The following is a 53,574-nucleotide window of genomic DNA, read 5'->3' as shown; positions in this document are numbered from 1 at the left end:
ACCAGCGGTTTGTCCGGATGGGCCTGCGCCCAGGCCGCGACGCTGGCGGCAGAGCGGCGAGCGTGCAACGCCAGCAGCAGGTCGGTACCGTCGTCGGCGGTGCGGGCATCGGGCCAGGACTTCACCACCCGAACCTCATAATGGCCCGCGAGCCAACGCGCCCAGCGGTGCGCGGTCTGCCAGTTGCCGTTGTTGGCGTCGGCCAGCGCTGGCGTCACGAGACACAGGGAGGGTTTTGTCATGGCGGAACCACAGAGCTCAGCGATTGTGTCCGAAGCAGAAACCGTGCGTTGCGGCGGCAAGGACGTGCTGGCGCAGGCGCTGCAGGACGCGCGCGAACGCAGCCAAGCGCTCTTCGAGGCCTATCGGGCCGCGCTGGGCCCGGACCTGCGCGTACCCTGCACACCCGAACTCAACCCGCCCCTCTGGGAGCTGGGCCACATCGGCTGGTTCGCCGACTGGTGGCTGGCGCGGAACCCGCAGCGCGACCGTGGCGCAGCGGCCGACGCGAGAGTGCCCAGACCGCCCGCTCGCCAGGCCGTCCGAGGCGTCGACGCCGACGCGCTCTACAACTCCAGCGAGGTGCCGCACGACCGGCGCTGGCAACTGCCGCTGTTGGATGCCGATGCGGTGCGCGCCGACCTCGCAGCCAGCCTGACCGACACGCTCGCGCTGCTGGACGAGGCGCCCGAGGACGACGACGGGCTCTACTTCTTCCGGCTCGCGCTGTTCCACGAAGACATGCACGCCGAGGCCGCGGTCTACATGGCGCAGACGCTGGGCTTTGATCCCGGGGTCCGGCTGCCGAAGGCTGGCCGCGACGAGCACCAGACCCGCGCCTTGCCTGTTGCAGCCACCACTTGGAACCTGGGCCGCAGCGGCCCGGGCTTCGCCTTCGACAACGAGCTCGGCGCGCACCCGGTGCCCGTCGGTGCTTTCGAAATCGACGCGCAGCCGGTGAGCTGGGCGCAGTTCCTCCCCTTTGTCGAAAGCGGGTCGTACGCGCAGCGCCGCTTCTGGAGCGCACCGGGCTGGATCTGGCGCCTCTCGGGCGAACGGCAGGCACCGCGCCACCTGCGGCGGACACCGCAGGGCTGGGAGCAGCGGCGCTTCGGCCAATGGGAACGGCTGGACCTGAGCGCCCCGGCCAGCCATCTCAGCGCTTTCGAAGCGCAGGCCTGGTGCGCCTGGGCCGAACGGCGGTTGCCGACCGAGGCCGAATGGGAGGTGGCGGCGCAGCAGCCCGGCTTCCGATGGGGCGAGGTCTGGGAATGGACCGCCAGCCCCTTCAAGCCCTTTCCGGGCTTCACGCCCCATCCCTATCTCGACTACTCGCGCCCCTGGTTCGACGGCCGGCCCGTGCTCAAGGGCGCCAGCGCCTTCACCGTGCCGCGCATGCGCCACCCCCAGTACCGCAACTACTTCCCGCCCGAGCGCAACGACATCCTGGCCGGGTTCCGTTCGGTCGCGCGGGCGTGAGCCCGAGCGGCGGTCAGAGTGCTGGTGCCCAGAACACGCTGAACCAGCCGCGCTCGTCCGTCCAGTGCGTGGCGGCGCCGAAGCCTGCCTCGCGCAGCAACGTCTCGAATGCCCCGGGCGTCCATTTGTACGAGTTCTCGGTGTGCAGGCGCTCGCCGTCAGCAAAATGGCGCTCGCCGCCGGGCCAGCGCACGGTCTGCGCGCCGTCCGAGGCCAGGTGCATCTCGATGCGCGAGGCGGCCTCGTCGTAGAAGGCCACATGGCGCCAGCGCGCGGGCGCAAAGTCGCTGCCCAGCAGGGTGTTGACGTTCAGCAGCAGGTTGCGGTTGAACGCCGCCGTGACGCCCAGCGCATCGTCGTAGGCCGGTTCGAGCACGGCCTTGTCCTTCACCCGGTCCACGCCGATGAGAATGCCGCCGCCCGGCCCACCGGCCGCGCACAGCGCATGCGCCTGGCGCAGCAGGGCCAGCGATTCGCCGGGATTGAAGTTGCCGATGCTGGAGCCGGGGTAGAACACGCAGCGCGGCGCCGACGCCAGGTCGTGCCGCTCCAGCCAGTCGGCCGCGGCCGGTGGCAGCGCGAGCCGCGCCGAGAAATCCATGCCCAGACCCAGCATGGGCACCTGGCGGTGCCGCTGCTGCAGCTCGCCAACAGCGTCCTGCAGGTAGTCGACCGAAATGTCCACCGCCACATAGGCCCCCGGCCGCAGCACCGGAAACAGGCGCGCGGCCTTGGCGCAGTTGCCCGCCCCCAGGTCGATCAGCACCGCGCGCGGGGGCACCCGCTGCGCCATGGCACCACCGTGGGCCGCAAAGATGGCCGCCTCGGTGCGCGTCGGGTAGTACTCGGCCAGCTCGGTGATGGCGTCGAACAGGCGCGAGCCCAGCGCGTCGTAGAGGAACTTGGGCGCCGCGCGCGGCGGCTCTGCCAGCAGGCCCGCGGCCAGCTCGGCGCGCAGGGCCGCGTCGTTGCTCTGGTGGATCTGCACGAACTCGGGCATGGCCCGCTTTATAAACCGCCCCCGCTGCGGTGCAAACCCTCTGGCGCCGGGTTCTAATACCTCCCCCTATCCCCCTTTACCGGATACCCCATGAACCGCAACACCTCCCGCACCCGCCGCGCACTCTTGACCTGCGCGCTGCTCGCCACCACCGCCCTCGCACCGCTCGCCCACGCACAGCAGACCGTGTTCCGCGTCACCGCGATTCCCGACGAGTCGCCCACCGAACTGGCGCGCAAGGCCGCGCCGCTGATGAAGTACCTCGAAGCCAAGCTGGGCATGAAGGTCGAGTTCACACCCGTGACCGACTACGCCGCATCCGTGGAGGCGCTGGTGAACAAGAAGGTCGACCTGGCCTGGTTCGGCGGCTTCACCTTCGTGCAAGCCAATGTGCGCTCCGGCGGCAAGGTGATCCCGCTGGTGCAGCGCGAGGAAGACGAGAAGTTCAAGTCGGTCTTCATCACCAGCGACCCTGCCATCAAGGCGCTGGCCGACCTCAAGGGCAAGGACGTGTCCTTCGGCTCACAAAGCTCCACCAGCGGCCACCTGATGCCGCGCAGCTTCCTTCTGCAGACCGGCCTGAACCCCGAGAAGGACTTCAAACGCGTGGCCTTCAGCGGCGCGCACGACGCCACCATTGCCGCCGTGGCCTCGGGCAAGGTGCAGGCCGGTGCGCTGAACATCTCGGTGTGGGACAAGTTCGTGGCCGAGAAGAAGGTCGACACCGAGAAGGTCAAGGTCTTCTACACCACCCCGCCCTACTTTGACTACAACTGGACGGTGCACGCCGACATGCCCGCCGCCACGCGCCAGAAACTGGCCGACGCCTTCCTGTCGCTCTCCAAGGCCACGCCAGAAGGCAAGGAGATCCTGGAGCTGCAGCGTGCCACCAAGTTCGTGCCGACCAAGGCCGAGAACTACAAGGGCATCGAAGCCGCCGCGCGCAGCGCCGAACTGCTCTGACCGGGCGGGGCTGAACGCTTGAAAGTCGCCCTGCAAGCCGCCACGGCGCGGCACCCGGCCGCCCGCCCCGGCACCACGCCCGCCCTGCGCGGGCTGGAGCTGCAGGTGGCCGCCGGCGAGCAGGTGGCCGTGATCGGCCCCAGCGGCGCGGGCAAGACCACGCTGCTGCAACTGCTGGCCTGCGCGCTGCCACCCAGCACCGGCGTGCTGCAGCTGGACGGGCAGTCGCCCTGGCACCTGCCACGCGCCGAGCTGCAGCGCCTGCGCGGCCGCCTGTTCCTGGCGCCGCAGGTGCCGCCGCTGCCGCCGCGCCAGCGCGTGGTCACCGCCGTGCTGGCGGGCCGCCTGCCGGCCATGGGCACCTGGCAAAGCCTGCGCTCGCTGTTCTACCCGGTGGACATTCCCGCCGCGTTCGAGGCGCTGGACCGCTTCGACCTGGCCGACAAGCTGTTCGAGCGCGTGGACCGGCTCTCGGGTGGCGAGCGCCAGCGCGTGGGCCTGGCGCGCGCCCTGCTCGCGCCGGCCACGCTCTGGCTCATCGATGAACCGCTGTCGGCGCTGGACCCGACCCGCGCCCGCCAGGCCATCGACACGCTGCTGTCGGCCGCGCGCGAGCGCGGCGCCACCCTGGTGGCCACGCTGCACCAGGTGGACGTGGCGCTGGCGCATTTCCCGCGCATCGTCGGCCTGCGCGATGGCACCATCGCCTTCGATCTGCCGGCCGCCCAAGTGGGCCGCGAGCGCTTGGCCGCGCTGTATGCGCAGCACGAGCACGAGCTGAACGGCCCGGCGCCGTCGCTGGAAGACGTCACGCCCGTAGCACCACCACCCGTGGTCATGCACTGCCGCTGACACCATGACCACCGCCGCCCTGCCCACCCACACCGCGCCCACCCGCGACCCGGCCTGGCTGCCACGGCTGTTCTGGACCGGCGCGGGTCTGGTGCTGCTCTGGCCGCTGCTGGTGGCCACCGAGTTCAAACCCTGGGTGATGTTCGAGGAACAGAGCCTGCGTGTGAGCGGCCAGTTCATCGCCAGCTTCTGGCCGCTGGCGCATTCGGGCGAGTTCCTCGCCATGGTGCTGACGGAAACCTGGCGCACCGTGGCCATGGCCACCGCGGGCGTGACGCTGGCGCTGCTGATCGCGGTGCCGCTGGCCTTGCTGTCGACGCGGGTGCTGTCGGTCTCGGCGCTGTCGGGCCGCATGGCGCGCGGGCCGTTCTGGCTGCGCCAGCTGGCGCGCTGGGCGCTGATCGTGCTGCGCAGCATCCCGGAACTGGTGTGGGCGCTGGTGTTCGTGCGCGTGGTCGGGCTCGGTCCCACGGCCGGCGTACTGGCGATCGCGCTCACCTACGGCGGCATGCTTGGCAAGGTCTACGGCGAGATCCTCGAAAGCGGCGAAACCCACGCCACCGAAACCCTGCTGCGCAACGGAGCGGGGCGCCTCCAGGCCTTCTTCTACGGCCTGCTGCCCTCCAGCGCGGCCGAACTCACCAGCTACACCGTCTACCGCTGGGAATGCGCCATCCGTTCCTCGGTCATCCTCGGCTTCGTCGGCGCGGGTGGCCTGGGCCAGCAGATGGACAACTCGATGAAGATGTTCAACGGCGGCGAGGTGGCGACCATGCTGCTGGTGTTCATGGCCCTGGTCGCGCTCGCAGACCGCGCCAGCGCCTGGCTGCGGAAGGTGCTCGGATGAAGCAGCCCCGCGCCGCCAACGAGGTCTACCGGCTGCCGCCGCCGCTGTTCGACGCGCGCTGCAAGGCCTGCTGGTTCACCGTCGGCCTGCTGGTGCTGGTGGTGGCCAGTTTCTGGTCGCTGGACCTGCAGTGGGCACAGTTCTTCTCGGCCGAGGCGGCGGCGAGCATGGGCCGTTTCTTGGGCGAGTTCTTTCCGCCCGACACCTCGCCCGCCTTCCTGCACAAGGTCGCGGTGGCGGCCTGGGAGACGCTGGCCATGTCGGCCGTGGGCACGCTGCTGGCCGCCATCGCCGGGCTGGCGCTGGCCCTGCCCGCAGCACGGCTGCACGCGGGCGACGCGGCAATGGCCCGCGCCCCCACCCGCCTGCTGCTCAACGCCCTGCGCAGCGTGCCTGAACTGGTCTGGGCCGCGCTACTGCTGATTTCCGCCGGCCTTGGGCCGCTGGCCGGCACGCTGGCGCTGGCGCTGCACACCTCGGGCGTGCTGGGCCGACTGTTCGCCGAGGCGGTGGAGAACGCGCCGCCCGGTCCGGCCGAGGCGCTGCGCGCCCAGGGCGTGGGCCACGGCCGCGTGTTCCTCTACGCCACCCTACCGCAGGTGCTGCCGCAGCTGATGAGCTACACGCTCTACCGCTGGGAGAACAACATACGCGCCGCAGCCGTGCTGGGCGTGGTGGGTGCCGGCGGCCTGGGCCAGCTGCTGGCCTTCCACATGGGCCTGTTCCACATGCCCAAGACCGCCACCGTGCTAGGCGCCATGCTGCTGCTGGTGGCCCTCGTCGACGCCGCCAGCCTGGGCGCGCGGCGCTGGATGACGCGTTGATCCCATGAACACACCCGCACCGCCGCCCACCCAGCTGTCGGCGCTGCAGCGCCGCTTTCACGCCGTGCGCGACCAGACCCTGGCGCTGGCCACGCCGCTGTCCGAGGCCGACTGCCAGGTGCAGTCCATGCCCGATGCCAGCCCCACCAAGTGGCACCTGGCGCACACCACCTGGTTCTTCGAGACCTTCGTCCTCGAGCGCGCCGAGCCCGGCTTCCAGCCCTTCGACCCGGCCTACCGCGTGCTGTACAACAGCTACTACCAGGGCGTGGGCGACCAGCACCCACGCCCCCAGCGCGGCCTCATCACGCGGCCGGGCATGGCCGAGGTGCGCGCCTACCGTGCACAGGTCGATGCTCGCATCGCCCGGCTATTCGCGCAGGGCCTGGCACCCGAGCTGGTCACGCTGGTCGAGCTGGGTCTGCAACACGAACAACAGCACCAGGAGCTGCTGCTCACCGACATCAAGCACCTGCTCGCCTGCAACCCCACCGACCCGGTCTACCACCCGCCACGGCCACAGGCCCCGGCGGCACTGCACCCGCTGCGCTGGTGCGCGTTCGAGGAAGGCGTCGGCGAGATCGGCCACAGCGGCGAGGGCTTCGCCTTCGACAACGAAAGCCCGCGCCACCCTGTGCTGCTGCGCCCCTTTGCGCTCGCGGATCGGCTGGTGGCGCAGGGCGAGTGGCGGGCCTTCATGGACGATGGCGGCTACAGCGACCCGCGCTGGTGGATGGCCGCCGGCTGGGACTGGCTGCGCGCCCAGCGCATCGCGGCGCCGCTGTACTGGCAACAGAGCGAGGAAGCGGGCAGCTGGACCGCCTTCACCCTGCACGGTCGCGTGCCCATCGACCCGCACGCGCCCGTGGTCCACATCAGCTGGTTCGAAGCGGATGCCTACGCGCGCTGGTGCGCCGCGCAGCAGGGCGAGCCGATCCGGCTGCCCACCGAGGCCGAGTGGGAACACGCCGCACAGACACTCGGCCCCGAGCTGCAGGCCCGCGGCAACTTCATGGACAGCGGCGCCCTGCACCCGCTGCCCCTGGCCCATGGCCAGCCCGGCCTGCAGCAGATGGGTGGCGACGTGTGGGAATGGACGGCCAGCGCCTACCTGCCCTACCCCGGCTATCGGCCCTGGGCCGGCGCCGTGGGCGAATACAACGGCAAGTTCATGATCAACCAGATGGTGTTGCGCGGCGGGTCGTGCGCCACGCCACGCGATCACATCCGCGCCAGCTACCGCAACTTCTTTCCCACCGAGGCGCGCTGGCAGTTCAGCGGGCTGCGGCTGGCCCAGGACCTCTGAGTCAGCGATCCGGAGCCGGTCCCTCACACAGCACAGGGCTCCGGCCGGGTCGGTCACTACCAGGGTGTGGTGCCCCCCGGCTCGACGAACACCCCGTTGTCTTCACCACCCAGGGCGTGCTGCACCGGCAGCTTCGCGCCTTCGGCCGGGGTCATGGTGCCGTAGCCGGTCAGATCGGTCTTGACGAAGCCCGGACTGACCGAGTTGACCACGATGGAGGTTCCTCGCAGCTCTTCCCGAAGCTGCACGGTCAGCATGTTCAGCGCCGCCTTCGAGGCGTTGTAGCCGATGTACTGCGCGGAGTAGTAGGTCGACGACGGATCGCCGTTGAGTGTGAGCGAGCCGAGCGAGCTCGACACGTTCACGACACGCGCCGCCGGGGCGTCCCGCAGCAGCGGCAGCATCGCCTGCGTCACCGCCAGGGCACCGAAGAAATTGGTCTCGAACACCTGGCGCACGGCGGTCATCGAGGCCTGGCCCGGCGGGCCATCGGTCGGGTCGAAGATACCGGCGTTGTTCACCAGGATGTCCAGCCTGCCGTGTTCGTTGCGAATGCTCAGGGCGGCGGCGGCGATGCTCGCCGCGTCGGTGACATCCAACCTCAGGACCTGAGCGGCCAATCCGTCACGGGCCAGATCAGCGACGGCGGCGCGGCCGCGGTCCTCGTCTCTGGCACCGATGAGAACGTGGACGCCGGCCTGTGCCAGCTGCCGGGCGATTTCGAGTCCGATGCCTTTGTTCGCACCGGTGACGAGTGCGATGCGTTGGGTGTTCATGCAGAAAGTCCTTTCAGAGAAAATGCAACGCCGGCACTATATGAACAATCATTCAGTTTGAGGATTCGCTTTTGGCTTCCACCGCTGCACGCTCGCTGAACCCAAGAAAGACGCCGCGCCAGGCCCGCTCGGCGTTCACGCTGGACGCGATTTTTGAGGCCACCATTCAGCTTTTGGTTGCGGACGGCATGCACCGCCTGACCACCACCAAGGTGGCCGAACGGGCGGGTGTGTCGGTCGGCACGATGTACCAGTACTTCCCGCACAAGGAGGCGCTGGTCTATGCGCTCAACGAGCGCTATCTGGAAGCCCTGGCTGCGCGGATCGAGACCACCTGCCAGGCCTGTCAAGGCCGCCCCATCGCCGAGATGGTGGAGGCGCTGATCGACACCTACTGGCGCGCGAAGATGGAGCGGGCGGATGTGACCCGTGCGCTCTACCGCTCCGTCGCCGAGCTCGACAACCAGGCGATGATCGATGCCTTCGCCAGCCGGGCGAACGCCGCCACCTCGGCCATGCTCGCCAGCGCGTCCGATGCGCGCTTCACCGACCTCAGGAACGTGAACCTGACGCTCGTCACCGTCGTGTTCGGCGCGGTGCGCAACGCCTTCGAGCGCAACCTGCGGCCCACCGAAGCGCGCAAGCTGCGCCGCCAGCTGGTGGTGATGTGCCGCGCCTACCTGGAGAGCGTGGCGCGACCCTCCGCATGAGGCCGCCCGCTGGTCAGCAGGGCTTGGCCGCCTTTGACAGTGCCTTCGGTGCGAGCTCGGCCAATGAGACTTCCGCAAAGCGCTGAACAAACAGGGCTTCGGCCTGGGCCATGCTGTCCGCCAGCACCGCATTGACGCGCTCCTGCACCTGACAACCCGGGTCACGCTCCCGGTTGCCGAAGGCAAACAGGGTGGGCCGTCCCAGGGCGACGTAGACGTCGAGCAGGGAGATCTCGTGCAGGGGCCTGGCCAGCAGCCACCCCCCGCCGTGGCCCTTCTCGGCGCTGACATGGCCCGCCGCCCGCAGGCCTGCCATGGTCCGCCGGAACACGGCGGGGTTGGTTCCCATGCTCCTGGCCAGCACCTCGGAGGTGATGGGTTCCTTCGCGTGCCCCAGGTGCAGCAGCACATGCAGCACGTCGGACAGGCGCGTGTCCTTGTTCATCCGTTTTTCCCGTCATGAAACATCAACTGATATTTGATCATGTACGATCAAGTGTCTTTTGATGATTCATGAAGAAGATCGCCTCCGCATGACCACCACCGCGAGCCACCCTTACCTGAGCGGACCACCCAAGCAGGTGCCGGGCTTCGCCAGCCTGCACCGGATGGTGGGACTGTTGCTCGCCGAGCAGGCGCCCCCGGATGCGCGCATCCTCGTGCTCGGAGCCGGCGGTGGCATGGAAATCGACGCGCTCGCCCGCGAACAGCCCGCCTGGCGCTTCGACGGCGTCGACCCATCAAGGGACATGCTGGCGCTCGCCGAACAGACCGTCCTACCGCACCAGGAACGGGTGGCCCTACACGAGGGCCGCATCGATGCCGCCCCGCCCGGTCCTTTCGACGGCGCGACATCGCTGCTCGTCTTCCACTTCATTCCGCACGCGCAGAAGCTGGCAACACTGCAGGCGGTGCGCCAGCGTCTCAAGGCCGGGGCCCCTTTCGTCGTGGCGCACATCAGCGCTCCGTCCGCCGAGCCCGAGCGCTCCCTCTGGCTGTCGCGGCACCTGGCCTTTGCCGGAACGCCGGCCACCAGCGCAGAGACCTCCCTGCAGGCGATGCAATCGCAACTGGCGATCCTGTCGCCGGAAGAGGACGAGGCGCTCCTGCGGGAGGCCGGGTTCCAGCGGGTCGCGCTGTTCTATGCGGGGTTGAGCTTCCGGGGTTGGGTGGGGTACGCGTAGGGCGCTGAGCACCGGCACCGGTGGCGCGCCCCGTCAAGCGCCCTCACTGCGGCTGCAGGCGCAGCAACTGGCCCCGGACGTGGTCGGTGAGCAGGTAGATGAGGCCGTCCGGCCCCTGGCGCACATCGCGCACCCGTTGGTTGAGGTCGGGCAGCAGCTTCTCTTCCTTCACCAGCTTCGTGCCGTTGAACTTCAGCCGCACCAGGTGACGGAACTTGAGCGAGCCCACCAGCATGCTGCCCTTCCAGTCCTTGCCGTAGCGCTCGCTGCTCACCCAGACCATGCCAGACGGCGCAATAGAGGGCACCCAGTAGTGCAGCGGCTGTTCCAGGCCGTCCTTGCTGGTCAGGCCCTCGCCGATGGCGCCGCCGCCGTAGTTCTCGCCGTAGGTGATGACAGGCCAGCCGTAGTTCTTGCCGGCCTCGGGGCGGTTGATCTCGTCGCCGCCCTGCGGGCCGTGTTCGCTGGTCCACAGCCGCCCGTCCGGCCCGATAGCCGCGCCCTGCAGGTTGCGATGGCCATAGCTCCAGATCTCGGGCAGCGCGCCGGGCTTGGTGGTGAACGGGTTGTCGGGCGGCGCGCTGCCGTCCTTGCGCAGGCGCACCACCTTGCCGTGGTGGTTGTCCAGGGTCTGCGCGTCGTCCATGCGCTGGAAGCGGTCGCCCAGCGTGAGGAACAGGGTGTGGTCCTTGGCCTCGGCGATGCGGCAGCCGAAGTGCACCCGGCTGGCGAACTTCGGCTTCTGGCTGAACACCACCTTCACGTCTTCCAGCTTCGTGGCGTCGTCCGACAGCCGTGCCGAGGCCAGCGCCGTGGAGTTGCCACCGGCACCGGGCTCGGAGAAGCAGAAGTAGATCGTGCGGTTGCGCTCGAACTGGCTGTCGGCCACCACGTCCAGCAGGCCGCCCTGACCGACCGCGTCGACCTTGGGCACACCGGCCAGCGGCGCACCGATGTGGCCGTCGGGCTCGACGATGCGCATGCGACCCGGCCGCTCGGTCACCAGCATGCGGCCATCACCGATGAAGGCCAGACCCCAGGGGTTCTGCAGTCCGTTGGCCACCACCTCGGCCTTAGGAGTGGCTGCAAACACCGGGCTGACAGCGAGCACCAGTGCACCCAGCCAGCAAGCACCGTGGAACCGGCTTCGCCGGGCCACAGGTGCTGTCCCCCCTTCCAGGGGGGAAGACGCGAAGCGGCGCAGGGGGGTCTTCATATTCCACCTCCGAACGGGCGAACACCAAACAGGGCAGCGTGAGCCCACATCACCGTCAAACCATAGAGCGCCAAGCCGCCCACCACCGCGATCAGGTCGTTGGCGCCGCTGGCGGGCAGCACGGGCACGGTGCGCAGCGTGCCGGCCTGGGCCCGGCGCTTGAGCGAGACGCGGTCGGCCGCGGCCCAGAGCAGGAAGCCACCGAACAGCATGATGTCGGCCAGGCTGCCACCGGTGACCGATTGCGCGAGCAGGTGGCCCAGCGCCCAAAGCTTGACGGCCAGCAGCATGGGGTGTTTGGTGGCGCGCTGGATGCGCCCGGGCAGGTAGGCCGCCAGCAGCAGCACGAACACCGGCAGCAGCACCAGCGCGGCCAGGTGGCGCATGCCGCCGGGCATGCTGTAAACCAGCACCGGGTTCTCGCGCGCCAGGCCGTAGCCCCAGACGATCAGCCCCAGCCCCACGGCCGCGGCCAGCGAGTACAGGCCCTTCCAGGCGCCCTCGCCCATCTGCGCCACCAGGCGGTCGCACCAGACGGGCGCCACGATGGACACCGAATGCACGCCCAGGAAGAGCAGCAAACCCAGGATCAGCACGAGCATGAAACCTCCTTGAAGAGTTGGCGGGACACATCGGCCATCGAGGGTCGGGCGCCGGGATGGGTGTCCAGGCAGGACGCGGCCAGGCCGGCCATCATGGCATGCAGCCTGTCGCCGGGTAGGACATCGAGACGATCTCCCAGTTCCTCCAGCAGGCAACCGAAGGAGCGCACCTCCAGCGCCTGCAGCGCGCGGGCCAGCGCAGGCTGGTCGGCCGGCAGCAGGGCGGCGGCGCCGAAGTCGCTGAGCATGGCGTCGCCGGTGGCCGGGTTCCACAGGATGTTGTGGGCATAGAGGTCGCCGTGCACCACGCCGTGCCCATGCAGGTGGGCCATCGCGTCGGCCATACCGCGCAGCAGGCGCAACGCAGGCCCGGGGGCCAGGCGCCAGCCGTCGGGGTAGACGTCGCGCGTGCAGCTGGACAGGCTGGGCGGCCCCGCCAACCGCACATGCCCGGGCGGGATCAGCGGCAGCAGCATGCCCTGCACGCCATCGGGATGGCCCCGCAACCAGGCCACCGGCGTGCACAGCGCGGGGTGCGCGCCCGCGGCACCACCGGCGGCCATTTCGTGCTCGGGCAGGCCATCGCTGGTGACCACACCCTTGAACAGCTTGAGCGCCAATGCGTCGGCCCGCCCGGCGACGTGGGCGCGCAGGGCCCGGCCCGAGGCGCCCTCGCCCAGGGGCTCGCCCAGCGTGAGGTCGCCCCAGTCCACCGCCGGCAGCTGCAGCGGCGGCACCGCCCAGCCCAGCGGGTTGCCGGCCAGCGCCAGCCAGGACAGGCGCGGCAGGCGCAGCAGCCAGTCGGGCAGGCGTTCGAAGCGGTTGGCCGAGATGCGCAGCAGTTCCAGCCGCTGCGCGCCGGCCAGCCCCTCGGGCAGGGCCTGCAGCCGGTTGCCGGCGAGCATGAGCTTCTGCAAACGCGGCCGCTCGCCCACCGCGTCGGGCAGGGTGTCGATGGCGTTGTCGGTGAGGATCAGCCAGCGCAGGGCGGGCGACAGCGCGGCGGCGGGCACCCGGGTGATGCGGCAGGCCTTGAAGCCCACCATCTCCAGCGCCGGGCAGTCGCCCAGCACCTCAGGCAGGATGGTGAAGGGGTTGTCCGAGGCAAAGACCACCTTCAGGCGCTGCAACCGCGGCAACCACGCGGGCAAGGTGGTCAGGCGGTTGCCGCTGAGGTTGAGCACTTCCAGCGAATCGGCCAGGCCGAGCACCTCGGGGGGCAGTTCGGTCAGGCCGCAGGAGAGGTCCAGGCGGGTGGCGCCGGCCAGGTCACCGCGCCGCAGTTGTTCGAGTGTGTGCATTAGGCACGGATTATGAAATCCGCACCCTCGACAAACGGAACCAAGCTCCTAGAATGAATTCACAACCATTCATTCATCAGCGGAGCGGACATGACACTCAAACCTCTGGTACTGGCTGCCTTGCTGGCAGCCGCAACCACCTCCCCGGCCATGGCCCAGAGCGTGTACGGCGAGCTCGGCTATTCGGCCCTGTCCATGAAGTTGTCGGTGCCGGTCATCGGCCTGCGCGCCAGTTCCAACCCGGCCATGATCCGGGGCCTGGTCGGCCTGCAGCTCACCGACGGCCTCGCGCTGGAAGCCATCGGCGCCGTCAACTCGGGCAGCAGCGCCTACACCAACAGCAACACCGGCACCCGCTACAGCGGCAAGATCGACCAGCTCTATGGCCTGTACGTGGCGCCCAAGATCGGCCTCGGCCCGGTGGAGCTGTTCGGCCGCGTCGGCATGGCGCGCACCAAGCTCAGCTTCCAGGGCCTGGGTTCGGGCGAAGACAAGAAGCTGTCCTACGGCGGCGGCCTGCGCCTGATGCCCACCAGCAACCTGTCGCTGAGCGTGGATTACATGAACTACCTCGACAGCGGTGGCGCCAGCGTCAACGGCTACTCGCTGAGCCTGGGCCTGCGCTTCTGACGGCCCTCAGCCCGGCGGCGGCTCGCCGTCGGGTTCGTACACCAGCAGATCGCCCGGCTGGCACTGCAGGTACTCGCAGATCTTTTCCAGCGTCTCGAAGCGCACGCCCTTGACCTTGCCCTGCTTGAGCAGGGACATGTTGGCCTCGGTGATGCCGACGAATTCGGCCAGGTCGCGCGACTTGACCTTGCGCCGCGCCAGCATCACGTCCAGCTGCACGGTGATGGGCATCAGACGAAGCCCTCGTTCTCTTCGGCCAGGGTCTGCCCCTGGGCGATCACCGCGGCCATCAGCCACACCAGCCCGGCGAAGAACAGGGTGAACACCAGGTCCGAGCCGATGCCCACCGAGAGGTGGCGCTGGCCGGGCGGGTTGTTCAGGGTCAGCAGCACCGAGGTGGCGCTGCCCGCCAGCATGGACGCCAGCGCCGCCCAGGCCACCCAGCCCGCGAATCGGCCCAGCAGCGCGGTGGCCTGCAACGTGAACACCTGGCCCTGCGCAAACATGCCGAAGCAGCGCCGCGCCTGCCACACCCCCGCCAGCAGCAGCCCCAGCGGCACCGCCGTCACCGCCGCCCCGGCGACGCGCTGCCACAGCGCCAGCGGCGCGGCAATGGCCTGCGCGGGCAAGTTGGCGTGCGCGGCCAGCTGGTCTGCGCTGGCCGTGGCCCAGTAAACCACCAGGGCCGGCGGCAGGGTGACGAGCAGCGCCCAGCAGGCGGCCACCATCCAGCGGCTGATGCGGCGCACGCGCTGCGCGGACAGGGGCCCTGGGAGGGCGTCGACGGTGCTCATAGGCGGCTTTCGTTCAGAAGAGTTTGACTATATTTTATTGTTTTATGATAATTTTTTACCGATCAACAATGAAAGTCAAGCCCATGCAACACCCCACTCCCCTTCTGATGCGCCGCAGCCTGCTGCTGGCGGCCGTTTCCACGCTCGCAGCCTGTGGCGGCATCCCGCTGAGCTCCCTGCCCCGGCTGGCCCAACTGTCCGGCCAGTTGCTGGAGGCCGACCCGGCGCAGTTCATGGTGGCGCTGCAGGTGGACGCGCGCGTGGTGCCGCCGCCAGGCGCGGTGCCGCTGCTGCACATCAGGCTCTTGCCCAAGGTCGAGGGCACGTTTGCGCCGGTGGACCGAAAGCTGCCGCTGGCCATGACCACCGCCGCCACTGCCACCCTGGGCCTGGACGCGCCTGGCCCGGGCCGCCGCTGGCTGGTCTACAGCCTGCCGCCGGCCACGCAGGCCGAGCTGCAGAAGGTGCAGGCGATGGTGAAGCAGGCCCAGGCGCAACCGGATTACCAGCGCGGCGGCACGCTGGCGCTGGGCGTGGAGCAGAAGGACCTGGCCGTCACCGACCCGGCGCTGGCGCGCACCAAGTGGTCCACCTGGATGCAGGTCAAGCAGAGCGAGGGCTTCTTCGAGGTCTGGAACGGCACGCCCGAAGAGATCCGGCGATTGGCGGAAGCGAAGCGCTGAAGGGCGGCGCCCGCCCCTCACTTCACCTGCTGCTTGTCGAGCTTGCGCGCCAGCGTGCGCCGGTGCATGCCCAGGCGGCGGGCGGTCTCGGAAATGTTGAAGCCGGTTTCGGCCAGCACCTGGTGGATGCGCTCCCATTCCAGCGTCTTGATCGAGCTGGGTCGGCTGGTCAGCGCGACCTCGGTCGTGCCTTCGGAGCGGCCGAAAGCCGCTTCGATGTCGTCGGTGTTGGAGGGTTTGGCCAGGTAGTGGCAGGCCCCGAGCTTGATGGCCTCCACCGCGGTGGCGATGCTGGCGAACCCGGTCAGCACCACGATGAGCATGCCGGCGTCGTGCGCCACCAGCGCGCGCACACAGGCCAGGCCCGAGGCCTCGCCCTGGAGCTTCAGATCCACCACCGCGCGGGTCGGCGCGTAGCCGCCGGCCAGCACGGTGCTGAGCTGGTCGAGGCTGGCGGCCACGCGCACCTCGTAGCCGCGGCGCTCGAAGGAGCGCGCGAGCGTGCGCGCAAAGGCCGCATCGTCCTCGACGATGAGCAGGCGCTGCGGAGAAACAGTGTCGTCAGATGCCATGGGGCGCGTCCTCGGCCAGGGTGATGGCGGCCAGCGGCAGCGTGATGCGGACCTGCGCCCCGCCCTCGGGCAGGTTGCCCACCATCACGTCGCCACCGAGCGTACGTGCCACGTTGAATACCAGAAACAGGCCCAGCCCACCGCCGGGATGGCCTTTGGTGCTCTGGTAGGGCTTGCCGATCTGCGGCAGCAGGTGCGGCGCAAAACCCGGCCCCTGGTCCCAGACGGTGAGCACCAGCGCATCGTCCTCGCGGCGGGCCTCGAACCACACCGCGTGCGGCGAGGCATCGGCCGCGTTGTCCAGCACGTTGCCGATCATCTGCTGGATGGCCGAATCGGCCACCATGGGCAGGTCGTCGCCGAAGGCGTTGTGGTAGTGGAAGCCGCTGCAGTTGCGCCGCTCGCACCAGGCCTGGACCACGCTGTCGAGGAAGGCGCAGACGGTGGTCTCGCTGGAGGATTCGCCGCGCGCCTCACCGGCCGAGAGCAGGATGCCGCTGACGATGGCCTTGCAGCGCGCCACCTGGGCCTGCATCTCCGCCACGTCGTCGGCCAGCTCGGGCTCGGAGCTGAAGTGCGGCAGGTGCTGCCAGTCGCCCAGGATCACCGCCAGCGTGGACAGCGGAGTGCCCAGTTCGTGGGCCGCGCCCGAGGCCAGCAGGCCCATGCGCACCACATGCTCCTCTTCGGCCGCGCGCTGGCGCAGCAGGGCCAGGCGGGTGTCGCGCTCGCGCAGGTTGTCCACGATGCGCGAGATGAAGACCACCAGCAGCACGGCGTTGAGCACGAAGCAGATCAGCATGCCCTGGGTGTAGGGGCTGGCCAGGCCCTGGTCGTGGTCCAGCGGCAAGGGCAGCGGCCGCGCCCACAGGGCCAGCCCCGCGAAGCACAGCGTGGTCACGCCCACCATGACCCAGGTGGCCCGAACCGGCAGCAGCACCGCGCCCAGGATCACCTGCAGCAGGAACAGGAACACGAAGGGATTGGTGCTGCCGCCGCTGAGGTAGAGCAAGGCGGTGAGTGCGCCCACGTCCACCAGCAAGGTGAGCAGCAACTCGGTGGCGGTCACGGGCAGTGGCGAGCGGCAGCGCAGCAGCGAGAACAGGTTGAACACCCCCAGTCCGGCCAGCACCGCGTACATCGTGCGCTCGGGAATCGGAATGTCCATGCCGTGGGCCACCACAGCCACGGTCGCGATCTGGCCGAACAGCGCCATCCAGCGCAGCTGGATCAGCTGCTGCAGGTTCTTCAGGCCCGCCGCCTGGTCCGGACCGACGGCGGCGAGCGACGGGGTAACGACATTCACCATGGGGCTTGCGGTGCCGACCAGCAACATCAGGAGGATGCTCCGGATTGTCCGGGAAGGCGCCGCCGTGCACCGTCCCGCGCCACAAAGACCGTGGCGGCCACGGTCATCGCGGCCAGCGCGAACCAGGTCAGCGCGTAGACCAGGTGGTTGTTGGCAAAGCGCAGCACGGTCAGCCCGCCGACCGGGCCCTCGGGCGTGGCGCAGGGCGTGTCGGCCCCGGCGTCGACGAAGTACGGCGCCACCGCGGCGGGCGGCAGGCCCGCGGCGGCCGCCAGGGCTGGCACGTCACGCGAGAACCAGCGCCCGGCCGCGGGATCGTTGCGGCGCAGGAAGCCGCCGCCGGGTTCGGAGCGCCGCAGCAGTCCGGTGACGGTGGCCGCGCCAGTGCAGCGGGCGGCCTCGCGAGTGGTCTGCCACTGGGACGCCGAGGGCACGAAGCCGCGGTTGACCCAGACCACGGAACCGCCGGCGATGCGCAGCGGCGCCATCACCCAGAAGCCGGCACCGCGGTCGGTGACGGCCTGCACCAGCTGTTCTTTTTCGTGCAGGAACTCACCCGCTGTCCGCACGCGCCGGTACTCGTGGGCCGACGGATCGGCCTGCAGCGCCGGCCACTGGTCCGGCGCGGGCGCGGCCACGGGCTCGGCGTGCGCGCGCGCGGCGACGCGGGCGACCAGATCGTTCTTCCAGGCCAGGCGCTGAACCTGCCACACCCCCAGCGCGAGGAACAGCCCGCACAGCAGCGCGCCCGCTCCCCACAGCAGGGCGCGGCGCAGCGTCATGGGGTGCTGTGCGGCGCGGCGGCGGGCGGATGGACCGCGTGGCCGCCGTGCGCCGGCATCATGTTCTCGTTCATGTGGAACATGACCCAGAGCGTACCGGCGATGGCGATCGCCACGAAAACCACGGTGAAGATGGTGGACAGCAGGGTCCAGCCGCCTTCGACCTTGCCGTTCATGTGGAGGAAACACACCATGTGCACCAGGATCTGCGCCACGGCGAAGGCACCGAGCACCAGCACGGCGGTGGGCCGGTGGGTGATGACGCCGGCCATGACCAGCCAGAACGGGATGGCGGTAAGGACCACCGACAGCACGAAGCCGACCATGTAGCCCGCGAAGCTGCTGTGCGGGCCATCGTCGTGGTGGTCGTCACCGTGATCGCCGTGGTGGCCGTCGTGGTGGATTGCGGTGTCGTGCGAGCTCATCACAGCACTCCCATCAGGTAGACAAAGGTGAAGACGCCGATCCAGACCACGTCCAGGAAGTGCCAGAACATCGAGAGGCACATCAGGCGGCGCTTGTTCTCGCGCGTCAGGCCGTGCTGCGCGATCTGGATCATCAGCACCACCAGCCAGATGCAGCCGAAGGTGACGTGCAGGCCGTGCGTGCCGACCAGGGTGAAGAAGGCCGACATGGCGGCGCTGCTCTGAGGCGTGGCACCCACGTGGATCAGGTGCGCGAACTCGTACAGCTCCACACCCAGGAAGCACAGGCCGAACACGCCGGTGACGGCCAGCCAGCCCAGCGTGCCACCCTTCTTCCCCTGCTGGTTCTGCAGCATGGCGAAGCCGAAGGTGATGGACGACAGCAGCAGGAAGGCGGTGTTGATGGCCACCAGCTTGAGGTCGAACAGCTCGGCGCCGCCGGGGCCGCCGGCATAGCTGCGGCCGAGCACGCCCCAGGTGGCGAACAGCGCCGCGAAGATGAGGCAGTCGCTCATCAGGTAGAGCCAGAAGCCCAGCGCGGTGCCGTTCTCGGGGTGCGGCTCGTGGTCGAGGTGGTAGGCGCGCGCGGCGCCGGGGGTGAGGGCGATGTCAGACATGGCGGGCCAGCAGTTGGGTGCGTGCGTGTTCGGTGGCGGTCACTTCGGACGCGGGGATGTGGTAGTCGCGCTGGTAGTTGAAGGTGTGCACGATGGCCGCGAGCACGATGGCCGCGAACGAGGCGATGGCCAGCGGCCACATGTGCCAGATCAGCGCGAAGCCCCAGATCAGCGAGAGCGCCGAGAGCACCACGCCGGCGCCGGTGTTCAGCGGCATATGGATGGCCTTGAAGCCGCTCAGCGGGCGCTGGTAGCCGTGTTTCTTCATGTCGGCCCAGGCGTCGATGTCGTGCACCACCGGGGTGAAGGCGAAGTTGTACGCGGGCGGGGGCGACGAGGTGGCCCACTCCAGCGTGCGTCCGCCCCAGGGATCGCCGGTCACATCGCGCAGCTGCTCGCGCCTGAGGAAACTCACGACGATGCAGATCAGGAAGCTGGCGATGCCGATGGCCACCAGCACGGCGCCGAACAGCGCGATCTGGAACCAGATCTGCAGCGACGGGTCCTCGAAGTGGCTGAGGCGGCGCGTCACGCCCATCAGACCCAGCACGTACAGCGGCGTGAACGCGAACCAGTAGCCGGCCAGCCAGAACCAGAAGGACACGCGGCCCCAGAAGTCGTCGAGCCGGAAACCGAAGGCCTTGGGGAACCAGTACACCATGCCGGCGAACAGGCCGAACACCACGCCGCCGATGATCACGTTGTGGAAGTGCGCGATCAGGAACAGCGAGTTGTGCAGCACGAAGTCGGCCGGCGGCACGGCCAGCAGCACGCCCGTCATGCCGCCGACGACGAAGGTCACCATGAAGCCCACCGTCCACAGCATCGGCACCTCGAAGCGGATGCGGCCGCGGTACATGGTGAACAGCCAGTTGAAGATCTTCGCGCCCGTGGGGATCGAGATGATCATGGTCGTGATGCCGAAGAAGCTGTTCACGCTCGCGCCCGAGCCCATGGTGAAGAAGTGGTGCAGCCACACCAGGTACGACAGGATGGTGATGCAGACGGTGGCGTAGACCATGGAGGTGTAGCCGAACAGGCGCTTACCGCTGAAGGTGGCGACCACCTCGGAGAAGATGCCGAACACCGGCAGGATCAGGATGTAGACCTCGGGGTGGCCCCAGATCCAGATCAGGTTCACGTAGAGCATGGGGTTGCCGCCCAGCTCGTTGGTAAAGAAGTTGGTGCCGACGTAGCGGTCCAGGCTCATCAGCACCAGCGCGGCCGTGAGGATGGGGAAGGAGGCGACGATCAGCGCGTTGGTGCACAGCGCGGTCCAGGTGAAGACCGGCATGCGCATCAGGTTCATGCCCGGCGCACGCATCTTGACGATGGTCACCAGCAGGTTGATGCCCGAGAGCGTGGTGCCCACCCCGGCAATCTGCAGCGACCAGATGTAGTAATCCAGGCCCACGCCGGGGTTCTGGTTGCCGAGGTTGGACAGTGCCAGCCAGCCCGAGGTGGAGAACTCGCCCAGGAACAGCGAGAGCATCACCAGCACCGCGCCGGCGGTGGTCATCCAGAAGCTGAAGTTGTTGAGGAAGGGGAAGGCGACGTCGCGCGCACCGATCTGCAGCGGCACCAGGTAGTTCATCAGCCCGGTGACCAGGGGCATGGCCACGAAGAAGATCATGATCACGCCGTGGGCGGTGAAGATCTGGTCGTAGTGGTGCGGCGGCAGGTAGCCCAGGTTGTCGCCGAAGGCCATGGCCTGGTGCAGGCGCATCATGATCGCGTCGGCAAAGCCGCGCAGCAGCATCACCAGCCCCAGCACCATGTACATGATGCCGATCTTCTTGTGATCGATGCTGCAGAACCAGTCGCGCCACAGCGGGCCCCACAGGCGGAACTTCGTCAGCAGGGCGAGCACGGCCAGCCCGCCGATGGCCACCATGACGAAGGTCGCCAGGATGATCGGGTCGTGCGCCATGGGAATCGAGTCCCAGCTCAGGCGCCCCAGCAGCCAGTGGTTGGTAACGGAAGAAGGATCAGCGGACATGGCGGTGTCTTGGGTGAACGGGTCGGTCGGTGCTCAGGGGCGGGCGGTGAACGTGGGCAGCGTGTCGTCGGCGGAGCAGATCTCCTGCGCGGCGGCGGCTTCGAGGGCGCGAGTGCTGCGATGGGCGCGGTTGCGCGAAGCGTCCAGCGCCATCACCTGGTGCATGCAGGTCTTGCCCTCTTCCACGCAGAGGTTCACCACGCGGTCGAACAGGCCGGCCTCGACCGACGAGAAACGTTCCACCGGGTGGCGCTCGCTGGGTTTGGCCAGGGCGAGATATGACTGGCGGGTCAGCGGCTGGCCCTCGGCCTTGGCCTTGGCCACCCACTGCTCGAAGTCCTGTTCGCTCAGGCCATGAAAGCGGAAATTCATGCCCGAGAAGCCCGCGCCGCTGTAGTGCGAGGACATGCCGCGGAACACGCCAGGCTGGTTGATCACCGCGTTCAGCTCGGTCTGCATGCCGGGCATGGTGTAGATCATGCCGGCCAGGTCGGGCACGTAGAACGCGTTCATGGTGCTGCTGGAGGTCAGCGTGAAGCGGATCGGGCGGTCCACAGGTGCGGCCAGCTCGTTGACGGTGGCGATGCCCTGTTCGGGCAGCACGAACAGCCACTTCCAGTCCAGCGACACCACCTGCACTTCCAGCGGTTTCACGTTTTCGGGCAGGGCCTTCTGCTCGGAGATGCGGTCCAGCGGGCGGTAGGGATCGAGCTTGTGGGTGGTGATCCAGGTGATCGCCCCCAGCGCGATGATGATCACCAGTGGCGCGGCCCAGATCACCAGCTCCAGCTTGGTCGAGTGGTGCCAGTCGGGCGCGTAGTCGGTCTCGGCGTGCCGGCTGCCCTGGCGGTAGCGCCAGGCGAACCACAGGGTCAGCGCGATCACCGGCACGATGATCAGCAGCATCAGCACGGTGGCGACCACGACCAAGTCGCCCTGCTGGGCCGCCACGTCGCCGGCGGGGTTGAGCACGACCAGCTTGCTGCAGCCGGTCAGCAGGCTGGCGAGCAGGGGCAAGGCGACAAGGCGGAGCGGTGTGGTGGGGCGCATGTGGAGCAGGACAAGTTCTCGACCAGCCGAACCGGGTAAACCCCAGTTGCGGAACCGGCGGGAATGTATCGGCTTTCCACCCGGTTTTCGATTGGACGTTTTGTCCTATGTCAATGCGCCGGACTTCGAGTCACGATATAGGGGTCGCTCAAAATCGGCCCTCCGGAATCTCCACATGCCCAGCCATAGCCTTGAAACCCCCGGCGCCGCGCCCCGCCAGCCCGCCGCCGCACCGACCCACGAACACACCAGCCCGGGCGACATCGCCGTCGGTGTGGTGATCGGACGGACCTCGGAATACTTCGACTTTTTCGTCTTCGGCATCGCCTCGGTGCTGGTGTTCCCGGCGGTGTTTTTCCCGCATCTCAGCCGGTTGGACGGCACGCTGTTCGCCTTCGCGATCTTTGCGCTGGCCTTTGTCACCCGCCCCATCGGCACAGTGCTGTCGATGGCGGTGCAGCGCCGCTGGGGCCGCGCCACCAAGCTGACCATCGCCCTCTTCCTGCTGGGCACCTGCACCGCGGGCATGGCCTTTCTGCCCGGCCATGCCAGCCTGGGCGGTGTGGCCATCCTGCTGCTGACCGTGCTGCGCCTGGGCCAGGGCCTGGCGCTGGGCGGGTCTTGGGACGGCCTGCCCTCGCTGCTGGCGCTGAACGCGCCGGCCAGCCGCCGCGGCTGGTACGCCATGCTCGGCCAGCTTGGGGCGCCGCTGGGCTTCGTGCTCGCCGCCGGCCTGTTCGCCTACCTCACCAGCAGCCTGTCGCAGGAGGACTTCCTCAGCTGGGGCTGGCGCTACCCCTTCTTCGTGGCGTTTGCCATCAACGTGGTCGCGCTGTTCGCCCGCCTGCAGCTGGTGAGCGCGCACGAGGAGGAAGGCCTGCTGAACCGGCAGGAGTTCGAGCCCGTGTCCACCCGCGAGCTGCTGGGCTCGCAGGGCCACAACGTGTTCATCGGCGCCTTCGCTGCGCTGGCCAGCTACGCCCTCTTCCACATCGTCACGGTGTTCCCGCTGTCGTGGATCCACATCTATGCCGGTCAGCCGGTGACCGGCTTCCTGGTGGTGCAGATCGTGGGCGCCTTCCTGTGCGCCGGGGCCATCGTCGCATCGGGCTGGCTGGCCGACCGCTACGGTCGTCGCACGACCCTGGGCAGCCTGGCGGTGCTGATCGGCGTGTTCAGCGGATTTGCGCCGATGCTGCTCAACGGCGGCGAAGTGGGCCAGGACCTGTTCATCCTGATCGGCTTCATCTTGCTGGGCCTGTCCTACGGCCAGGCCTCGGGCACGGTCACGGCCAACTTCGCGCCGCGCTTCCGTTACAACGGCGCCGCGCTCACCTCCGACCTGGCCTGGCTGTTCGGCGCCGCCTTTGCGCCGCTGGTGGCGCTGGGCCTGTCGGCCCACTTCGGGCTGGCCTTCGTCAGCCTCTACCTGCTCTCGGGCGCGGCCTGCACCCTGGGCGCGCTCCACCTGAACCGTTCGCTCGAAGCGCGCGACTGAGGCCTCATGGAAGCCGACCCGCAAGGGTCGGCGCCGCGCCTCAGACCACCATGCCCGGGTTGCCCTGCATGCCCACCAGCTTGGGTGTGTTGATCTTGCGCGGCGCGATGGTCTTGTGGTTCTTGAAGTACGCCTCCATCACGTCCCAGATCGGCTCGCCCTTGGCGCCTTCGGCCACCGGCGCCCAGCCAGCCACCTTGTAGGTCTTGCTGGCCTCGATGGGCTTGCCGTTCAGCACCATGTTGCTGATGCGCTTGCCCGCCCCGGCGTTCGGGTCGCAGGTGTAGGCCAGACCGCCCACGCGCACCATGTCGCCGCCCTGCTGGTAGTACGGGTCGGGGTTGAACAGGTTGTCGCACACGTCTTCCAGCACCGTCTTGATGGTCTCGCCGCTCATCTCGGTCAGCGTGCTGGTCGGGTAGGTGATGGCCACCTGGTCCATCATGAGTTCGCGCGTGATGGCCTGGCCCGGCAGGATGGTCGTGCCCCAGCGGAAACCCGGCGAGAAGGCCATGTCGGCGCCCTTGACTTCCATCAGCGCGTCCACGATGAGCTGGTCCCAGGAACCGTTGAAGTTGCCGCGGCGGTACAGCAGGCCTTCGGACACGGCCAGCGTCTCGTCCAGCTTGGCCTTGTAGGGTGCGCGCACCTTGTCGATGTAGGCCTGCATCTCCTGGTCGGCCGGCAGCAGGTTGGCGAACACGGGCAGCAGCTTGTAGCGGAAGTCCTGCACCTTGCCGCCGCGCACGTCGAAGTCGAGCACGCCCAGGAACTTGCTGTTTGAGCCGGCGTTGGTCACCAGGGTCTGGCCCTTGGCGTTCTTGACCACCAGCGGCGCGGGCATGCCATCGTGCGTGTGGCCGCCCAGGATGGCGTCGATGCCGGTCACGCGCGAGGCCATCTTGATGTCCACGTCCATGCCGTTGTGCGAGATGACGACCACGGCCTGCGCGCCCTTGGCCCGCACCTCGTCGACCATCTTCTGCATGTTCTCGTCCTGGATGCCGAAGGCCCAGTTGGGCACCATGTAGCGCGGGTTCGCGATCGGCGTATAGGGAAAGGCCTGGCCGATCACCGCGACCGGCACGCCGTTCATTTCCTTGATGACGTAGGGCTTGAACACCGGGTCGCCGAAGTCGTTGGTCTTGACGTTCTGCGCCAGGAAGTCGAGCTTGCCGGCGAAGTCTTTTTCGATGATTTCCTGCACGCGCTGCTCGCCCAGGGTGAACTCCCAGTGCGGGCACATGGCGTTGACGCCCAGCAGCTTGCAGGCGTCGACCATGTCCTGGCCATTGGTCCACAGCGCGGTGGCGCTGCCCTGCCAGGTGTCGCCACCGTCCAGCAGCATGGCGTGCGGTCGGCTGGCCTTGAGCATCTTGACCAGAGTGGCCAGGTGCGCGAAACCGCCGACCTTGCCGTAGGTTTTCGCGGCCTTCTCGAAGTTGAGGTAGGTGAAGGCGTGCGCCTCGGCGGTGCCGGGGCGGATCTTGAAATGCTTGAGCAGCGCCTCGCCCACGATGTGCGGCGGCCGGCCCACCGCGTCGGCCACGCCCAGGTTCACGTTGGGCTCACGGAAGTGGATGGGCATCAGCTGCGCGTGGCAGTCGGTGAAGTGCAGAAAGCTGACGTTGCCGAACTTCGGCAGGTCGTACATCTTCATCGCGGCACCGGGCTTGCCAGCGAGCACGTCCTTGTGGTTCAGGGCCATGCCGCCCGCACTGGCGACGGCCAGCACCTGCATGAATTCACGACGGCTGAAGCTCATAAACATTCCTTCTCAATTGCACACTGATATTTGAGTGAAATTTTTTTTGGCGGAGGGCCCGCGCCGGCTTTTGCCGGTGCGGGCCCGGTCGGTCACTGGTTCACAGGCGACTTCGGGTCCAGCAACAGCGCCATCACGTGCTGCAGTTGCTGCTCGGAGAGGATGCCCTTGTGCCCCACCCGCGGCATCTGCGAACACGCGTTGTAGGCGCGCGAGTTCCACAGCTTGCCCCAGGTGTATTCCACGATGGGCTTCGCCGCGGCGCTGGTCGGGTCGGTCACGCCGCGCAGCTTGCCGTAGTTGTAGAGGCTGGGGCCGAGGTTGCCGAAGGAGATTTCCTTCTTGTCCATCTGGTGGCAGTTGTAGCAATTGCCGCCGTTGACATCGGTGGCCTTGTCGGTCCAGGTCAGGCCGCGGCCGCTCTGGGCGATCTTCTCGCCCTCCTTCCAGTCGCCCAGGAACTTGCCGTCGCTGGGCATCTTGATGGTCTTGAGCGCGGCCTCCTCGATGGCCTTGGCGGTCTTCTCGTCCAGCGGCTTGCCGGTCACGTCGGCGGCGCTGCACAGGCGGTTGGCTTCGTCCTGCGTGAGGTAGTCCAGCGTGGCGATGCCGTTGGGCTGGAACGAGGCTTTCACGACGCTGGCGTGCACCTGGTCGTAGTCGGTACCGGCACCGCCGGTGGAACAGGCGCCCAGCATGAGGGCCGCCAGGGTGGACAGGGCGATGGCAAAAGTGTTGTTCATGGGTCGTCTCCTGCGGATCAGCGCTTGATGGCCGGCACGATGGACTCGGCGCCCTTGGCGTTCACGCCCATGTACACCTGCAGCGCGATGGTGGCGTCGCTGCCGAACTTGGGTTCGGGGAAGCGCTGCTGGCGGTAACAGTCGTTCAGGCGCTTCTGCATCGTCCACATCTGCGAGTTGGACACGCGGTAGGCCGGCCAGGCGGCCACGCCCACACCGTCGCCCGGGTTCTTGGTCAGATTGGGCAGCTCCTGCAGGCGGATGCGGCCACCGTCCACGCCGTGGCAGGACGAGCAGGCGAAGTCGTGCGGACCACCGCGCTGGAAGAACAGGCGCTTGCCCACCTCGTACATGGTCTTTTCCTGGGCATGCGTTTGCGACAGGTTGAACCGCTCACCCTTGGACTGGGTCGCCACATAGGTGGTGATGGCCACCAGGTTCGCGCCCTCGCCTTTGCCGATCGACGGCGCGGCCTTGTAGAGCTCGGCCTCGTTGAAGCCTTGCAGCGTGACCATGCAGGTGATCAGCCGGGTCTCCAGGTCCTGCACCTTGCCGGTGTCCTTGAAGAAGCGCGGCAGCTCGGTGAAAACACCCTTGAGCACCCCTGGCCCCTTGCCCAGGTCGCACTGCTCCAGCGAGGCGTTCTTCGGGCCGCGCTTCTGCTTCCACAGCTCCTCACCCTTCATCTCGAAAAGTTCGGCCGGGTTGCCGTCCTGCAGCATCTCGCGGTACTTGTTGATGCCGTCGATGGCGGCGTTGCCCTGGGCCTGCACAGCGCCCAGCGCGATAGCACCACCCAGCAAAAGGGCGGCATGGCGAACGTCGAATGTCATGGGTGTCTCCTTCGTTGTGGTCTGGTCCGGAGCGGGTGCCACAGAGCCAGGGTCACCGCGGAACCGGCTCCGCCGGGCCGCAGGTGACGCCCCCCTTGGGGGGTCGCGCGAAGCGCGGCGGGGGGTTAGGCGATCGCGGCTTCGTCGGTGCGGCTGTCGCCCTTGTTGTCGACCCACTTCACCACGACCTTGTCGCCCTTGGCCGCGCCCTTGAACTTGAAGGACAGGAAGGGGTTCTGCGACACCGAGCCGCTGAACATGGCCTTGAGCACGGTCTTGCCGTTGTGGGTGGCTTCCAGGTCCTTGATGAAGTGGGCGGGGATGAGGGCGCCGGCCGCGTCTTTGCGGGTACCGGGCTCCATGGGGTGGGACATCAGCACGCGAACGGTGGTTTCGTCGCCGGCGAGGGCGGCACGGATGCGCATCGGATCAGCCATGATGGACTCCTGTCAATTCAATGAAATAGGGGAAGGTTCGGGACGTTCGGGGCCGATCAGCCGCCGCAACCGCCCAGGGTCACCTTGGTTTCCTTGGTGGCCGAGAAGAGCTTGCCGTCGGCCTTGACCACGGCGATCACGTTGGTGCTCTGGCCCATCTTCAGACGGGTCTGCACGTCGGCGGCGGTGCCGGCGGGGATCATGAAGGCGCACGACAGCGGGGTCGGGTTCTTCTCGACGATCAGGTACATCTCGGTGGTGTTGGGCAGCTTGCTGCTGGCACCCACGGGCACCACGGCACCGTTCTCGGCGATGTCGGGTGAGACCACGCTCACCTGGTCGCTGGTGGCGGGTGTGCCGCCGATGGCCTTGAGGGCGTCTTCCAGCGTCTTGACCTGGAAGCTGGCCTGGTCGACAGCGGCCTGGGCCTGGCTCTGGGTGACGAGGCCCAGCGAGACCAGCGTGGCGAACGCGCCGGTGGACTTGAGGGCGGTGCGACGGGTTTGGTTCATCTTGAACTCCTGTGAAAAGAGGGATGGGAGATTATTTGTCGGGGGCGCCGGCCAGCACCCACTCGGCAAGCAGCTTGAGCTCGTCGTCCTTCAGCGTGGCCTGGGGCGGCATGGGCACCGCACCGTACAGGCCCGAGCCGCCGGACTTGATGCGCGCAGCCACCACGGCCACGGCATCGGCCTGGCCCTTGTGCTTGGCCGCCACGTCCTTGTAGGCAGGACCAACGATCTTCTTGTCGGCCGCGTGGCAGGCCAGGCAGGCGCTCTTGGTCGCCAGGGCTTTGGCCGCGGCAGCGTCGACCGCGAAGGCGCCGACACACGAGAGCAGCGCGGCCGCCGACACGACGATTCGGGAAAGGTGCATGGTCATAGGTTAGTGGCTCCTTGGCGTGGGATGGATGGGGTTAACGAGTAAATCCGAATATTCAATCTGGCTTTTCGTTGGCTCACTTCGCGCCGGCGGCGATCCACTGGGCAATGGCCTTGGCGTCGTCGTCCTTGATCTGGGCCTGCGGCGGCATGGGCACCGCGCCCCACACCCCTGAGCCCCCGGACTTGATCTTGCCCACCAGGTAGGCCTCAGCGTCGGCCCGTCCCTTGTGCTTGGCGGCGATCTCGTTGAAGCCGGGGCCAACGATCTTGTTTTTCACGCCGTGGCAGGCGGTGCATGCGTTGGCCGCCAGCAGGCTGTTCACGTTCGGCCCCTTGCCGGCCGCCGGTTCGGCGGGCGCCGGTGTGGTTGCAGCCGCCGCGCTGACCAGCCCCTTGGGTGCCGGCTTGGTGGTGTCGGCACCGCGCACCGGGCCGATCACGCGGTTCTGCTGCTGGATGTTGCCGTGGGCGTCGCGGGCGAAGTCGGGCAGGAACGAATGCACCTTGGGGTCCACCGCACAGTCCTTCATGCAGGCCACGTTCTGCACATCGCCCTTGCCGTTGACCTTCCAAAGCGGTTCGTAGAAGACCATGCCGTTGCGGTTGGGCATGCGCTTTTGCACCTCGGCGATGTTCTTGTCGCTCAGCGTGAAGTCGGGCGGCACGATCTCGGCCAGGCTCAGCAGGTAGGCCGTCACCCCGTAGACCTCGTCGGGCTTGAGCGTCTTGGGGTTGTTCCAGGGCATGGCACGGTTGATGTAGTCCCACAAGGTGGAGAGCGTGGCCACCTTCATGATGGTGGTCTTCTGCGGCGCAGTGCTCTTGGCACCGTCGACCAATGCGGCCACGCGCCCGGTCTCGATGTCCTTCTTGGTGGTGCCGCCGATGATGGGCGTGAACACCTCGTTGGACTCGCCGAAGGAGCCGTGGCAGGAAGCGCAGCGCGACTCCCACACGGTCTCGCCCAGCGACACACTGCCCGCACCGGCCGGCAGGCCCTTGAAGTCCGGGCGCACGTCGATGTCCCAGGCCTTGACCTCGGTCGGCGTGGCGTCGCGGCCCATGTTTGCCCAGGGCTTGTCCTGCGCGAACGTGGAAGCGGAAGCAACACCAAGGGCGAGCGCAGCGACGCCGCGAGACAGTCCCAGAAAGCCGCGCAACCGGCTTTGCCGGGGCGCAGGCTTTGCCCCCTTGAGGGGGGATGTGTTTACACGAAGTGAATAAGCGACGGGGGTGTTCATTTAATAAACCTGCACGTTGGAGACTTCGCCGTTTTCACCCACCAACCAGCTCTGGATCGCGTTCTGGTGATAGACCGAGCGCGTTCCGCGCACGGCGCGCAACTGGTTGATCTTGGGTTGCACATAGCCGGTGCTGTCGATCGCGCGGGACTGCAGGACGGCGGGCTTGCCGTCCCAGACCCAGTCGATGTTGAAGCGCGTCAGCGCCTTGGGCAGCACCGGGCCCTCGATGCGTGCGGTGCGCCAGTTGCGGCCACCGTCCACGCTGACGTCCACGCGCTTGATCGTGCCGCGCCCCGACCAGGCCAGGCCGGTCACGTTGTAGTAGCCCTTGTCCAGCAGCGTCTGGCCGGCCGAGGGCGTGGTGATGACCGACTTGCACTCCTGGATGCCGGTGTACTGGCGGTGCGTGCCGTCGGGCATGTGGTCGATGTAGTGCACCGCCTCATCCTTGGTCGCCCACTTCTGGTCACCCACCTCGATGCGGCGCAGGTACTTGACCCAGCTCACGCCCTGGATGCCCGGCACCACCAGGCGCAGCGGGTAGCCGTTCTCGGGGCGCAGCATCTCGCCGTTCATGCCCCAGGCCACGATGCAGTCGTCCATGGCGCGATCGATGTCGATGGTGCGCGTCATGGACGAACCGTCGGCGCCTTCGGCCAGCACGTACTTGGCGGCCTTCTTGTCGTACCCGCACATCTCCAGCAGGGTGGACAGCAGCACGCCGGTGAACTCCGAGCAGCTGACCATGCCGTGCGTGTACTGCACGGTGGGCACGGCCACGTTGCCCCACTCGGTCGCCGTGTTGGCGCCGCACTCGATGAAGTGGATGCGCGAGACGCTGGGCAGGCGCATCAGGTCGTCCATGGTGAACACGCGCTGGCGCTTGACCAGGCCATTGATCATCAGGCGGTGCTTGGACGGGTCGATGTCCCACCAGCCCTGGTGGTGGCGCTCGAAGTGCAGGCCGCTGGGCGTGATGATGCCGAACAGCCCCTGCAGTGGCGTGAAGCTCACCGAGGCCTGGTCCACCCGGGTCAGGCCCGGGCTCTGGCGGCGGCGCAGATTGGTTTCCCACTTGCTCGGCTGGCCGTAGCCCGGGTCCATGGCCACCGGCTGGCCCAGGCCCGTGCTGTGCTCGGGCAGCTTGAGGATGGCGTCCTCACCCTCCGCGCCGGCCGCCAACGCCCGGGTGGCCGCACCGGCCGAGGCCGCGACACCGGCGCCCATGGCCAGCGCGTTGCCCATGAAGCGGCGGCGCGCCTTGCGGGCCTGCTCCAGCTTCTCGGCGCTCAGGAAATTCTCGGGCGCGGGCAGCACGCGCCCGATCACGTCGTTCAGGTCTTTAGACACTGGTGGGTTCCTTCTCGTTGGCAGGGAATGGGCGGGGCGCCACAGCGGCGTCCGGCCCGGGCGGGGACAGCTCGGCGTCGGCGCGGGCCAGCAGCTGCGTCGAGACCGTGCGACAGAGTTCGATGTAGAGCGGATCGGCCACCCGGTAGAACACCTGCGTGCCCTCGCGGCGGCGCGACAGCAGGCCGGCCTGGTACATCAGGCCCAGGTGGCGGGAGGCGTTGGCCTGCGCCAGACCGGTCTCGCGGATCAGTTCGTTGACGCACTTTTCCTCCTGGCACAGGGCGTGGAGGATGCGCAGGCGCGTGGGCTCGCCGAGCACGCTGAAGTAGCGCGCCACCGACTCGAACACCGACTGCATGCTGTCCACCTGGCCTGTCTCCGGAAGGATTTGATTTCAATCAATCAACTATATGATTGATTGCCTATATACAGATTAGTGTAAACCCCGATTCCTTCGCATCGCTGACAGACGGCGCCCTCTTCGCCACTGTTTCATGGCCACCGGACTGACGACGGGCTGACAAATGCCGCGCATTTCGCCTTGTTTTTTCTAGGGTTTTCACCGTTCAGGCGGCATTTTTCCCGGTGCTAGCATGAAGCATCTAAATATGCGAAATCACTGATGCTTGGCCTTCAAACCCAGGGGCTCTGCTACAGTTTTTGACACCCTTCCCCAACCCCAGTGGAGACAACGATGGTCAAGACGATGAAATGGCTGACGGCCGGCGCACTGTGCGCCGCCGCCGTGGGAGCGCAAGCCCAGGTGAACCAGGTGCGCGTGTGGGCGGCCGCCTGCGCCAACTGCCATGGCACCGAGGGCCGCGCGCTGCAGGGCAACGAACCGCTGGCGGGCAAGGACAAGGACGAGCTCTACCAGAAGCTGATGGACTTCAAGAGCGGCCGCAAGCCCGCGACCATCATGCACCAGCTGTCCAAGGGCTACTCCGACGCGCAGCTCAAGGACATCGCCGCCTACTTCGCCGCCCAGAAGAAATAAGGAGCCCACCATGCAACGTCGTCAATTTGTTCAGACCCTGGGCGCCGGTTCGGTCCTTGCGGGCATTGGTGGTCTCGCCGGCTGCGCCTCGGGCGGCGGCTACGGACCCAAGGTGGTGGTGGTCGGTGGCGGCTACGGCGGCGCCACCGCCGCCAAGTACGTGCGCATGTTCTCGGACTACGGCATCCAGGTGACCCTGGTCGAGCCCAACGCAGCCTTCGTCTCCTGCCCCATCTCCAACCTGGTGATCCAGGGCAGCAAGACCATCGCCGATGTCACCACGCCCTACGACAACCTGGAAAAGCGCCACGGCGTGAAGATCGTGCGCGACATGGTCAACAGCATCGACACCGAGAAGCGCGTGGTGAAGCTGGCCGCCGGTGGCGAGCTGCCCTACGACCGCCTGATCCTCTCGCCCGGCATTGACTTCATGTGGGACACGGTGGCCGGCATGACCAAGCCCGGTGCGCAGGACAAGGTGCTGCACGCCTGGAAGGCCGGCCCGCAGACGGTGGCGCTGCGCAAGCAGCTCGAGGCCATGCCCGACGGCGGCGTGTACGCGCTGTCGATCCCGCTCGCTCCGTACCGCTGCCCGCCCGGGCCCTACGAGCGCGCCTGCATGGTGGCCAACTACTTCAAGAAGGCCAAGCCCAAGAGCAAGGTCGTGATCTTCGACGCCAACGACGACATCCAGTCCAAGAAGGGCCTGTTCATGAAGGCCTGGGACGAGCACTACAAGGGCATCATCGAGTACCGCCCCAAGCACAAGGTGGTCGAGGTCGACGCGTCCACCAACACCCTGAAGTTCGAGTTCAACGACGACTTCAAGGCCGCGGTGGCCAACGTGGTGCCCAACATGCGCGCCGGCGACATCGCCGTGCGCACCGGCCTGGCCACCGCCAACAACCGCTGGTGCGAGGTGGACTTCCTGACCTTCGAGTCGAAGGCGAAGAAGAACATCCACGTGCTGGGCGACGCGATCCAGATCGCCCCGGGCATGCCCAAGTCGGGCCACATGGCCAACCAGCACGGCAAGACCTGCGCCGCGGCCGTGGTGTCGCTGCTGCAGGGCAAGGAACCGCCGCAGCTGCCGATCTACGCCAACACCTGCTACAGCTTCGTGACCGACGAGGACGTGGTGCACGTGGCCAGCGTGCACCGCTACGACGCCGAGAAGAAGACCATGCTGACCGTGCCGGGCTCGGGCGGCGTGTCGACAGCCGCGAGCGAGCTGGAAGGCCGCTACGCCCACGCCTGGGCACGCAACATCTGGGCGGATACATTGGCCTGACCCCCCGCGCCGCCTTCGGCGTCACCCCCCTGCCAGGGGGGCGCAGCCAGCGGCCCGGCGAAGCCGGTTCCGCGGCTGCCGCTGGCGGCATGCACCGACCCCTTCAACCCGTCCGGACATGAACGCTCGTTCCTCTTTTCTGAACATCACGCGCACGACCTTCGCGTTGGCAGTGGCGCTCTCTTTCTCGGCGGGTGCCTTCGCCCAGGCCGACGAGGCGCGGGCCAAAAAGATCGCGGGCGGTTCCTGCTTCCTGTGCCACGGCGCGCAGGGCGAGTCGACCAGCGAGGTGTTTCCGCGGCTGGCGGGCCAGCACGCCGAATACATCACCAAGCAGCTCACCGCTTTCAAGAGCGGCGCGCGCAAGAGCACGGCCATGGTGGAGATGGTCAGCAAGCTCACACCGGACGAGATGCTGGCACTGGGCAAGTACTACGAGAAGTTCGTGCTCCCGCGCGAAGAAGCCAAAGACCCGCAGCTCGCCGCCATGGGCCGCTACATCTTCCACAACGGCAACAAGTTCAGCGGCGTGCCAGCCTGCGTGAGCTGTCACGGCACCAACGCCGAGGGCGCGGCCAACCTGCCCCGACTGGCGGGCCAGATCCCGGGCTACATCCACACCCAGCTCAAGTCATTCAACAAGCGCGAGCGCACCAACGACAACGCGGTGATGCACGCGGTGGTGGAGAAGATGACGGAGCTGGAGATGGCGGCCGTCGCTGAGTACGTCAGCAGTAAGTAGTTCGCCCCCACGCTCCGCCGCTGCGCGGGTCGCTGCCCCCCGAGGGGGCGCGAATTCAGCTTGGGGCGGCCCGGCGCTGAATTCGAGTCCCCCCCCCGCGCCGCCTGCGGCGTCACCCCCCAGGGGGCGATGCGTGTGGCCCGGCGGAGCCGGTTCCACCGCATCCTCGAACAAGGCACTTCAAGTTGCGGCGACGGCCTTGTTCGCGCGCACCCGCCGGTACAGCCAGCCGGCAATCGCCAGGTTCAGCAGGTTCCAGGCGATGCCGTTGATGAAGGCGGCGTCGTAGCTTCCGGTCAGGTCGAAGATCCAGCCCGAGAGCCAGCCGCCCAGGGCCATGCCGATCAGCGTGGCCATGATCACCGCGCCGACCCGCGCGCCCACCTCCTGCAGCGCGAAGTGCTCGCGCACGATGATGGCGTAGGACGGCACGATGCCGCCCTGGAACAGCCCGAACAGGGCCGAGATCACGTACAGCGGCACCATGCCGTCGAAGGGCAGGAACAGCAGCAGCGCCACGCCCTGCAGCGCCGAGCCCAGCAGCAGGGTGCGGATGCCGCCGATGCGGTCGCAGATGAAGCCCGAGACCAGCCGGCTGACGATGCCGCTGGCCAGCATGAGCGAGAGCATCTCGGCCCCGCGCGCCGCGCCATAGCCCAGGTCGGTGCAGTAGGCCACGATGTGCACCTGCGGCATCGACATCGCCACGCAGCAGCCCACGCCCGCCACACACAGCAGCCACTGGGCGCTCGACGGGCTGAGACCGAAAGGCCGGCTGCGGTCTGCGGCTGGCGCAGCGCCCGCCGTCACCACAGCTTGCGGCGGCGCCAGCGGTGGCCGCTGCCGCATCAGGCCCGACAGCGCCAGCATGCCCAGACCACAGACCAGGCCCATGATCGTGTAGGTGGGGCGCCAGCCGATGGTCTCGATGCCGTGCTGCACCAGCGGCGGCCAGAGCGCGCCGGCGATGTAGTTGCCGCTGGCGCAGATCGCCACCGCGATGCCGCGGCGCCGGTTCCACCACTGCGAGGTGTCGGCCAGCAGCGGGGCGAAAGTGGAGGCGCCACCGAGCAGGCCGAGCAGGCCGTGCGCAAGGCCGAAGGTCCAGATGCTGCCGGATTGCGAGGCCCAGAGAAAGCCGCCCGCCACAGCCAGCGCCCCCACCCACAGCACCTTCATCAGGCCGTGCCGGTCGGCCATGCGGCCGGTCCAGATGCCACCGATGCCGAGGCACACCATCATGAAGGTGTAAGGCAGCGAGGCGCTGGCGCGATCGATGCCGAACTCGGTCTGCACCGTGGGCAGCACCACCGACACCACGTACATGCTGCTGTTGCCCAGCACCACCAGGCCCAGGGCCACCAGCAGCCGCCAGGCGGCCTGGCGCGAATCGATGACGGAGGGGTCGGCGTGCAGGGGTCGGTTCATCCCCGCAATCTAACGCAAGGGCTGCGCCACCCGATGTCCCGCGGGCAGCTCGCATTGCCCGGGCTGTTCATGCCACCTGCGCGGCCAGCTCGCCCTTGTCGTAGCGCTTCTGCATCGCTTCCAGGCTGTGCACCTTGGTGATCTTCGACGCCATGCCCGCGGCCCCAAACGCCTCGTAGCGCGCCGCGCAGATCGCCTGCATCGCCTTAGTGGCTTCCTTGTAGAACTTGCGCGGGTCGAAGTTCTTGCGGTCCTCGGCCAGGTGCTTGCGGATGGCGCCGGTGCTGGCCATGCGCAGGTCGGTGTCGATGTTGACCTTGCGCACGCCGTTGCGGATGCCTTCGACGATCTCTTCCACCGGCACGCCGTAGGTCTGGCCCATGTCGCCACCGTACTGGTTGATGATCGCCAGCCAGTCTTCGGGCACGCTGGACGATCCGTGCATCACCAGGTGCACGTTGGGGATGCGCTGGTGGATCTCTTTCACGCGGTCGATGCGCAGCACCTTGCCGCTGGGTTTGCTGGTGAACTTGTAGGCGCCGTGGCTGGTGCCGATGGCAATCGCCAGCGCGTCCACCTGGGTCTTGCTCACGAAGTCGGCGGCTTCATCGGGGTCGGTCAGCAGCATGGAGTGGTCCATCTCGCCTTCTGCGCCGTGCCCATCTTCTTCGCCGGCCTTGCCGGTTTCCAGCGAACCCAGGCAGCCCAGCTCACCTTCGACCGACACGCCGCACGCGTGGGCCAGGTCCACGACTTGTTTGGTGGTGTTGACGTTGTATTCGTAGCTCGACGGCGTCTTGCCATCGGCCAACAGGCTGCCGTCCATCATGACCGAGCTGAAGCCCGACTGGATGGAGCGCAAGCACACGCCGGGCGTGGCGCCGTGGTCCTGGTGCATACACACCGGGATGTGCGGGTACATCTCGATCGCGGCGGCGATCAGGTGCCGCAGGAAGGGCTCGCCCGCGTAGGAGCGCGCGCCCGCCGAGCCCTGCAGAATCACCGGGCTGTTGACCTTGTCTGCGGCCTGCATGATGGCCTGCACCTGCTCCATGTTGTTGACGTTGAAAGCCGGCAGGCCGTAGCTGTTTTCAGCGGCGTGGTCGAGCAGCTGGCGAAGGGAAATCAGGGCCATGAAGTTGTCTCCGTTGAAATGAAAAATCAGGTCAGGGTTCGGCGCGGCGCGCCAGCACCTCAAACGCCGGCAGCGTCTTGCCTTCCAGCACTTCGAGGAAAGCGCCGCCGCCGGTGGAGATGTAGCCCACGTCCTTCTCGATGCCGTACTTGGCAATCGCGGCCAGCGTGTCGCCACCACCGGCGATGCTGAAGGCGCTGGACTCGGCGATGGCCTGCGCGATCACCTTGGTGCCGTTCTCGAAGGCCGCGAACTCGAACACGCCCACCGGGCCGTTCCAGACGATGGTGCCGGCCTGCTTGAGCTTCTGTGCCAGCTTGGCCGCGGTCTTGGGGCCGATGTCCAGGATCAGGTCGTCGTCGGCCACATCGGTGGCGGCCTTGACGGTGGCGTCGGCGTCGGCCGCGAAGGCCTTGGCGCAGACCACGTCTTCGGGGATCGGCACCTCGGCGCCGCGCGCCTTCATGGCGGCGATCACCGCCGTGGCTTCGCCCAGCAGATCGGGTTCGGCCAGGCTCTTGCCGATCTTCAGGCCCGCAGCGAGCATGAAGGTGTTGGCGATGCCGCCACCGACGATCAGGCCGTCGACGTTCTTGGCCAGGGCCTGCAGGATCGTGAGCTTGGTGCTGACCTTGCTGCCAGCGACGATGGCCACCAGCGGGCGCTTCGGGTTCGCCAGGGCCTTGCCGATGGCGTCCATCTCGGCCGCCAGCAGCGGGCCGGCGCAGGCGATGGGTGCGGTCTCGGCGATGCCGTAGGTCGTGCCTTCGGCGCGGTGCGCGGTGCCGAAGGCGTCGTGCACGAAGATGTCGCAGAGCTTGCCCAGCTTGGCGGCCAGCTCGGGCTTGTTCTTCTTCTCGCCCACGTTCAGGCGGCAGTTCTCCAGCAGCACGACCTCGCCGGGCTGGATATCGAAGCCGCCATCGACCCAGTTGGCCTGCAGACGAACCTCGGTGCCGAGCAGGTCGGATAGGCGCCGAGCCACGGGCGAAAGCGAGTCCTCCGGTTTGAAGTCACCCTCGGTAGGGCGGCCCAGGTGGGAAGTGACCATCACGGCCGCACCGGCGTCCAGCGCCATCTGGATGGCGGGGATGCTGGCGCGGATGCGCGTGTCTTCGGTGATCTCACCCGCATCGTTTTGCGGAACATTGAGATCGGCTCGAATGAAGACGCGTTTGCCGCGCGCAAAGCCGCTGGCGCACACATCGCTGAAACGGAGGAACTTCATCAAGCCCTCCTCAGTTCGCGCCGACGTGCTGGACGAAGCGCATCATGTTGCAGGTGTAGCCGTACTCGTTGTCGTACCAGCTCACGACCTTCACGAAGCTCTTGTCCAGCGCGATGCCGGCGTCGGCGTCGAAGATCGAGGGCATGGAACAACCGCGGAAGTCGGTGGAGACCACCTTGGCGGTGGTGTAGCCCAGCACACCATTGAGTTCACCTTCTGACGCTGCCTTCATGGCCGCGCAGATGTCGTCGTAGCTCGCCTCGGTGTTCAGCTCCACCGTCAGGTCCACCACCGACACGTCCGAGGTCGGCACGCGGAAGGCCATGCCGGTGAGCTTCTTGTTCAGCTCGGGCAGCACCACGCCCACCGCTTTGGCGGCACCGGTCGAGCTGGGGATGATGTTTTCCAGAATGCCGCGACCGCCGCGCCAGTCCTTGCTCGACGGGCCGTCCACGGTCTTCTGCGTGGCAGTGGCCGCGTGCACCGTGGTCATCAGGCCGCGCTGGATGCCGAAGCGGTCGTTGAGCACCTTGGCCACCGGGGCCAGGCAGTTGGTGGTGCAGGACGCTGCGGAGACGATGGCTTCACCCGCGTACTTGGTGTGGTTCACGCCGAACACGAACATGGGCGTGTCGTCCTTGGACGGCGCCGACTGCACCACCTTTTTCGCGCCCGCGTCCAGGTGCTTCTGACAGCTGTCTTTGGTGAGGAAAAAGCCGGTGGATTCGACCACCACATCGGCGCCCACCTCGTTCCACTTCAGGTTCGCCGGGTCCTTCTCGGCCGTCAGGCGGACCTTCCTGCCGTTGACCACGAGGTGATTCCCGTCCACGGCCACAGTGCCCTTGAAGCGGCCGTGCACCGAGTCGTGCTGCAGCAGGTAGGCCAGGTACTCGGGTTCCAGCAGGTCGTTGATGGCGACGACCTCGATGTCCTTGAACTCGGCCTCCTGCGCGACGGCGCGGAACACCATGCGGCCGATGCGGCCGAACCCGTTGATACCCAATCGAATGGTCATGACTCGTGTCTCCAGGGAAAGAAAAGAAAGAGGCGTTCAGACCGGCGCGGCATTCGCGCGCAGGCTGGTGGTCAACGCCGAAAGGTCGGGGATCACGCGGTCGGGGCCGCAGGCCTCGATCGGTTCGCCCATGTTGTAGCCATAGGGCAGTGCCCAGACAGCGATGCCGCCGTTGCGCGCGGTGGCCACGTCGATGGACGAATCGCCCACGAACAGGGCCCGCTCGCGCGCCACGCCGAAGCGCTGCAGACAGTCGTCGATGGCGGCCGGGTCCGGCTTCTTCACGGGCAGCGTGTCGCCGCTGATGACGCGATCAAACAGCGGCGTGAGGCCGTGCACCTCCAGCACGGTCTGCGTGTAGCGCCCTTCCTTGTTGGTCACCACCGCCAGCTTCACACCGGCCGCACGCAGCGCCTCCAGGCTCTCGCGCACCTTCGGATAAAGGTGACTGCGCGTGCCACAGCGCGCCTGGTAGTGCCGGCCGAACTGGGCCTCGATAGGGCCGAAGGCATCGGACGCACGCACCTCGGCCGGCGCGATGCCCAAGGCCTGCGCGAGGGCCTTGATCAACAGCTCGCGCGTGCCATGTCCAATCCAGTCGTCCACCTGCTGCTGCGGCACTGGCGCATGGCCCAGCGCGGTCAGGGTGTCGTTGACCGCGTCGGCGATCTCCGGGGCGGTCTCCACCAGGGTGCCGTCCAGGTCGAACAGCACCAGGTCAAAGGGACGGGCATCCATCAGTGGGTCCCCACCACGATGTGATCGGGCAGAGACTCCTCGCGGCGGTGCGAAGCGCGGTGCACCAGGGTGCGCACGGCGTCGGCCACGCGCTCGGCGGTGATGCCAAAGTGCACGTACAAGTCCTTGGCAGGCGCCGACTCGCCGAAGCTGGCGATGCCCACCACCATGCCGGTGCGGCCCACGTACTTGCGCCAGAAGTCGGGGTGCGCGGCCTCCACCGCGACCGTGGGCAGCGACAGCGGCAGCACCTTGTCCTGGTAGGCCTCGGGCTGGCGGTCGAACACGCTGGTGCTGGGCATGGACACCACGCGGGTGCGCACGCCGTCGGCGACCAGGGCCTTCTGGGCCGCCAGCGCGATCTCGATTTCGGAACCCGTGGCCACGATCACCGCTTGTGGGTGCTCCATCTCCGACAGGATGTAGCCGCCCTTGCGGATGTCGCCGGCGAGGATATGCGCCGTCGCGCGCGGCAGGTTCTGGCGCGAGAGGCACAACGCGCTCGGCCCGTCGCGGCGCTCGATGGCGCAGGCCCAGGCCACGGCGGTTTCCAGCCCGTCGGCCGGTCGCCACACGTCCAGGCCCGGGATGAGGCGCAGGCTGGGCACGTGCTCGACCGACTGGTGGGTCGGCCCGTCTTCACCCAGGCCAATGGAGTCGTGCGTGAACACATGCACCACGCGTTGCTTCATCAGCGCGGCCATGCGGATGGCGTTGCGGCTGTAGTCGCTGAAGGTGAGGAAGGTGCCGCCGTAGGGGATGTAGCCCCCGTGCAGGGCGATGCCGTTCATGATGGCGGCCATGCCGAATTCGCGCACGCCATAGCTCAGGTGGTTGCCCCAGATATCGCGGCCGGCCTTCACGCAGCCCTTGAAGTTGGTGAGGTTGGAGCCGGTCAGGTCGGCGCTGCCGCCAAAGAACTCGGGCAGCAGCGGCGCCAGTGCGTCCAGCGCGTTCTGGCTGGCCTTGCGGGTGGCCACTGGATCGGCCTTGGCGCTGATGGACTCGAACAGCGCGGGCAGGCGGGCCTCGAAGTCGGCTGGCAGGTCGCCCGCCATGCGGCGCTCGAACTCGGCCGCCTCGGTGGGGAAGTCGGTGCGGTAGGCCTCGAAGCGCTGGCGCCATGCGCGCTCGGTCTGCGCGCCGCGCTCGCGGGCGTCCCAGGCCGCGGCGATGTCGGTCGGGATCTCGAACGGAGCCGCCGTCCAGCCCAGCGCCTCGCGCGTGGCCTGCACCTCGGCCGCGCCGAGGGCCGCGCCGTGCACGTCGTGCGTGCCGGCCTTGTTGGGCGAGCCCATGCCGATCACGGTCTTGCAGCAGATCAGCGTGGGCTTGCCATCGGCGCGCGCGCCCTGCGCTTTCGCCGCCACCAGCGCGGCTTCGATGGCGGCCGGGTCGTGGCCGTCCACGTTCGGAATCACGTGCCAGCCGTAGGCCTCGAAGCGCTGGGGCGTGTCGTCGGTGAACCAGCCTTCGACGTGGCCGTCGATCGAGATGCCGTTGTCGTCGTAGAACGCCAGCAGCTTCGAGAGGCGGAGCGTGCCCGCCAGCGCACAGGCCTCGTGGCTGATGCCTTCCATCATGCAGCCGTCGCCCAGGAACACATGGGTGAAGTGGTCGACGATGGCGTGGCCCGGGCGGTTGAACTCCTGCGCCAGCAGCTTCTCGGCCAGCGCCATGCCCACCGCGTTGCTGATGCCCTGGCCCAGCGGGCCGGTCGTCGTTTCCACGCCGGGGGTGATGCCCACCTCGGGGTGGCCTGCGGTCTTGCTGTGCAGCTGGCGGAACGCCTTCAGTTCCTCCATCGGCAGGTCGTAGCCCGTGAGGTGCAGCAGCGCATAGATCAGCATCGATCCGTGGCCGTTGGACAGCACGAAGCGGTCGCGGTCGGGCCAGTGCGGGTTGGCTGGGTTGTGCTTGAGGTGCCGGTTCCACAGCACCTCGGCGATGTCGGCCATGCCCATGGGCGCGCCGGGGTGGCCGCTCTTGGCCTTCTCCACCGCGTCGACGGCGAGCATGCGGATGGCGTTGGCCATCTGGCGGGCGAGTTCGGGGGTCGGGTTGTTCATGGTGTGTCTCCTTGTTCCTTTCAACCCAGACCAAGAGCCCGTTTTTTCCGTTCCATCATCCGCCAGATGAAGGGCGTGAAGATGAGCTGCATCGCGATCTCCATCTTGCCGCCGGGCACGACGATGGTGTTGGCACGGCTCATCCAGGAGCCATTGATCATCGACAGCAGGTACTGGAAGTCGATGCCCTTGGGCTTGGCGAAGCGGATCACCACCATGCTCTCGTCGGCGCTCGGAATGTCGCGCGCGATGAAGGGGTTGCTGGTGTCCACCACCGGCACGCGCTGGAAGTTCACGTGCGTCAGGCCGAACTGCGGAACGATGTAGTTCACGTAGTCGGGCATGCGGCGCAGGATGGTGTCCACCACCGCCTCCTGGCTGTAGCCGCGCTGGGTCTTGTCGCGGATCAGCTTCTGCGTCCACTCCAGGTTGATCGAGGGCACCACGCCGATCAGCAGGTCGGGGTAGCGCGCGATGTCCACGGTGTCGGTCTTCACCGCGCCGTGCAGGCCCTCGTAGAACAGCAGGTCGGTATCGGCCGGGATCTCTTCCCAGGGCGTGAAGGTGCCCGGCTCCTGTTTATAGGGCGCGGCTTCTTCTGCGTTGTGCAGGTACTTGCGGCACTTGCCGGTGCCGTCGGTGGCGTACTGGCGGAACAGGCCTTCGATCTCCTCGAACAGGTTGCCCTCGGCACCGAAGTGGCTGAAGTGCTGGTTGCCCTTGGCCTCTTCGTCGGCCATGCGGACCTTCATGGCCTTGCGGTCGTAGCGGTGGAAGCTGTCGCCCTCGATGACGGCGGCCTGCAGCTCCTCCCGGCGGAAGATGTTCTGGAAGGTGCGCGTCACCGTGGAAGTGCCCGCGCCGCTGGAACCCGTGATCGCGATGATGGGGTGTCGTTCTGACATGGCTTGTCTCCGAGATGAAAAATGCGGTGCGGGCTCAGGCGCGGAAGAGGCTTCGCTCAGCGAACAGCGGGTTGTCGTCCTTGTAGGCGACCGGTTCGCGGTGGTAGCGCTCGATGCGCTCGACCTCGTTCTTGCTGCCGAATACCAGGCCGATGCGCTGGTGCAGCGCGGTGGGCTGGACGGTGAGCATGGGCTCGCGGCCGGTGCTGGCACGACCACCGGCCTGTTCCATGATCATGGCGATGGGGTTGGCCTCGTACAGCAGGCGCAGGCGGCCGGGCTTGCTGGTGTCCTTGGTGTCGCGCGGGTACATGAACACGCCACCGCGCATCAGGATGCGGTGGGCCTCGGCCACCATGGACGCGATCCAGCGCATGTTGAAGTCCTTGCCGCGGGGGCCGGTCTTGCCGGCCAGACACTCGTCCACATAGCGCTTCACGGGCGCCTCCCAGAAGCGGCTGTTGGACGCGTTGATGGCGAACTCCTGCGTGTCCTCGGGCACCTTGAGGTTGGGGTGGGTCAGCATGAACTGGCCCAGGTTCGGGTCCAGCGTGAATCCGGCCACGCCGTTGCCCACCGTGAGCACCAGCATGGTGGTGGGGCCGTAGAGCGCGTAGCCCGCGGCCAGCTGCTGGGTGCCCGGCTGCAGGAAGTCGGCCTCCACCACGTCGCGGCCGGAGTCGATCACGTCCTGCGGCGCGCGCAGGATGGAGAAGATAGAGCCCACGGTCACGTTCACGTCGATGTTGCTGGAGCCGTCGAGCGGGTCGAACACCATCAGGTATTTGCCGCGCTGCTGCGCCGCCGGAATCTGGTAGGGCTCGTCCATCTCTTCGGACGCCATGCCCGCGAGGTGGCCGCCCCACTCCGTCATCTCGGTGAAGTAGGCGTTGCTGATCACGTCCAGGCGCTTCTGCTCCTCGCCCTGCACGTTGACGCCGGTGGCGACATCCACCGCCGGGTTGCCGAGCACGGCGCCCAGTTCACCAAAGGCGACCGAACGCGCGATGGCCTTGCAGGCCAGCGCCACGTCCAGCAGCAGTGCATTGAAGTCGCCACTGGCGCTGGGGAAGCGGCGGCGTTGTTCGATCAGGTATTGCGTGAGCGTGAAGCGGCGGCGCGTGGTCATCGTGGTGCTTTCGGGTTTCAGGAATTCAGGGCTTTCGCGGCGTTCTGTTTGAGCTGCTTCATGACAGTGCGGTAGCCGCCGTCGTTGTCGGGCGCGCCGAACACGGCGCTGCCAGCCACCAGGGTGTCGGCCCCGGCCGCGACGATCTCGGCGATGTTGTCCACCTTCACGCCGCCGTCCACTTCAAGCCAGATGTCGCGACCGGTCTCCGCCTTCACCGCATCGATGCGACGGCGCGCGTCGCGCAGCTTGTCCAGCGTGGACGGGATGAACTTCTGGCCGCCGAAGCCGGGGTTCACGCTCATCAGCAGCACCAGGTCCAGCTTGTCCATGACGTGGTCCATCAGCGCCAGCGGCGTGGCCGGGTTGAACACCAGGCCGGCCTTGCAGCCGTGGTCGCGGATCAGCTGCAGCGTGCGGTCCACGTGGCGGCTGGCCTCGGGGTGGAAGCTGATCAGGTTGGCGCCCGCCTTGGCGAACAGCGGGATCAGCGCATCCACCGGCTCGACCATCAGGTGCACGTCGATGCCGATGGTCACGTGCGGACGGATCGCCTCGCAGACCAGTGGCCCGATGGTGAGGTTGGGCACGTAGTGGTTGTCCATCACGTCGAAGTGCACCAGGTCGGCGCCGGCGGCTTCGATGGTGCGCACCTCCTCGCCCAGGCGGGCGAAGTCGGCCGAGAGGATGGAGGGGGCGATGCGGATGGCGGACATGGTGGGCGGTTGGTCGGTGGCAAGAAGCAAAGTCACTGGGCATGCCACTCGCGCAGCCGCGGCACGCTGACCTGGGTCAGATCGGCCACGGTGCGCAGCGCGCCCTTGAAGTCGTGGTGGGCGGTGAATCGGTTGGGCGTGATCACCGTCTTCAGGCCCGCGGCCGCAGCGGCGCGCAAGCCGTTGGACGAGTCCTCGAAGGCCACGCAGTCGGCGGCTCGGAAGCCCAGGTCGGCCAGCACCTTCATGTAGACCTGCGGGTGCGGCTTCTTGATGGGCGCGTTGCTGGCATCGCCGACGGCCAGGAAGTGCCCGCGCCAATCGGGGCCGATGGCGGTGCGCAGCAAGGCCGCGATGTTCACCGGCGAGGTGGTGGTGGCAATGGCCAGCTGCAGACCCTGGGCGCGCGCCTCGCTCATCAGCGCCAGCACACCGGGCCGCAGGTTCACGGCCCCCTGGTTCACCGCGTTCTCGTAGTACGCGGTCTTGGTCTCGTGCAGCCGGGCCACCAGGTCCTTCACCGCACCCGCCACCACCTCCTTGTGGTCGGGGTTCACGCTGTGCCAGTAGTGCATCAGCCGTTCGCGCCCGCCGGAGATGTCCAGCAGGCGGATGTACTCGTCCACCCCCCAGCGCCAGTCCAGCCCTTCCTGGCGGAAGGCGTGGTTGAACGCCTCCAGGTGCAGGCCTTCGGTGTCGGCCAGCGTGCCGTCAACGTCAAAGATCAGGGCCTTGAGCATGTCCGTTCACCTTTTCATGCAATGGGATACGAGGAGGTGAAGGGACTGTAGGGCGCACATCAAATAAGGTAAATTCACATATCGTTGACTTTCACTTAAGTGATCACTTAATGAAGAACGCCACCTTCCGGCAGCTGCGGGTGTTCAACGAGGTGGCCCGCCACCTCAGCTTCGCGCGCGCGGCCGAGGCCCTGCACCTCACGCCGCCCGCCGTCACCATGCAGATCAAGGAGCTGGAGGGCCACGTCGGCCTGCCGCTGTTCGAGCGCTCGGGACGCCAGGTGGCGCTGACCACGGCCGGCGAGTACATGCTGGTCTACGCACGCAAGGTGCTGGCCACGCTCAAGGACGCCGAGGACACGGCCGCGCGCCTCAAGCAGGTGGAGGCCGGGCAGCTGACCATCGGCATGGTCAGCACCGCCAAATACTTCCTGCCGCCGCTGCTGGGCCAGTTCCAGCACGAGCACCCGGGCGTGGAAATCCGGCTGGAGGTGGGCAACCGCGAGCAGCTGGTGAAGATGCTGCAGGGCAACGAGGTGGACATCGCCATCATGGGCCGCCCGCCCCGCGAACTGGCCACCCGCGTCGAGCCCTTCGCGGCCCACCCGCACGTCTTCGTGGCGCCGGTGGACCACCCGCTGCTCAAGATCGGCCACCCCACGGTGGAGAGCCTGCAGCCCTACGGCTTCATCCTGCGCGAGCGGGGTTCGGGCACGCGGGCGGCGATGGAGAAGTTCCTGGAGAAGTCGCGCATGGAACCGCGCGTGGTGATGGAGATGGGCAGCAACGAGACCATCAAGCAGGCGGTGATGGCCGGCATGGGCATCAGCTTCCTCTCGCTGCACACCCTCGGGCTCGAACTCGAACACGGCCTGATCGCCATCCTCGACGTCGAGGGCACGCCCATCGTGCGCGCCTGGAACGTGGTGCACACGCTCTCCAAACTGCTCTCACCCTCGGCCGAGGCCTTCCGCTACTTCATGCTCGAACACGCCGAGAAGCACCTGGCCGACAAGTACGGCCGCCACCTTCGGCTGCTGCCGGCGGGCTGAGCGCGGCGCTTCAGAGCGCTTCGATACGCGAGAGGTCGGGCCGCTCCAGCCACCGTGCGAACTCGTCGGCCAGCCGTTCGGCCGCCGCCGTCGCACCGTTCCACACCTTCATGCGGCCCGCCAGATCCTGGCCGTAGCGCGTGAAGTCGTTGCGGTCGGGCAGCTTGCCCTCGGGCAGGGTGCGTACCCAGTCGGGGTCCGGCGCGATCACCAGCATGCGGTCCAGCGCGTGGCTGGACACATGGCGGCGCTTCCAGGCCTTGTCCAGCCAGCCCGGCACCACCGCCTTCTGGAAGTGCGGGTAGAGCACGATGGGCGACGCATCGGGCGTGCGGTAGTGCAGGTGCAGGTGGTAGTCGGTGATGCCGCCGTCCCAGTAGGCACCGGCTGGCGCGCCCGGAATGTGCTGCACCGGCCGCAGCACGAACGGAATGGAGCAGCTGGCCTGCAGCGCGGGCATGAAGTTCTCGGCGCTGAGGGCGATCTGCCGGGTGCGGAAGTCGTGGGTGGCAAACGGCAGCTCGACCGCGTGGCCCGATGGCGCCGAGGAGAACACCACCCGCTCCAGCCAGGCGCCCAGCGCCTTGCGGCCCACCGCGTTGCTGACGAAGGCGCCCAGGTAGCCCAGCGGCGTGCGCAGGGCGCCGTCGCGCGCGAGCACATGACGCCCGCGCGAAGCCACGATGTGCAGGCGGTAGCGCGGGTGCGCCAGCACCTCGTTCACACGGCCGCCATAGAAGCGCTGTAAGTTGTTCGCGAACTGCCCGCTGATCTGGTCGGGCGTGGCGCGCTTCTTTCCAGGCGGCAGCTCGAAGTGCTGGGCGATGTAGACGCGCTGCAACGCCAGCAGCGCCGCCGCGGGGTCGTCCAGGCAGGCGGTGGCCATGCGCCACGCGCCGATGGACGCGCCCACCAGGTCGACAGGCTGCGCGCTGCGCGGCAGCCACTGGCCGAAAATGAAGCGGTCCAGCGGACCGAGGATCAGCCCCTTGGGGCCGCCCGCCGCGGCGGGAATGGCGCCGATGCCCTGCGGGCGCAGGCCCTGCTCACGCAGGTGGCGCAATGCCGCGGGCCCGGCGTAGAAGCGCAATGAGGGTGTGGACACAGGTTTGGGCGGCACCGGGTTAACCCGGACGCCGTTGACAGCAGAGTGACAGACGAGGGAACTGAAATGCCGATTGGAACCGAAACCCGAGGAGACACGCGCATGCATCGACGACAGCTCTTGCTTGCCGGGGCGGCCAGCGCCGCCGCTTTCCACCCGGTGCTGCGCGCGCAGGCACCCGCGGGCGCGGCACCCAAGCCGCTGGCGTCCATGCGCATCTACATCCCTGGTGGCGAGGGCGGCGGCTGGGACCAGACCGGCCGCGCACTCGGCGCCTCCATTCAGGCCGCCGGCCTGGCCGGCAAGATCAGCTACGAGAACAAGGGCGGCAAGGGCGGCACCATCGGCCTGGCCGACTTCGTGGCCCGCTACAACAGCGACCCCGGCGCCCTGCTGGTCGGTGGCATGGTCATGCTGGGCGCGATCGCGGTCGGCCGCCCCGAGGTGACGCTGGCCCAGGTCAGCCCGGTGGCCCGGCTCACCAACGACTACATGGTGCTGGTGGCCAAGACTGGTGCGCAGCCCGCCACCATGGCCGCGATGGTGGAGGCGATGCGCAAGGACCTCGGCAAGGTGGCCTTCACCGGCGGTTCGGCCGGCGGTGTCGACCACATGCTCGCGGGCATGATCGCGCGCCAGCTGCGGCTGGACGTGACCAAGCTGAAGTACCTGCCCACCGCCAGCGGCCGCGAGGCGGTGGCGCTGCTGGACAAGGGCGAGGCCCAGGTGGCGATCTCCAGCTACAGCGAGTTCCAGGCCGACATTGAGAGCAAGGCGCTCACGCCACTGGCGATTTCCTCGCGCCGCACACTCTACGGCGTGCCTTCGCTCACCGAACAGGGCGTCAACACCGAACTGGGCAACTGGCGCGCGGTGTTCGGTCCCGGTCAGGTGTCCGAGGCCGACCGCGAGAACCTGCGGCGCATCGTGGTCACGGCCACGCAGCACCCGTCGTGGATCCAGTCGCTTCAGGAGAAGAAGTGGCTCGGCGCGCTGCAGCACGGCAAGGACTTTGCCGACCAGCTCACCATCGAACAGGCCATCGCCAGTGCGGTGACCATGATGCTGCGCCTCAAGAGCTGAGGCACTGAGGCAGTGCGCGCGGCCTCAGTCGCCGTGCGCGACAGCTTCCTCGCGTGTCAGCGAGGGAATCTCCTCGCCGATCACGATGTCCGGGTCGATGCCCAGCACCAGCCCCACCGGGTCGGGGTAGGTGTTGATCAGCGCCTCGCTGCCCAGCGACAGCTCGGCCGCCCGCGCGCGCCACGACGCGATGTGGATCACGCCCGCAATGGGCTCGTAGACATCGTTGTCGAACGGCGCCACCTGGTGCTCGATGGAGTCGATCATCTTCTTGGGAAACTTCCACTCGCGCGCCAGCGCGGCGCCCACCTCGGCGTAGCTGTAGCCGAACAGGCCGCGCTCGGCGCGCGCCCGCTTGAGGTCGAGCATGGGAATGCTGCGGTCCAGGTCGATCATGGCCTCGGGCATGCCGGCGTGCATCACCAGCTCGCCGATGCAGTGGATCAGGCCCGCGGTGAACGCGGTGCTCTCGTCCATGCGCAGCGGCAGCGCGATGTAGCGCGAGAGGTTGGCGCTGTTGAGGCTGTAGCGCCAGAACTGGTTGAGGTTCATGCCGCCGACAGCGTGAAAGCCATCGCCCAGGGCCGCGCCGATCACCAGCGCGCGCACCTTGATGAGGCCCATCACATTGATGGCGTCGCGCGCCGTGGTCACCGAGCGGTGCAGGCCGAAGAACGCCGAGTTCGCCATCTTCAGCAGCTTGGCGGTGAGCACCGGGTCGTCCTCGATCAGGGCCGCCGCCTTGAGCAGGTCCACATCATCCTGCTCGAAGGTTTCCATCAGCTTGCGGACCACCTTGGGAGCAGAAGGCAGTGCGTTGGGCTGCTTGAGGAGTTTTTCGAGCTGCATGGCAGACATCCTTTTTTTGAAAAAACCGCCGTTGGTTTTCTACGATTTCGGCGGCACCAGCCTGGACTTGAGTCAGCGGTCAGTCACGAAATGAAAGCGCCCAGCGCCTGTGAGAAAGACCACTCGGACGGGTCCTTGCCCAGCACGCTGTCCAGGTCCAGGCCCAGGGTCAGGCCGACCATGTCGGGGAAAGTGGCGGCCAGGCCGTTGTCGTCCAGCTGCAGTTCCTGGGCACGCGCGCGCCAGGACGCCAGGTGGATCAACCCGGCCAGCGGGTCGTAGGACTCGCCCTCGAACGGGGTGAACTGGTTGGACAGGGCAGACACCATCTCTTCCGGAAACTGCCACTTCTCGGCCATGCCAGCGCCCACTTCGGCATAGGTGTAGCCCAGCATCGCGCGTTCGGCCGCGGCGCGGTTCAGGTCCAGCGGCGGGGTGCTGAAGTCCAGGGGTTGCATGCGGTCGGGCATGGCGATGTGCATCACCAGGATGCCGATGGCGTGGATCAGGCCCGCCGTGAAGGCGTTGCCCTGGTTCTGGTGCAGCAGGCCAGCCAGCGACTTGGCGATGTCCGCCGCCTGCAGGCTGTAGCGCCAGAACTGTGTGAGGTCGATGCCGGGCACGCTCTTGAAGCTGCCGCCCAGCGCCGCGGCCATGACCAGCGAGCGCACATGCGTCATGCCCAGCAGGGACACCGCCTCGTCGGCACTGCCGATCTTGCGGCTGACCCGGAAAAACGCCGAATTGGACAGGCGCAGCACGCGGGTGGTGAGCGCCGGGTCGCGGCTGATCAGCTCCCCCACCCGCTTGGGACTCGGGTCCTCCTTGTTCATCTCGGCCAGCAGGTCCGAGACGGCGCGCGGCATCGCCGGCAGAGCGCGGGGGTAGTTGAGCAGGGCTTCGAGTTCCATGGTCTGAAGTCCAAGGTGTAGTGGATCGGTCTGAGTCTGTATCGACCAACCCGCCCCCGACTTGAGGCCCGCGCGCCCTCCCCGGCGCCTGGTTTCAGCGGTGCATCAGCGCTTGCTCAGGCCCTGCAACTTGGCAAAGGCCGAGGCCATGGCGCCGGCCGCTTCGGGCTGGCGCTGGCCGCCCTGTCCGCCCGAATAACCACCGCCGCGCGGGCCACCGCGCGCCGGCTCGTAGCGGTTGTCGCGCGGGCCGTCCTTGCGGGCCGGCGCGGCGTCCAGCTTCATGGTCAGGCTGATGCGCTTGCGCGCCACGTCCACCTCCAGCACCTTCACCTTGACGATGTCGCCGGTCTTGACCACTTCGCGCGCGTCGTTGACGAACTTGTGGCTCAGCTGGCTGACGTGGATCAGCCCGTCCTGGTGCACACCCAAGTCGACAAAAGCGCCGAATTGCGCGACGTTGGACACCGTTCCCTCCAGAACCATGCCTTCCTTGAGGTCGGCAATGTCGTCCACGCCCTCGTTGAAGCGCGCCACCTGGAAGTCCGGGCGCGGGTCGCGGCCCGGCTTTTCCAGCTCGCCCAGGATGTCCTTGACCGTGATCACGCCGAACTTCTCGTTCGCGAACAGCTCGGGCCGCAGGGTCTTGAGCATGTCGGCGCGGCCCATCAGGTTCGCCACCGGCTGGCCGGTCTTGGCGATGATCTGCTCCACCACCGGATAGGTTTCCGGGTGCACGCCGGTCATGTCCAGCGGGTTGTCGCCATCGCGGATGCGCAAAAAGCCCGCCGCCAGTTCAAAGGTCTTGGCGCCCAGGCCGGTCACGTCCAGCAACTGCTGGCGGTTCCTGAAGGCGCCGTTGGCTTCGCGCCAGCGCACCACCGCCTTGGCCACCGAGCCCGACAGGCCCGACACGCGGGTGAGCAGCGGCACGCTGGCCGTGTTCAGGTCCACGCCCACGCCGTTCACGCAGTCTTCCACCACCGCGTCCAGCGTGCGCGCCAGCTCGCTCTGGTTCACGTCGTGCTGGTACTGGCCCACGCCGATGGATTTGGGGTCGATCTTCACCAGCTCGGCCAGCGGGTCCTGCAGGCGGCGGGCAATCGAGGCCGCGCCGCGCAGACTCACGTCCACGTCCGGCATTTCCAGCGCCGCAAACTCGCTGGCGGAATAGACCGAGGCGCCCGCCTCGCTCACCACCACCTTCTGCACGCCCTCGATGCCCGCCTTGGCCAGCATCTTGATCAGATCGCCGGCCAGCTTGTCGGTTTCGCGGCTGGCCGTGCCGTTGCCAATGGCGATCAGCTGCACGCCGTGCTGGCGGCACAGCAGCGCCAGCGTGTGCAGCGCGCCGTCCCAGTCGCGGCGCGGCTCGTGCGGGTACACCGTGTTCGTCGCCACCAGCTTGCCGGTCGCGTCCACCACCGCCACCTTCACCCCGGTGCGGATGCCCGGGTCCAGGCCCATCACCGCCTTCTGGCCGGCGGGTGCGGCCAGCAGCAGGTCGCGCAGGTTGTCGGCAAACACCTTGATCGCCACCGCCTCGGCGCTCTCGCGCAGGCGGGTGAACAGGTCGCGCTCGGTGCTCAGGCTCAGCTTCACGCGCCAGGTCCAGGCCACGCACTTGCGGATCAGGTCGTCCGCCTTGCGCGCCTGGTGGCTCCAGCCCAGGTGCAGCGCAATCTTGCCCTCGGCCAGCGACGGTTTGCCCGGCTCCGGCTCCACCGGCTGCACCAGCTTCACGTCCAGAATCTCCAGCGCCCGGCCGCGGAACACGGCCAGCGCGCGGTGCGAGGGCACGCGGCCGATCGGCTCGTCGTATTCAAAGTAGTCGCGGAACTTGGCGACGTCCGGGTTGTTCTCGTCCTTGGTCGCCACGCGCGTGCTCTTGAGCAGGCCCTCGGTCCACAGCCATTCGCGCAGGCTTTGCACCAGCGCCGGGTCTTCGGCCCAGCGCTCGCTCAGGATGTCGCGCACCCCGTCCAGCACCGCCTGCGGCGTGGAGAAGTCCGCGCCCGGCTTGCCGTCGTCCAGCACCTCGGGCGGCTTGGTGAAGGCCGCGGCTTCGGCCAGCGGGTCCAGCGTCGGGTCGGCAAACAGCTTGTCGGCCAGCGGCTCGATGCCGAACTCGCGGGCGATCTGCCCCTTGGTGCGGCGCTTGAGCTTGAACGGCAGGTAGATGTCTTCCAGCTCCTGCTTGGTCGGCGCCTGGGCAATCGCCACGCGCAGCGCGTCGGTCAGCTTGCCCTGCTCGTCAATCGCCTTCAGCACGGTCGCGCGGCGGTCTTCCAGCTCGCGCAGGTAACCCAGGCGGTACTCCAGCTCGCGCAACTGCGTGTCGTCCAGCCCACCCGTCACTTCCTTGCGGTAGCGGGCGATGAAGGGCACCGTCGCCCCCCCGTCCAGCAACTCCACCGCGGCCAGCACCTGCCGCGGTTCAACCCGGATCTCCTGCGCGATCTGCGCGATGATTTTCTGCATGTCCCAAGGGGCGCCAGCGGCCCGGTTTCAAACGAAGCGGGCGAGTTTGCCACAGGGGGTCGGAGGCAGCCCGGGGCTGCCAGGAAGGGGCTCAGGTGCCGAACAGTCGGTCGGCCAGGACCTTGGCGCGGGCTAGGCCTTCAGACGTCAAACGGACCGACTCGGACTTGCCCCTCGGGTCCGAAATCAGGCCTTGATCGGCCAATGACTGCATCACGTCGAAATCGAACCGCTTCCAAGCCCGGCCGTTCTCGAATTCAAAAGCACCCAGCAACGCCAATACCGCTTCCTCAATTTTCTTGGGATCGTGCATAGCGATACAAGGTTGAATTTTTGATTACCGTTTGACGTGAGGGGCCGAGGTAGCGGCGAAGCCGCGAAGGGAACCCACAAGCGCAGCTTGTGGGCGGTCCCACTCGACGGAATGTTTAGGCCGTTGCAAGATCAACCTTTGACATAGGAATTGCACTCTCCATAACGATTTTTAGCGCGAGATCAGGAGCTATAACACCTTTGCTCATATCCAAAATCTCTTGCACTGCCAGCCCAAGCAGTATTGGCCATTCGGATGGTTTTTGGCAGAACTGTTTTATGGTTGGGAGAAGCTTTGGCCAAAGTGCTTTGACATAATTCGTTGGTGTATCTCCTGGTTGATGCCCCTCCGGAATTCGAGGAATACCAAATTCGGCGCCACCCACTGTTTTTGAGACGTAGCCAAATATCTCTGAGATATCGGGAAGCGACGAGCAACCGTTGTGCTGCGCTGCACCAGCAGCGAGGCCCCAAACGGAGTACTGCGACTCGGCCAGTACTTGGTTTAGTGGATCGCCAAAGAAGTACTTCTTTCCGTCTGCCGTATCAATAACAGTGAAGGCCGCTGTTTCTGGCATTCCCTTCTCAAGGGCTTGGGCACGCAAATTGGCTTGGCAGGAGTAGCCTGCCAAGGCACCCAGAGCGCATAGGAGTGATTCAACGTGAACGCCTTTCTCATTTTTCATCGCGTTGATTAGGCGTTGATTGATTTCCTTGGAGCCCAGTTTTGCACCAATAAGTGGATCGGTTTTGCGCTTTTCTTCAATCGCTCTCATCAATGCCGCAGCTGCTGGGTCTTGCTGCTGTGCGTGTGTGGAGGCTGGTTGTGGCTTTGAGCCCGTGAGCTTCGAGAAGATTGATTTGAACACGACATTGAATCCTATGAATGACGATAAAGGTAAGGCCTAACGAATGAAAGGGACTTCCCCGTCCCGGGTGATCCGCGCATTTGCGGGGTACGGCATCA

At 67.5% G+C, this 53,574-nt stretch carries 57 protein-coding genes (1 of these 57 only partly in view); 16 read left to right on the top strand and 41 right to left on the bottom strand.

The features are described from left to right. On the bottom strand, positions 1-242 hold the beginning of the coding sequence (senB, locus tag ACFOPI_RS03965) for a selenoneine biosynthesis selenosugar synthase SenB (RefSeq protein WP_382171112.1). It extends 754 nt beyond the left edge of the window; 242 of the gene's 996 nt are visible here — the first part of the coding sequence; it begins with the start codon at positions 240-242; its stop codon lies off the left edge, out of view. 25 nt (positions 243-267) lie between these two features. Between senB and senA the strand changes: the two genes are divergently transcribed. Next, a complete protein-coding gene (gene senA / locus ACFOPI_RS03960; RefSeq protein WP_382171109.1) occupies positions 268-1,479 on the top strand; it encodes a selenoneine synthase SenA in 1,212 nt (403 codons plus the stop codon). 13 nt (positions 1,480-1,492) lie between these two features. Here senA and egtD read toward each other — a convergent pair whose 3' ends face one another. Further along, positions 1,493-2,479, bottom strand: a complete 987-nt coding sequence (gene egtD / locus ACFOPI_RS03955; protein ID WP_382171107.1) for an L-histidine N(alpha)-methyltransferase — start codon at positions 2,477-2,479, stop codon at positions 1,493-1,495. A 90-nt stretch (positions 2,480-2,569) separates the two neighbouring features. On the opposite strand from egtD, the gene ACFOPI_RS03950 reads away from it, so the two are divergent. Genes ACFOPI_RS03950 through egtB form a run of 5 tightly spaced genes read left to right on the top strand, consistent with a single transcriptional unit; the run spans position 2,570 to position 7,271 of the window. Continuing rightward, a complete protein-coding gene (locus tag ACFOPI_RS03950) occupies positions 2,570-3,442 on the top strand; it encodes a putative selenate ABC transporter substrate-binding protein (protein WP_382171104.1) in 873 nt (290 codons plus the stop codon). An 18-nt stretch (positions 3,443-3,460) separates the two neighbouring features. Next, positions 3,461-4,294: a phosphonate ABC transporter ATP-binding protein gene (locus ACFOPI_RS03945; RefSeq protein WP_382171101.1), complete on the top strand. Its 834-nt coding sequence runs from the start codon at positions 3,461-3,463 to the stop codon at positions 4,292-4,294. A gap of 4 nt (positions 4,295-4,298) precedes the next feature. After that, the gene (locus tag ACFOPI_RS03940; RefSeq protein WP_382171099.1) at positions 4,299-5,141 is read left to right on the top strand and encodes a PhnE/PtxC family ABC transporter permease; all 843 of its coding nucleotides are present in this window, start codon (positions 4,299-4,301) and stop codon (positions 5,139-5,141) included. After that, a complete protein-coding gene (phnE, locus tag ACFOPI_RS03935; protein ID WP_382171096.1) occupies positions 5,138-5,965 on the top strand; it encodes a phosphonate ABC transporter, permease protein PhnE in 828 nt (275 codons plus the stop codon). The genes ACFOPI_RS03940 and phnE overlap by 4 nt, the downstream gene beginning before the upstream one ends. A 4-nt stretch (positions 5,966-5,969) precedes the next feature. Then, positions 5,970-7,271: an ergothioneine biosynthesis protein EgtB gene (gene egtB / locus ACFOPI_RS03930; protein WP_382171093.1), complete on the top strand. Its 1,302-nt coding sequence runs from the start codon at positions 5,970-5,972 to the stop codon at positions 7,269-7,271. A gap of 56 nt (positions 7,272-7,327) precedes the next feature. Here the strand turns inward: egtB and ACFOPI_RS03925 are convergent, their stop codons facing one another. Beyond that, entirely contained in the window at positions 7,328-8,047 is a 720-nt protein-coding gene (locus ACFOPI_RS03925; protein ID WP_382171090.1) for an SDR family oxidoreductase, read from the bottom strand. A 71-nt stretch (positions 8,048-8,118) separates the two neighbouring features. Here ACFOPI_RS03925 and ACFOPI_RS03920 point away from each other — a divergent pair, with 71 nt between their 5' ends. After that, the gene (locus tag ACFOPI_RS03920) at positions 8,119-8,757 is read left to right on the top strand and encodes a TetR/AcrR family transcriptional regulator (RefSeq protein WP_382171087.1); all 639 of its coding nucleotides are present in this window, start codon (positions 8,119-8,121) and stop codon (positions 8,755-8,757) included. A gap of 13 nt (positions 8,758-8,770) precedes the next feature. On the opposite strand, the gene ACFOPI_RS03915 is transcribed toward ACFOPI_RS03920, so the two are convergent. Next, positions 8,771-9,202 (bottom strand): Rrf2 family transcriptional regulator, encoded by a 432-nt coding sequence (locus ACFOPI_RS03915; RefSeq protein ID WP_382171085.1) that lies wholly within the window; start codon positions 9,200-9,202, stop codon positions 8,771-8,773. Positions 9,203-9,290: 88 nt separating this feature from the next. Here ACFOPI_RS03915 and ACFOPI_RS03910 point away from each other — a divergent pair, with 88 nt between their 5' ends. Then, positions 9,291-9,941 (top strand): class I SAM-dependent methyltransferase, encoded by a 651-nt coding sequence (locus ACFOPI_RS03910; RefSeq protein ID WP_382171082.1) that lies wholly within the window; start codon positions 9,291-9,293, stop codon positions 9,939-9,941. A gap of 43 nt (positions 9,942-9,984) precedes the next feature. Here ACFOPI_RS03910 and ACFOPI_RS03905 read toward each other — a convergent pair whose 3' ends face one another. The 3 genes from ACFOPI_RS03905 to ACFOPI_RS03895 are packed head-to-tail and all read right to left on the bottom strand — an operon-like array spanning position 9,985 to position 13,060. Beyond that, a complete protein-coding gene (locus ACFOPI_RS03905) occupies positions 9,985-11,157 on the bottom strand; it encodes a PQQ-dependent sugar dehydrogenase (protein WP_382171079.1) in 1,173 nt (390 codons plus the stop codon). Continuing rightward, positions 11,154-11,759: an NnrU family protein gene (locus ACFOPI_RS03900; protein WP_382171076.1), complete on the bottom strand. Its 606-nt coding sequence runs from the start codon at positions 11,757-11,759 to the stop codon at positions 11,154-11,156. Before ACFOPI_RS03900 ends, ACFOPI_RS03905 begins: the two co-directional genes overlap by 4 nt. Further along, positions 11,747-13,060, bottom strand: coding sequence for a protein kinase domain-containing protein (locus ACFOPI_RS03895; protein ID WP_382171073.1), 1,314 nt, complete (start codon positions 13,058-13,060; stop codon positions 11,747-11,749). Before ACFOPI_RS03895 ends, ACFOPI_RS03900 begins: the two co-directional genes overlap by 13 nt. A gap of 90 nt (positions 13,061-13,150) precedes the next feature. On the opposite strand from ACFOPI_RS03895, the gene ACFOPI_RS03890 reads away from it, so the two are divergent. Next, entirely contained in the window at positions 13,151-13,690 is a 540-nt protein-coding gene (locus tag ACFOPI_RS03890; protein ID WP_382171070.1) for an outer membrane beta-barrel protein, read from the top strand. 6 nt (positions 13,691-13,696) lie between these two features. Here the strand turns inward: ACFOPI_RS03890 and ACFOPI_RS03885 are convergent, their stop codons facing one another. Then, positions 13,697-13,921, bottom strand: a complete 225-nt coding sequence (locus tag ACFOPI_RS03885) for a helix-turn-helix domain-containing protein (RefSeq protein WP_382171067.1) — start codon at positions 13,919-13,921, stop codon at positions 13,697-13,699. Next, the gene (locus ACFOPI_RS03880; protein ID WP_382171064.1) at positions 13,921-14,484 is read right to left on the bottom strand and encodes a DUF2975 domain-containing protein; all 564 of its coding nucleotides are present in this window, start codon (positions 14,482-14,484) and stop codon (positions 13,921-13,923) included. The genes ACFOPI_RS03885 and ACFOPI_RS03880 overlap by 1 nt, the downstream gene beginning before the upstream one ends. An 83-nt stretch (positions 14,485-14,567) precedes the next feature. Here ACFOPI_RS03880 and ACFOPI_RS03875 point away from each other — a divergent pair, with 83 nt between their 5' ends. Further along, positions 14,568-15,167 (top strand): hypothetical protein, encoded by a 600-nt coding sequence (locus ACFOPI_RS03875; RefSeq protein WP_382171061.1) that lies wholly within the window; start codon positions 14,568-14,570, stop codon positions 15,165-15,167. A gap of 17 nt (positions 15,168-15,184) precedes the next feature. On the opposite strand, the gene ACFOPI_RS03870 is transcribed toward ACFOPI_RS03875, so the two are convergent. The 7 genes from ACFOPI_RS03870 to cyoA are packed head-to-tail and all read right to left on the bottom strand — an operon-like array spanning position 15,185 to position 21,921. Further along, positions 15,185-15,739, bottom strand: a complete 555-nt coding sequence (locus ACFOPI_RS03870; protein WP_382171058.1) for a response regulator transcription factor — start codon at positions 15,737-15,739, stop codon at positions 15,185-15,187. After that, positions 15,729-17,075, bottom strand: a complete 1,347-nt coding sequence (locus tag ACFOPI_RS03865) for an ATP-binding protein (RefSeq protein WP_382171056.1) — start codon at positions 17,073-17,075, stop codon at positions 15,729-15,731. The genes ACFOPI_RS03870 and ACFOPI_RS03865 overlap by 11 nt, the downstream gene beginning before the upstream one ends. After that, a complete protein-coding gene (locus ACFOPI_RS03860; RefSeq protein WP_382171053.1) occupies positions 17,075-17,830 on the bottom strand; it encodes an SURF1 family protein in 756 nt (251 codons plus the stop codon). The genes ACFOPI_RS03865 and ACFOPI_RS03860 overlap by 1 nt, the downstream gene beginning before the upstream one ends. After that, positions 17,827-18,255 carry a cytochrome o ubiquinol oxidase subunit IV gene (gene cyoD / locus ACFOPI_RS03855; protein WP_382171051.1) on the bottom strand — a complete coding sequence of 143 codons (429 nt, stop codon included), beginning with the start codon at positions 18,253-18,255 and terminating at the stop codon, positions 17,827-17,829. Before cyoD ends, ACFOPI_RS03860 begins: the two co-directional genes overlap by 4 nt. Then, the gene (cyoC, locus tag ACFOPI_RS03850; protein WP_382171048.1) at positions 18,255-18,872 is read right to left on the bottom strand and encodes a cytochrome o ubiquinol oxidase subunit III; all 618 of its coding nucleotides are present in this window, start codon (positions 18,870-18,872) and stop codon (positions 18,255-18,257) included. Before cyoC ends, cyoD begins: the two co-directional genes overlap by 1 nt. Continuing rightward, complete coding sequence (gene cyoB, locus ACFOPI_RS03845; RefSeq protein WP_382171045.1) at positions 18,865-20,871, bottom strand: cytochrome o ubiquinol oxidase subunit I; 2,007 nt, start codon at positions 20,869-20,871, stop codon at positions 18,865-18,867. Before cyoB ends, cyoC begins: the two co-directional genes overlap by 8 nt. Positions 20,872-20,904: 33 nt before the next feature. Further along, complete coding sequence (gene cyoA, locus ACFOPI_RS03840) at positions 20,905-21,921, bottom strand: ubiquinol oxidase subunit II (RefSeq protein ID WP_382171043.1); 1,017 nt, start codon at positions 21,919-21,921, stop codon at positions 20,905-20,907. A 175-nt stretch (positions 21,922-22,096) separates the two neighbouring features. Between cyoA and ACFOPI_RS03835 the strand changes: the two genes are divergently transcribed. Then, entirely contained in the window at positions 22,097-23,419 is a 1,323-nt protein-coding gene (locus tag ACFOPI_RS03835; protein WP_382171040.1) for an MFS transporter, read from the top strand. A gap of 40 nt (positions 23,420-23,459) precedes the next feature. Here ACFOPI_RS03835 and soxB read toward each other — a convergent pair whose 3' ends face one another. The 9 genes from soxB to ACFOPI_RS03790 all read right to left on the bottom strand — a co-directional run bounded on the left by soxB (position 23,460) and on the right by ACFOPI_RS03790 (position 31,036). Next, the gene (gene soxB / locus ACFOPI_RS03830; protein WP_382171037.1) at positions 23,460-25,184 is read right to left on the bottom strand and encodes a thiosulfohydrolase SoxB; all 1,725 of its coding nucleotides are present in this window, start codon (positions 25,182-25,184) and stop codon (positions 23,460-23,462) included. Positions 25,185-25,276: 92 nt separating this feature from the next. Next, the gene (gene soxX / locus ACFOPI_RS03825; RefSeq protein ID WP_382171034.1) at positions 25,277-25,927 is read right to left on the bottom strand and encodes a sulfur oxidation c-type cytochrome SoxX; all 651 of its coding nucleotides are present in this window, start codon (positions 25,925-25,927) and stop codon (positions 25,277-25,279) included. A 17-nt stretch (positions 25,928-25,944) separates the two neighbouring features. Further along, positions 25,945-26,760, bottom strand: a complete 816-nt coding sequence (soxA, locus tag ACFOPI_RS03820) for a sulfur oxidation c-type cytochrome SoxA (RefSeq protein WP_382171031.1) — start codon at positions 26,758-26,760, stop codon at positions 25,945-25,947. A gap of 125 nt (positions 26,761-26,885) precedes the next feature. Beyond that, complete coding sequence (gene soxZ / locus ACFOPI_RS03815; RefSeq protein WP_079367098.1) at positions 26,886-27,197, bottom strand: thiosulfate oxidation carrier complex protein SoxZ; 312 nt, start codon at positions 27,195-27,197, stop codon at positions 26,886-26,888. Positions 27,198-27,253: 56 nt separating this feature from the next. Further along, positions 27,254-27,709 (bottom strand): thiosulfate oxidation carrier protein SoxY, encoded by a 456-nt coding sequence (gene soxY, locus ACFOPI_RS03810; RefSeq protein WP_382171028.1) that lies wholly within the window; start codon positions 27,707-27,709, stop codon positions 27,254-27,256. Positions 27,710-27,740: 31 nt separating this feature from the next. Next, entirely contained in the window at positions 27,741-28,073 is a 333-nt protein-coding gene (locus tag ACFOPI_RS03805; protein ID WP_382171025.1) for a c-type cytochrome, read from the bottom strand. A gap of 82 nt (positions 28,074-28,155) precedes the next feature. Beyond that, positions 28,156-29,145 (bottom strand): c-type cytochrome, encoded by a 990-nt coding sequence (locus ACFOPI_RS03800; protein ID WP_382171022.1) that lies wholly within the window; start codon positions 29,143-29,145, stop codon positions 28,156-28,158. A 177-nt stretch (positions 29,146-29,322) separates the two neighbouring features. Next, a complete protein-coding gene (gene soxC, locus ACFOPI_RS03795; protein ID WP_382171019.1) occupies positions 29,323-30,675 on the bottom strand; it encodes a sulfite dehydrogenase in 1,353 nt (450 codons plus the stop codon). Then, entirely contained in the window at positions 30,668-31,036 is a 369-nt protein-coding gene (locus tag ACFOPI_RS03790; protein WP_382173049.1) for an ArsR/SmtB family transcription factor, read from the bottom strand. The genes soxC and ACFOPI_RS03790 overlap by 8 nt, the downstream gene beginning before the upstream one ends. Positions 31,037-31,372: 336 nt before the next feature. Between ACFOPI_RS03790 and ACFOPI_RS03785 the strand changes: the two genes are divergently transcribed. The 3 genes from ACFOPI_RS03785 (at position 31,373) to ACFOPI_RS03775 (ending at position 33,708) form a co-directional block, all read left to right on the top strand. Continuing rightward, positions 31,373-31,675: a c-type cytochrome gene (locus ACFOPI_RS03785; RefSeq protein ID WP_382171016.1), complete on the top strand. Its 303-nt coding sequence runs from the start codon at positions 31,373-31,375 to the stop codon at positions 31,673-31,675. A gap of 10 nt (positions 31,676-31,685) precedes the next feature. Continuing rightward, positions 31,686-32,966: an FCSD flavin-binding domain-containing protein gene (locus ACFOPI_RS03780; RefSeq protein ID WP_382171014.1), complete on the top strand. Its 1,281-nt coding sequence runs from the start codon at positions 31,686-31,688 to the stop codon at positions 32,964-32,966. Between the two features lie 118 nt (positions 32,967-33,084). Next, entirely contained in the window at positions 33,085-33,708 is a 624-nt protein-coding gene (locus ACFOPI_RS03775; protein WP_382171012.1) for a c-type cytochrome, read from the top strand. Positions 33,709-33,888: 180 nt separating this feature from the next. Here the strand turns inward: ACFOPI_RS03775 and ACFOPI_RS03770 are convergent, their stop codons facing one another. The 10 genes from ACFOPI_RS03770 to ACFOPI_RS03725 form a co-directional block, all read right to left on the bottom strand. Continuing rightward, entirely contained in the window at positions 33,889-35,136 is a 1,248-nt protein-coding gene (locus ACFOPI_RS03770; protein WP_382171009.1) for an MFS transporter, read from the bottom strand. Between the two features lie 67 nt (positions 35,137-35,203). Next, positions 35,204-36,271, bottom strand: a complete 1,068-nt coding sequence (gene fba / locus ACFOPI_RS03765; protein WP_382171006.1) for a class II fructose-bisphosphate aldolase — start codon at positions 36,269-36,271, stop codon at positions 35,204-35,206. A 31-nt stretch (positions 36,272-36,302) separates the two neighbouring features. Further along, positions 36,303-37,499 carry a phosphoglycerate kinase gene (locus ACFOPI_RS03760; RefSeq protein WP_382171003.1) on the bottom strand — a complete coding sequence of 399 codons (1,197 nt, stop codon included), beginning with the start codon at positions 37,497-37,499 and terminating at the stop codon, positions 36,303-36,305. 10 nt (positions 37,500-37,509) lie between these two features. Further along, positions 37,510-38,517 carry a type I glyceraldehyde-3-phosphate dehydrogenase gene (gap, locus tag ACFOPI_RS03755; protein ID WP_382171000.1) on the bottom strand — a complete coding sequence of 336 codons (1,008 nt, stop codon included), beginning with the start codon at positions 38,515-38,517 and terminating at the stop codon, positions 37,510-37,512. A 36-nt stretch (positions 38,518-38,553) separates the two neighbouring features. Next, positions 38,554-39,255, bottom strand: a complete 702-nt coding sequence (gene gph / locus ACFOPI_RS03750) for a phosphoglycolate phosphatase (protein WP_382170997.1) — start codon at positions 39,253-39,255, stop codon at positions 38,554-38,556. After that, positions 39,255-41,291 carry a transketolase gene (tkt, locus tag ACFOPI_RS03745; RefSeq protein ID WP_382173047.1) on the bottom strand — a complete coding sequence of 679 codons (2,037 nt, stop codon included), beginning with the start codon at positions 41,289-41,291 and terminating at the stop codon, positions 39,255-39,257. Before tkt ends, gph begins: the two co-directional genes overlap by 1 nt. Before the next feature lie 53 nt (positions 41,292-41,344). Continuing rightward, a complete protein-coding gene (locus tag ACFOPI_RS03740; RefSeq protein WP_382170994.1) occupies positions 41,345-42,229 on the bottom strand; it encodes a phosphoribulokinase in 885 nt (294 codons plus the stop codon). Between the two features lie 34 nt (positions 42,230-42,263). Next, entirely contained in the window at positions 42,264-43,358 is a 1,095-nt protein-coding gene (locus ACFOPI_RS03735) for a class 1 fructose-bisphosphatase (protein WP_382170991.1), read from the bottom strand. A gap of 17 nt (positions 43,359-43,375) precedes the next feature. Further along, on the bottom strand, positions 43,376-44,074 hold the full coding sequence (gene rpe, locus ACFOPI_RS03730; protein ID WP_382170989.1) for a ribulose-phosphate 3-epimerase: 699 nt from the start codon (positions 44,072-44,074) through the stop codon (positions 43,376-43,378). Positions 44,075-44,106: 32 nt separating this feature from the next. Then, a complete protein-coding gene (locus ACFOPI_RS03725) occupies positions 44,107-44,814 on the bottom strand; it encodes an HAD-IA family hydrolase (RefSeq protein WP_382170985.1) in 708 nt (235 codons plus the stop codon). 110 nt (positions 44,815-44,924) lie between these two features. On the opposite strand from ACFOPI_RS03725, the gene ACFOPI_RS03720 reads away from it, so the two are divergent. Beyond that, entirely contained in the window at positions 44,925-45,866 is a 942-nt protein-coding gene (locus ACFOPI_RS03720) for a LysR family transcriptional regulator (RefSeq protein ID WP_382170982.1), read from the top strand. 10 nt (positions 45,867-45,876) lie between these two features. Here the strand turns inward: ACFOPI_RS03720 and ACFOPI_RS03715 are convergent, their stop codons facing one another. Beyond that, entirely contained in the window at positions 45,877-46,971 is a 1,095-nt protein-coding gene (locus ACFOPI_RS03715) for a patatin-like phospholipase family protein (protein ID WP_382170979.1), read from the bottom strand. Positions 46,972-47,073: 102 nt separating this feature from the next. Between ACFOPI_RS03715 and ACFOPI_RS03710 the strand changes: the two genes are divergently transcribed. Further along, positions 47,074-48,054: a Bug family tripartite tricarboxylate transporter substrate binding protein gene (locus tag ACFOPI_RS03710; protein ID WP_382170976.1), complete on the top strand. Its 981-nt coding sequence runs from the start codon at positions 47,074-47,076 to the stop codon at positions 48,052-48,054. A gap of 24 nt (positions 48,055-48,078) precedes the next feature. Here ACFOPI_RS03710 and ACFOPI_RS03705 read toward each other — a convergent pair whose 3' ends face one another. From ACFOPI_RS03705 to ACFOPI_RS03685, 5 genes are all read right to left on the bottom strand, one after another. After that, complete coding sequence (locus ACFOPI_RS03705) at positions 48,079-48,903, bottom strand: HDOD domain-containing protein (protein ID WP_382170973.1); 825 nt, start codon at positions 48,901-48,903, stop codon at positions 48,079-48,081. An 83-nt stretch (positions 48,904-48,986) separates the two neighbouring features. Then, positions 48,987-49,814, bottom strand: coding sequence for an HDOD domain-containing protein (locus ACFOPI_RS03700; RefSeq protein WP_382170970.1), 828 nt, complete (start codon positions 49,812-49,814; stop codon positions 48,987-48,989). 105 nt (positions 49,815-49,919) lie between these two features. After that, positions 49,920-52,295, bottom strand: coding sequence for a Tex family protein (locus ACFOPI_RS03695; RefSeq protein WP_382170967.1), 2,376 nt, complete (start codon positions 52,293-52,295; stop codon positions 49,920-49,922). Between the two features lie 91 nt (positions 52,296-52,386). Further along, a complete protein-coding gene (locus ACFOPI_RS03690; RefSeq protein WP_382170965.1) occupies positions 52,387-52,608 on the bottom strand; it encodes a DUF6429 family protein in 222 nt (73 codons plus the stop codon). Positions 52,609-52,723: 115 nt separating this feature from the next. Continuing rightward, positions 52,724-53,476 (bottom strand): hypothetical protein, encoded by a 753-nt coding sequence (locus tag ACFOPI_RS03685; protein ID WP_382170963.1) that lies wholly within the window; start codon positions 53,474-53,476, stop codon positions 52,724-52,726. Positions 53,477-53,574 lie beyond the last annotated feature (98 nt).

Origin of the sequence: Hydrogenophaga luteola, assembly GCF_042648585.1 — a bacterium.
Taxonomy (GTDB): Bacteria; Pseudomonadota; Gammaproteobacteria; order Burkholderiales; family Burkholderiaceae_C; genus Hydrogenophaga; species Hydrogenophaga luteola.
Note: the sequence above shows the minus strand (reverse complement) of the source record. Positions and strands in the feature narration are given on the sequence as shown.

What these genes read in the sequence shown, in the direction of transcription:
- egtD (WP_382171107.1), bottom strand. Translation starts at nt 2,479, where the DNA reads ATGCCCGAGTTCGTGCAGATCCACCAGAGCAACGACGCGGCCCTGCGC.
- ACFOPI_RS03950 (WP_382171104.1), top strand. Translation starts at nt 2,570, where the DNA reads ATGAACCGCAACACCTCCCGCACCCGCCGCGCACTCTTGACCTGCGCG.
- ACFOPI_RS03940 (WP_382171099.1), top strand. Translation starts at nt 4,299, where the DNA reads ATGACCACCGCCGCCCTGCCCACCCACACCGCGCCCACCCGCGACCCG.
- phnE (WP_382171096.1), top strand. Translation starts at nt 5,138, where the DNA reads ATGAAGCAGCCCCGCGCCGCCAACGAGGTCTACCGGCTGCCGCCGCCG.
- egtB (WP_382171093.1), top strand. Translation starts at nt 5,970, where the DNA reads ATGAACACACCCGCACCGCCGCCCACCCAGCTGTCGGCGCTGCAGCGC.
- ACFOPI_RS03925 (WP_382171090.1), bottom strand. Translation starts at nt 8,047, where the DNA reads ATGAACACCCAACGCATCGCACTCGTCACCGGTGCGAACAAAGGCATC.
- ACFOPI_RS03915 (WP_382171085.1), bottom strand. Translation starts at nt 9,202, where the DNA reads ATGAACAAGGACACGCGCCTGTCCGACGTGCTGCATGTGCTGCTGCAC.
- ACFOPI_RS03910 (WP_382171082.1), top strand. Translation starts at nt 9,291, where the DNA reads ATGACCACCACCGCGAGCCACCCTTACCTGAGCGGACCACCCAAGCAG.
- ACFOPI_RS03905 (WP_382171079.1), bottom strand. Translation starts at nt 11,157, where the DNA reads ATGAAGACCCCCCTGCGCCGCTTCGCGTCTTCCCCCCTGGAAGGGGGG.
- ACFOPI_RS03900 (WP_382171076.1), bottom strand. Translation starts at nt 11,759, where the DNA reads ATGCTCGTGCTGATCCTGGGTTTGCTGCTCTTCCTGGGCGTGCATTCG.
- ACFOPI_RS03895 (WP_382171073.1), bottom strand. Translation starts at nt 13,060, where the DNA reads ATGCACACACTCGAACAACTGCGGCGCGGTGACCTGGCCGGCGCCACC.
- ACFOPI_RS03890 (WP_382171070.1), top strand. Translation starts at nt 13,151, where the DNA reads ATGACACTCAAACCTCTGGTACTGGCTGCCTTGCTGGCAGCCGCAACC.
- ACFOPI_RS03885 (WP_382171067.1), bottom strand. Translation starts at nt 13,921, where the DNA reads ATGCCCATCACCGTGCAGCTGGACGTGATGCTGGCGCGGCGCAAGGTC.
- ACFOPI_RS03880 (WP_382171064.1), bottom strand. Translation starts at nt 14,484, where the DNA reads ATGAGCACCGTCGACGCCCTCCCAGGGCCCCTGTCCGCGCAGCGCGTG.
- ACFOPI_RS03875 (WP_382171061.1), top strand. Translation starts at nt 14,568, where the DNA reads ATGCAACACCCCACTCCCCTTCTGATGCGCCGCAGCCTGCTGCTGGCG.
- ACFOPI_RS03870 (WP_382171058.1), bottom strand. Translation starts at nt 15,739, where the DNA reads ATGGCATCTGACGACACTGTTTCTCCGCAGCGCCTGCTCATCGTCGAG.
- ACFOPI_RS03865 (WP_382171056.1), bottom strand. Translation starts at nt 17,075, where the DNA reads ATGTTGCTGGTCGGCACCGCAAGCCCCATGGTGAATGTCGTTACCCCG.
- ACFOPI_RS03860 (WP_382171053.1), bottom strand. Translation starts at nt 17,830, where the DNA reads ATGACGCTGCGCCGCGCCCTGCTGTGGGGAGCGGGCGCGCTGCTGTGC.
- cyoD (WP_382171051.1), bottom strand. Translation starts at nt 18,255, where the DNA reads ATGAGCTCGCACGACACCGCAATCCACCACGACGGCCACCACGGCGAT.
- cyoC (WP_382171048.1), bottom strand. Translation starts at nt 18,872, where the DNA reads ATGTCTGACATCGCCCTCACCCCCGGCGCCGCGCGCGCCTACCACCTC.
- cyoB (WP_382171045.1), bottom strand. Translation starts at nt 20,871, where the DNA reads ATGTCCGCTGATCCTTCTTCCGTTACCAACCACTGGCTGCTGGGGCGC.
- cyoA (WP_382171043.1), bottom strand. Translation starts at nt 21,921, where the DNA reads ATGCGCCCCACCACACCGCTCCGCCTTGTCGCCTTGCCCCTGCTCGCC.
- ACFOPI_RS03835 (WP_382171040.1), top strand. Translation starts at nt 22,097, where the DNA reads ATGCCCAGCCATAGCCTTGAAACCCCCGGCGCCGCGCCCCGCCAGCCC.
- soxB (WP_382171037.1), bottom strand. Translation starts at nt 25,184, where the DNA reads ATGAGCTTCAGCCGTCGTGAATTCATGCAGGTGCTGGCCGTCGCCAGT.
- soxX (WP_382171034.1), bottom strand. Translation starts at nt 25,927, where the DNA reads ATGAACAACACTTTTGCCATCGCCCTGTCCACCCTGGCGGCCCTCATG.
- soxA (WP_382171031.1), bottom strand. Translation starts at nt 26,760, where the DNA reads ATGACATTCGACGTTCGCCATGCCGCCCTTTTGCTGGGTGGTGCTATC.
- soxZ (WP_079367098.1), bottom strand. Translation starts at nt 27,197, where the DNA reads ATGGCTGATCCGATGCGCATCCGTGCCGCCCTCGCCGGCGACGAAACC.
- soxY (WP_382171028.1), bottom strand. Translation starts at nt 27,709, where the DNA reads ATGAACCAAACCCGTCGCACCGCCCTCAAGTCCACCGGCGCGTTCGCC.
- ACFOPI_RS03805 (WP_382171025.1), bottom strand. Translation starts at nt 28,073, where the DNA reads ATGCACCTTTCCCGAATCGTCGTGTCGGCGGCCGCGCTGCTCTCGTGT.
- ACFOPI_RS03800 (WP_382171022.1), bottom strand. Translation starts at nt 29,145, where the DNA reads ATGGGCCGCGACGCCACGCCGACCGAGGTCAAGGCCTGGGACATCGAC.
- ACFOPI_RS03790 (WP_382173049.1), bottom strand. Translation starts at nt 31,036, where the DNA reads ATGCAGTCGGTGTTCGAGTCGGTGGCGCGCTACTTCAGCGTGCTCGGC.
- ACFOPI_RS03785 (WP_382171016.1), top strand. Translation starts at nt 31,373, where the DNA reads ATGGTCAAGACGATGAAATGGCTGACGGCCGGCGCACTGTGCGCCGCC.
- ACFOPI_RS03780 (WP_382171014.1), top strand. Translation starts at nt 31,686, where the DNA reads ATGCAACGTCGTCAATTTGTTCAGACCCTGGGCGCCGGTTCGGTCCTT.
- ACFOPI_RS03775 (WP_382171012.1), top strand. Translation starts at nt 33,085, where the DNA reads ATGAACGCTCGTTCCTCTTTTCTGAACATCACGCGCACGACCTTCGCG.
- ACFOPI_RS03770 (WP_382171009.1), bottom strand. Translation starts at nt 35,136, where the DNA reads ATGAACCGACCCCTGCACGCCGACCCCTCCGTCATCGATTCGCGCCAG.
- fba (WP_382171006.1), bottom strand. Translation starts at nt 36,271, where the DNA reads ATGGCCCTGATTTCCCTTCGCCAGCTGCTCGACCACGCCGCTGAAAAC.
- ACFOPI_RS03760 (WP_382171003.1), bottom strand. Translation starts at nt 37,499, where the DNA reads ATGAAGTTCCTCCGTTTCAGCGATGTGTGCGCCAGCGGCTTTGCGCGC.
- gap (WP_382171000.1), bottom strand. Translation starts at nt 38,517, where the DNA reads ATGACCATTCGATTGGGTATCAACGGGTTCGGCCGCATCGGCCGCATG.
- gph (WP_382170997.1), bottom strand. Translation starts at nt 39,255, where the DNA reads ATGGATGCCCGTCCCTTTGACCTGGTGCTGTTCGACCTGGACGGCACC.
- tkt (WP_382173047.1), bottom strand. Translation starts at nt 41,291, where the DNA reads ATGGCCAACGCCATCCGCATGCTCGCCGTCGACGCGGTGGAGAAGGCC.
- ACFOPI_RS03740 (WP_382170994.1), bottom strand. Translation starts at nt 42,229, where the DNA reads ATGTCAGAACGACACCCCATCATCGCGATCACGGGTTCCAGCGGCGCG.
- ACFOPI_RS03735 (WP_382170991.1), bottom strand. Translation starts at nt 43,358, where the DNA reads ATGACCACGCGCCGCCGCTTCACGCTCACGCAATACCTGATCGAACAA.
- rpe (WP_382170989.1), bottom strand. Translation starts at nt 44,074, where the DNA reads ATGTCCGCCATCCGCATCGCCCCCTCCATCCTCTCGGCCGACTTCGCC.
- ACFOPI_RS03725 (WP_382170985.1), bottom strand. Translation starts at nt 44,814, where the DNA reads ATGCTCAAGGCCCTGATCTTTGACGTTGACGGCACGCTGGCCGACACC.
- ACFOPI_RS03720 (WP_382170982.1), top strand. Translation starts at nt 44,925, where the DNA reads ATGAAGAACGCCACCTTCCGGCAGCTGCGGGTGTTCAACGAGGTGGCC.
- ACFOPI_RS03710 (WP_382170976.1), top strand. Translation starts at nt 47,074, where the DNA reads ATGCATCGACGACAGCTCTTGCTTGCCGGGGCGGCCAGCGCCGCCGCT.
- ACFOPI_RS03705 (WP_382170973.1), bottom strand. Translation starts at nt 48,903, where the DNA reads ATGCAGCTCGAAAAACTCCTCAAGCAGCCCAACGCACTGCCTTCTGCT.
- ACFOPI_RS03700 (WP_382170970.1), bottom strand. Translation starts at nt 49,814, where the DNA reads ATGGAACTCGAAGCCCTGCTCAACTACCCCCGCGCTCTGCCGGCGATG.
- ACFOPI_RS03695 (WP_382170967.1), bottom strand. Translation starts at nt 52,295, where the DNA reads ATGCAGAAAATCATCGCGCAGATCGCGCAGGAGATCCGGGTTGAACCG.
- ACFOPI_RS03690 (WP_382170965.1), bottom strand. Translation starts at nt 52,608, where the DNA reads ATGCACGATCCCAAGAAAATTGAGGAAGCGGTATTGGCGTTGCTGGGT.